We start from the raw sequence: 55,105 nt of genomic DNA on the forward strand, positions 1-55,105 counted from the left end.
CCCGCTGCCCCTGCATTTACCCCCGGCGAATCGACCCCACCCCTCTCCCGTCGCGAGCTCCGCGAGCGCGAGCGCGCTCTGGCCCTCGCCTCCGACGTCTCGCTGGCGAGCGGCTCCGACGACCTCCTCGCGGCTCCCACGGCGGAGCAGCTGCGCGAGGCGGAGCGACGCGTCGCCTCGGTCCGCAGCGCCCCGGCCCCCGTCCCCGCACCGCGCGCGACGCCGCTCCGGCCCGTGCGCCGGGCCCGGGTCGGCGGACTCGTCGCCCTCTCGTTCGTCGCGGCCATCGTCGCGGCGACGTCGCTGCCGGCCACGTCGCTCCTGACCGCGGAGGACGTGCAGGCGCAGAGCCTCCCGACCCCCTTCGGCGCCGACGCCCGCCGCGGCGCGCAGTCGTTCGTCGCCGGCGAGGTCAGCGCCGAGACGGTCGCCCGCGACGGGTTCGGCGTGCAGGAGCGCAAGACGCAGACCAACGTCGCCGACATCGTCCGCACCTCCGACACCGGCTTCACGAACGATCCGAACGCGTCGATCCAGTGGCCTTTCGCCGTCGGCGTGCCGGTGGGCGACCGCTTCGGCTACCGCAACTGCGCGGGCTGCTCGGTGAACCACGGCGGCACCGACTTCAACCCGGGCGACGGCTCGCCCATCCAGGCGATCGCCGACGGCGTCGTGCGCACGGTCATCGACGGCGAGGGCTCGCTCGGCGTGCACGTGATCGTCGACCACGAGATCGACGGGCAGCTGGTCTCGAGCGTGTACGCGCACATGCAGCACGGCTCGGCGGCCGTGAACGAGGGCGACCCGGTCAAGGTCGGCCAGCTGCTCGGGCTGGTGGGCACGACCGGCATGTCGACCGGCCCGCACCTGCACTTCGAGATCCGCCTCGACGGCGTGACGAAGGTCGACTCCTACCTGTGGCTGAAGGCCAACGCCGGGCGCTGACGTCGGCAGGACTCGCGTGCGGTGTGCAGGGCCGTGTGCGGTCTGCAGGTGATCTGAGCGTGATCGTCCGCATCTCCAGCCGCGCCACTCGCTGAGGCGTTCTTCCCCTGCAGACGGCACCGCTGCCTCCTGCAGACGGCACCGCCTCCTGCAGACGGCACCGCATCCTGCAGATGGCACCGCCTCCTGCAGACGGCACTCTCTCCTGCAGTCGGCACGGCCTCCTGCAGATCGCACGCAGCCCCCGCGGAGCCGACGCGCCGGCTACTCCGCGCGCAGCCAGACCGTGGTGTCGGCGGGCAGCGCCGGCTCGTGCAGCTCCTCCGAGCACAGCACCACGGAGCCGACGGGCAGCTCGACCGGAGCCTCGCCGAGGTTCGCGATCACCGTGACGGCTCCGTTGCGGAACGCCACGACGTCCTCCGGGTAGCCCTCGAGCCACTCGACGGCGCCCGAGCCCAGGTCCTCGGCGCGGCGCACGGCGAGCAGGGACCGGTACAGCTCGAGCGTCGAGCCCGCGACACCGCGCTGGCGGTCGCGGGCGAGCGGCGCCCAGTCGCCGGGCTGCGGCAGCCAGGAGTCGCCGGAGCCGCTGAAGCCGTACGCGGGCGCGTCCGCCTCCCACGGGATCGGCACCCGGCAGCCGTCGCGGCCGTAGCGCTCGCCGCCGGTGCGGAACCAGGTCGGGTCCTGACGCGCCGAGTCCGGCAGGTCGATCGCCTCGGGGAGCCCGAGCTCCTCGCCCTGGTAGACGTAGGCGGACCCGGGGAGCGCGAGCATGAGGGCGGTCGCGGCGCGAGCGCGGCGCAGTCCCAGGACGGGGTCGGGGAGTCCGGGCGTGCGCGGGCCGATGCCGTAGCCCTGCGGGTTGTCGGACGTCAGGGCCAGGCGGCTCGCGTGGCGCACGACGTCGTGGTTCGACAGCACCCAGGTCGACGGGGCGCCGACCGCGGCGAAGGCTTCGACGGAGGAGTCGATGATGTCGCGGAGGGCGGGTGCGCTCCACGGGGTCTCGAGGTAGGCGAAGTTGAAGGCCTGGTGCATCTCGTCGGGGCGGACCCAGCGGGCGAGCTTCGAGAGCGGCTGCACCCACGCCTCGGCGCAGAGCACGCGGTCGTCCGGGTACTCGGCGAGCAGGGAGTGCCAGTCGCGGTAGATCTCGTGGACGCCGTCCTGGGCCCAGTAGGGGGCGGTGGCGGGCTCCTCGCCGTCGGCGGGCGCGACTCCGCCCATCGACCCGCTGTCGGCGGGCGGCGTGTAGTCGGGCAGACCCTCGGCCTTGATCATCCCGTGCGCCACGTCGACGCGGAAGCCGTCGACGCCGCGGTCGAGCCAGAAGCGGAGGACCTCGCGGAAGCGCTCGCGCACCCACTCGTTCGTCCAGTCGAAGTCGGGCTGCGAGGTGTCGAAGAGGTGAAGGTACCACTGACCGGCCGAGCCGTCGGGCTCCACGACGCGGGTCCACGCGGGGCCGCCGAAGACCGACTCCCAGTTGTTCGGGGGCAGCTCGCCCGACTCGCCCCGGCCGTCGCGGAACAGGTAGCGCGCCCGCTCGGCGCTGCCCGCGGGAGCGGCGAGCGCCTCCTGGAACCAGCGGTGGGCGCTGGAGGAGTGGTTGGGGACGAGGTCGACGATGATCCGGATTCCCAGGGCGTGAGCGCGGGCCAGCATCGCGTCGAAGTCGGCGAGGGTGCCGAAGAGCGGATCGACGTCGCAGTAGTCGGCGACGTCGTAGCCCGCGTCCTTCTGCGGCGAGGTCATGAAGGGGGAGAGCCAGATCGCGTCGACGCCGAGCTCGGCGAGGCTCTCGAGGCGCGAGGCGATCCCGGGCAGGTCGCCGATGCCGTCGCCGTCCGCGTCCGCGAAGGAGCGCGGGTAGATCTGGTAGATGACGGCGGTGCGCCACCACTCGGCTCCCCGGCGGTGCTCGGCCTCGGAGTCGGGGCCGGGGGAGTTCTCGGGCGCGCCGGAGAGAGCGGAGTCCAGGGTCATGGGTCGAGTTTATCGGGCGGCCCGGGGGCGCCGGGGGCACGCCCCCGCCGTCCCGTACAGTCGACGGGTGATGGATGAGACGCCGGACGAGGCCCGGGCCCGACGCCGACGGGCGCTGCTGTGGGTGGTGCCGGTTCTGGTGCTGCTCGTCGGCGGCTTGGTCGCCGTCACCCTCGCGATCGGCGGATTCGCCCTGCGCAGCATGACCGGCGCGACCGCCGTGCAGCTCGTCCTCGCCGCCTAGGCGGTCGCGGCCGGGCCGTCCTCGTCGTCGGGCGGCGGTGCGGAGGAGGTCCGTGCCCGCTCCTCGGACGCGTGCGCGGTCTCGGGCCCGGTGGCGCGGGCCTGCTCGTCGGCGCGGGTGACCGCCTCGGCGAGCTCGTCGGCGACGAGGTGGCCGGGGGAGACGGCCTCGGCCCGGTAGGCGGCCCGGCCCACCATGTGCGCCGAGACGGGCACGGTCAGCAGCTGGAAGCCGATCACCAGCACGATCGTCCCCGCTGCGGCGAAGCCGGGGTTCCGGATGGCGACCGCGAGCATCACGCAGATCAGGCCGAGCACCTGAGGCTTCGTGCCCGCGTGCATCCGGGACAGCAGGTCGTCGAAGCGCAGCAGGCCGATGGCGGCGACGAGCGAGAGCAGGGCGCCGGCGACGAGCAGCACCGCGGTCAGGACGTCGAAGAACAGGTCCATGTCAGTCCTCCTCGCGGTTGGCCATGAACTTGGCGACGCTGATCGAGCCGAAGACGGCGAAGAGCGCGAGCCCGAGCACGACGGGCAGGGTCCGCGCGTGGTGGTTGACGGCCATCTCGGCGCCGATCCCGCAGATGATCGTCGCGACGAGCACGTCGGCCGCGACGACGCGGTCCAGAACGGAGGGTCCACGGAGGATCCGCACGAGTGCGAGCAGGCAGGCGGCGCCGAACACCGGCACCAGGATCCAGATCAGCCAGTCGATCACCGGACCACCCCCGCCCCGGCCTCGATCGGCCGGTTCACCCTCTGCACGTCCTCGCGGGAGCCGATGGCGCGGACGATGCGGGCCTCGGTCTCGAGGACGGTCCGGCGCACCTCGTCGATGCGCTCGCCCTCGTCGTGGAGGACGCCGAGCACGTGCAGGTAGAGCACGTTCTTCTGGGGGTCGACGTCGATCACGAGCGAGCCGGGGACGAGGGTCACCGCCTCGGTGGTCCAGACCAGCATCCCCTCGGAGCGGCTCCGCAGGTGCACGGCGACGATGGCGTTGTGCACCGGCACCGGCAGGGTGAGGATCTGCCACGAGACCCGGACCGAGGCGACCGCGATGTCGTAGACGAGCCGCGCGAGGAAGACCAGCACGAACCACGGGTTGATGCGGTTCGAGAACTCGACCGGCGGCAGGTAGAACACCCGGGTGATCAGCAGGGCGACCAGGAAGCCGGTGACGATCGACAGCACTGAGACGTCGTCCCAGAGCAGCACCCAGATGCCGACGAGAGTCACGAACATCGCGACGCGGTTCCAGATGTCGACGCGGCGGCGGGGGCTCATCGCGGCCCCTCCTCTCCGAAGGACGAGTCGCGGTAGACGGTCGCGATGTAGGTCGCGGGGTCGGCGACCGCGGTCGCCGCGCGCTCGCTCGCGTCGTAGAGGGGACCGGCACCGACGGTCAGCACGACGCCGACCACGACCATCCCCGCGGTGGCCAGCACCATCATCGGCGGCGAGTGGCGGGTGCGGATGCTGCCCGTGTCGTGGGGGTCCTCCTGCAGCTGGTCGATCAGGGGCGACTCGTAGCCGGGCACCTCCTCCTGGCGGCGCCAGAAGACCATGTTCCAGACGCGCGCGACGGCGTAGAGGGTCAGGAGCGAGGTCACGGCCCCGGCGGCGATGACGGCCCAGATCAGCCATGAGGGCTGATCGACGGCCGACTCCGTGCCGGCGACGAAGAGCCCCACCTTGCCGAGGAAGCCGGTGAACGGCGGGATCCCGCCGAGGTTCATCGCGGGGATGAAGTAGAGCAGCGCCAGCAGCGGCGAGGCCTTGAGCAGCCCGCCGAGGCGCAGGATCGAGGTGGTGCCGCCGACGCGCTCGATCAGGCCGGTCGCGAGGAACAGCGTCGTCTGCACGGTGATGTGGTGGATGACGTAGAAGATCGTCGCCGCGTAGCCGGCCGGGGTGCCCACGGCGATCCCGAACACCATGTAGCCGATGTGCGAGACCAGCGTGAAGGACAGCATCCGCTTGATGTCGGCCTGCGCGACCGCGCCGAGGATGCCGACGATCAGCGTCAGCAGCGCCACTACCAGCAGCACCTCGCTCAGCCTCCCGCCCGGGAAGAGCAGGGTCTCGGTGCGGATCAGCGCGTACACGCCGACCTTGGTGAGGAGTCCGGCGAAGACGGCGGTGACCGGCGCAGGCGCCGTGGGGTACGAGTCCGGGAGCCAGAACGAGAGGGGGAACACGGCCGCCTTGATCCCGAAGCCCAGCAGCAGCACCACGTGGAGCACCAGCTGCACGTCGGCGGGGAGCTCGGCGATGCGGATCGAGAGCTGCGCCATGTTGACCGTGCCGGTGGCGCCGTAGAGCAGGCCGATGGCCGAGAGGAAGAAGACGCTCGAGACCAGGCTGACGACCACGTAGGTCGTGCCGGCGCGGATCCGCGGCGCGGTGCCGCCCAGGGTGATCAGCACGTAGCTCGCGGCCAGCAGGATCTCGAAGCCGACGTAGAGGTTGAAGAGGTCGCCCGCGACGAAGGCGTTGAGGATGCCCGCCGAGAGGATCAGGTAGGTCGGGTGGAAGATCGTGACCGGCGTCTCGCGGTTGCCGTCGACGAGGCCCTGGCCGACCGAGAACAGCAGGACGCCGAGCAGGGTGATCGAGGTGATCACGAGCATCAGCGCGGCGAGCGGATCGACGACCAGCACGATGCCCCACGGCGGCTCCCAGCCGCCCACGTAGACGGCGCTGCCGCCTCCGTCGCCGGTGAGGACCAGCACGAGCATCACCGAGGAGATCACCAGCACGCTCGAGAGCGTCACGATGTTCACGGTGATCTGCGCGCGCCGGTGGCGTCCGAGGATCAGCGCGACGGCCGCTCCCAGGAGGGGGAGGGTGACGACGAGCGGGATCAGGGCGTTCATCGGTCCTCCTTCCTGTCGTCGGTCATGGCGCTCTCCCCGTGCTTGGCGGCGGTGCCCTCGTCGCTGGACTCGAGCAGGACGTCGAGCGCCCGGTCGTCGGCGGTGGTCTGGGCCGAGATGCCCGCCGCGTCCTCGCGGACCGAGGCGTCGGTCTCGTCGTCCTCCACCTGGTCGGCGTTGGCGAGGCGCCAGCGCCGGTAGATCATCGCGAGGAGGAAGGCGGACACCCCGAAGGTGATCACGATCGCCGTGAGGATCAGCGCCTGCGGCAGCGGGTCGGCCATCTCGGCGGCGATCTGCTCGTAGGAGCGCCCGTCGTCGGTGACGAACGGCGCGATGCCCGAGCGGCCGGCCATCAGCAGGATGAGGATGTTGGTCGCGTTCCCGACGAGCAGGAACCCGATCAGGATGCGGGTGAGGCTGCGCTCGAGCATCTGGTAGACGCCGGCCGCGTACATCACCGCCATCACGACGACGAGGACGAGGGTGATGCTCATGCGCCGTCCCCCCTGCCCGGCCCGCCGACGACGGTGGCGCCGGTGGGGAGCGAGGTCTCGAGCCCGTCGACCGTGCCCTGGCCGGGGCCGGGGGTGCTGTCCGTCGAATGCGTGACGCCGTCGCCCGAGGGGGAGCCCTGCTCGGCCTCCTCGCCGTGGCGGTCGACCTCGCCGCCGAGGCTGCGGAGGATGTCGAGGGCGAGGCCGATCACGATCAGGTACACCCCGATGTCGAAGAGGGTGGACGTGCCCAGGTGGAGCTCGCCCAGCACCGGCACCTCGAGGTCGAGCCAGCTCGACTCGAGGACCTCGAGGCCGAAGGCCAGGGAGGAGACAGCGGTGCCGACGGCGAAGAAGAGCCCGAGTCCGAGGACCTTGCCGGCGTCGATCGGCGCGGCCTCGCCGAGCTCGAAGCGGCCGCCGGCGAGGTAGCGCGCGACGAGGGCGAGTCCGGCGAGCAGACCGCCCGCGAAGCCTCCGCCCGGGGTGTTGTGGCCGGTGAAGAGCAGGTAGACCGACACGATCATCGCGGGGTGGAAGAGCAGGCGCACCAGCACCTCGAGCACGATCGAGCGGTTCTCCGGCCGCAGCGTGCGTCCGGCGACGAGCCAGGAGCCGCGGTCGCCGTCGCGCTCGGCGTCGGCGGAGGAGGCGGTCAGGTCCATCGCGCGCTCGCGGCGGTCGTCCGCGCTCTGCGACTCGAGGCGGGGTGCGCCTCCGGCCCGGCTGGAGAGGAAGATCAGGCTCGCGACGCCGGTGGCGACCACGACGAGGACCGAGATCTCGCCCATCGTGTCCCAGGCGCGGATGTCGACGAGCAGGACGTTGACGATGTTGCGGCCCTTGCCCTCCTCGTAGGCGAGGCGGGGCAGCTCGGCCGAGATCGGCGTCGCGGTCCGGGCGCCGAGGGCGATGGTGGCGGCGAGGGCCATGACCGCTCCGACGGCGATGCCGATGACAGCGCGCAGGCGCTTGCGCATCGGCTGGTGCTTCGCGGCGATGCGGGTCGGGAGGCGGCGCAGGACCAGGACGAAGACCACGAGGGTCACCGTCTCGATCAGCGCCTGGGTGAGGGCGAGGTCGGGCGCGCCCTGCAGGGCGAAGAGGGCGACCATCCCGTAGCCGGTGGCGCCGGCGAGCAGCACGGCGGCGACGCGGTTGCGGGCGATCGCGCACAGCACCGCTGCGAGGATCATCACGGCCGCGACCGCGAGCTGGCCCGGGCTGTCCCAGAAGACGAGGTCGCCCGGCCAGGTGCGGTTGAGGGCGGCCGCACCGCCGACGCCGAGGACGAAGACCGCGAAGATCACCGTCAGGTAGCGGGGGAGCGAGCCGCGCTGGACGAACTCCGTGACCGTGCTGGCGACGCTGTCGAGCCAGCGGACGGTGGCCCAGTAGCCCTCGGCGGAGTCGATCCGGTTGGGCAGCATCGACTGGGCGCGCGCGACGGCGACGCGCTTGGCGAAGAGCAGGAGTCCGACGGCGATCACGAGGGCGCTGAGTGCCAGCGCGGGCTCGAAGCCGTGCCAGAGCGCGAGGTGGTAGCCGCCGTGGTCGGAGGCCTCCGCTGCGGCGGCCGGCTCCGGATCGGCGTCCGGGGCGGCGGAGCGGAGGGTGTCCGCGTAGACGGCGACGAGCGGGTCGAGGACGGAGGCGGCGATCCCGCCGATCATGCTGGCGGCCGCCAGCAGCACCGGGGCGGCGGTGAAGGTCCACGGCTCGGCGTGCAGGTGCGTGTCCTCGAGCCCCTTCTTGCGGGCGAAGGCGCCCCAGAAGAAGCGGGCGGAGTAGGCCGCGGTGAGGATCGAGCCGAGGACGAGGCCGACGAGCGCGACCCAGGCCCAGAACGAGCCCTGCTCGATCGCCGAGATCAGGCTCGTGAACACGGCCTCCTTGGCGACGAAGCCCAGCAGCGGCGGGATGCCCGCCATCGACAGCACGCCGACGAGGGCCGCGCCCGCGAGCACCGGCGCCTGCCGGCCCAGGCCGCTGAGCTTGCGGAGGTCGCGCGTGCCGGCGCGGTGGTCGACGATGCCGACGGTGAGGAAGAGCAGCGCCTTGAAGAGGGCGTGGGCGACGAGCAGGGTCAGCCCGGCCAGCGCGGCGTCGCGCGAGCCGAAGCCGACGGCGACGGTCAGGAAGCCGAGCTGGCTGACGGTGCCGTAGGCCAGCACGAGCTTGAGGTCGTACTGCCGGAGCGAGCGCCAGCCGCCGACGAGCATCGTCCAGACGCCGACGCTCACCACCACGGGCAGCCAGACGGAGTCGTCTGCGAAGCCCGGCGCGAGGCGGGCGACGAGGTAGATGCCCGCCTTCACCATCGCGGCGGCGTGCAGGTAGGCGCTGACCGGCGTCGGAGCGGCCATCGCGGCCGGCAGCCAGAAGTGGAACGGCACCAGGGCCGACTTCGAGAACGCGCCGAGCAGCACGAGCACCAGCGCCGTCGACACGATCGGGCCGGAGGGGGCGGCGGCGACGATCCCGGACAGGCTGGTGGTGCCGGCCTGCACGATCAGGACGATGATCCCGACCAGCATCGCCAGCCCGCCGAGAGTCGTGACCAGGAGCGCCTGGAGCCCGGCGCCCCGGCTCTCCTTGCGCCCGCTGTAGTGGCCGATGAGGAGGTAGGAGAGGACGCTCGTCGCCTCCCAGAAGACGAAGAGGATGATCACGTCGTCGGCCGTCACCAGCCCGTACATCACTCCGGCGAACGCGGACAGGAGCGCGGCGAACCGGCCCAGCGAGGGCTCGTCGCGGCTGAAGTACGTCGCGCAGTAGGCCAGGACCAGGGCGCCCACTCCGCTGACCACGAGGGCGAGGACGATCGAGAGCGCGTCCAGGCGGAAGGAGAGGGCGATGTCCAGCGCGGGGATCCACGGCACGGTCTCGCGGATCTCGCCGCCGTCGAGGATCGTCGGCAGGGCGGTCGCGGTGGCGACGAAGCTCGCGGCCGGGATCAGCGCGAGCGCGTAGAAGGTCTTCGGCCCGAACCGGTCCACCAGCCAGGGGGTCACCACGGCGATCGCGAACGAGATCACGAGGATGAGGAGCATCACATGTTCCTCCCAAGGTGTACCCAGCGCATAAGTCGGTCAAGAATAACGGAGCGCCCTCACGCGGAACCTGAGTACGCGGAGGCTTGACGGCCCCGTCGCGATCCGCCAGGGCCCTAGCGTGGGGAGCATGGCCCGCTCCCTCCTGCCCGACCAGCTCTGCCGACTCCGCGTCCACGACCTCGGGACGGGGGAGTCGACGACCGTCTTCGAATCCGACTCCGTCCTCGTGGAGGCGCCGAACTGGACCCCGGACGGCTCCGCCCTGATCGTCAACGGCGACGGCGGCCTCTTCCGGCTGCCGCTGGAGGGGACGGCAGCGCTCGAGCCGATCCCGCTCGACGGGGTGCCGGCCGAGCTCAACAACGACCACGTGCTCGCCCCGTCCGGCGGGCTCGCCTACGTCTCGGCGCGCGACGGGCACCTCTACGCGGTCGAGCTCGACGGCTCCGCCCCCGCCCGCCGCCTGACCGCCGAGCGCGAGGGCGCACGCTTCAAGCACTACCTGCACGGCGTCTCGCCCGACGGGGCGACCCTCGCGCTGATCGGCGGCGGCGACGCCTCCGGGCGGTGGCGGACCGACGTCTACACGATGCCGGCCGGCGGAGGCGCGCTGACCGCCCTGACCGACGACGAGCCCGCCGACGACGGCGTCGACGTCTCGGCCGACGGCCGCACCCTGGTCTTCAACTCCGAGCGGGCCGGAGGAGGGGCGCAGCTCTTCCGCCTCGGCCTCGACGGCTCCGGGCTCTCCCGCCTGGTCGATTCGGACACGGTCGACTGGTTCCCGCACGAGTCGCCCGACGGCGCGCACCTGCTCTACCTCGCCTATCCGGAGGGGACGGCCGGGCACCCCGAGAACGTCGACCTCGAGCTGCGGCTGCTCGACCTCCCGGGGCGCGCGACGCTCGAGCCCGGCCGCGTGCTGGAGCGCCTCCACGGCGGGCAGGGGACGATCAACGTCTCCGGCTGGGCGCCGGACTCGACGCGCTTCGCCTACGCCGACTACCCGCGGCGCTGAGAGTCTGAGTCCTTGCCGCGCATGCGCGGGAGGGGGATCGATCGGGGCGGGGAGCGGGTCTTGAATCGGGGGATGAGCATCGACAGCGCAGCATCCTCCTCCGTCACCCGCTCGCCGCTCGGCGACTCCGGCATCGACGTCTTCCCGCTCTCGCTCGGCGGCAACGTCTTCGGCTGGACCGCGGGGCGGCAGACCTCCTTCGACGTCCTCGACGGCTACACGGCCGCGGGCGGCGACTTCATCGACACCGCCGACGCCTACTCCGCCTGGGTCCCGGGCAACACGGGCGGCGAGTCCGAGACGATCATCGGCGAGTGGCTCGCTCAGCGCTCGGGGAACCGCGACGACGTGGTGATCGCGACGAAGGCGGGCCGCCACCCGCAGTTCACCGGCCTCGCGCCCGACACCGTGCGCGCGGCCGCCCGCGCCTCCCTCGAGCGCCTCGGGACCGATCGGATCGACCTCTACTACGCCCACTTCGACGACGAGGCCGTGCCGATGGCCGACATCGCCGCCGTCTTCTCCGAGCTGGTCGACCAGGGCCTGGTCCGCGCGATCGGAGTGTCGAACTTCAGCCCCGAGCGCGTCGCGGAGTGGCTGCGGGTCGCGGGCGAGGAGGGCCTGCACGCGCCCGTCGCCCTCCAGCCGCACTACAACCTCGTGGAGCGCGGGATCGAGGCCGACCTGCTGCCCCTCGCCCGCGAGGCGGGGCTGGCCGTCGTCCCCTACTCCGCTCTGGCGTCCGGCTTCCTGACCGGCAAGTACCGCGACGGCTCGACCCCCGAGGGCCCGCGCGCCGACGGCGCCTCCCGCTACCTCGACGGCCGCGGCCGCCGGGTGCTGGCGGCGCTCGACGCGGCGGCGGAGGCGCACGGAGCCGAGGTGGCGACGGTGGCGCTCGCGTGGCTCCGCTCGCAGCCCGGAGTGGTCGCGCCGATCGCCAGCGCCCGCGTGATGGAGCAGCTGCCGGCGCTGATCGATTCGGCCTCCCTCGAGCTGAGCGCCGAGGAGCTCGCCGCGCTCGACGAGGCGAGCCGGGCGTAGCCGCAGACGGGCGGCCGCGGGGGCGCGTCCCCCGCGGTCATCGACGCTCCGCGGAGGTGCTATCGTCTAACGGTGCCAAATCGCGGGCACGTCCCGAGAGGGGCTGTCAGACCCGCGGGTGCGCCCCCTTAGCTCATTGGTAGAGCACTTCCTTGGTAAGGAAGAGGTAGTGGGTCCGATTCCCACAGGGGGCTCCGTTCCCCGCAGGCCAGGCCTGCGAAGAACGCGCGGCGGGGTAGCTCAGGTGGTTAGAGCACACGGCTCATAATCGTGGTGTCGCGGGTTCAAGTCCCGCTCCCGCTACAGCGAGAAGGCCCCGGTTCGCGCGTCGAGTCGGGGCCTTCGGCGTTCCCGGACCCGCGGACCGCGCGGCCCGCTCAGAGCCAGCCGTTCCGCTCGGCGATCCGCACGGCGTCGGCCCGGTTGCGCGCTCCGGTCTTGCCGATCACCGCCGAGAGGTGGTTCCTGACCGTCCCGGGGGAGAGGTGCAGCATCCGCGCGAGGTCGGCGATCGATCCGCCGGTACGCGCGGCGGCGAGCACATCGGCCTCCCGCTCGGTCAGCGGTGTGCCCCCCTGCGCCAGCGACTCCGCTGCGAGGGCGGGGTCCACCACGCGCAGCCCCTGCCCGACCCGGCGCACGGCGTCGGCCAGCCGGGCGGACGGGGTGTCCTTCACCACGAAGCCCGAGGCCCCCGCCTGCATCGCCCGGGTGAGGTAGCCGGGGCGGCCGAAGGTCGTCACGATCAGCACGCGGCAGGACGGCAGCGCATCGCGGAGGAGTGCGGCGGCGGCGATCCCGTCCAGGCCCGGCATCTCGATGTCGAGCAGCGCGACGTCCGGCGTCGAGGCGATCGCCGCGGCGACCACCTCGTCTCCGCGGCCGACCTCCGCGACGACGTCGATGTCCGGCTCCAGGGAGAGCAGAGCGGCGAGGGCGCCCCGCACCAGCGCCTGGTCGTCAGCGATCAGGAGCCGCAGGGCGCTCAACGTCCGCCTCCTGGGAGCGATGCCGTCAGGCGGAAGCCGCCGAGCTCGCTCCGTCCGACGGAGAGCCGTCCGCCCGCCGCCTCGACGCGCTCGCGCAGCCCCGCCAGCCCGGTCGAGCCGGCGCCGGCCGCCTGAGGACCCGCTCCGTCGTCGGCGATCTCGACCTCGCAGGCGGTGAGACGGATGCGGCAGCGCGAGGCTCCCGAATGGCGGACGACGTTGGTCGCTCCCTCCCGGATCACCCACCCCACCAGCTCGCGGTGCTGAGGGAGCACGGTGTCGGTGGAGGAGGGCAGCTCGGCGGTGATCCCCGCCGCGGTCAGAGCACCGCGCGCGGCCGCCAGAGCGCCGCTCGCCGTCGTGGCGCGGAAGCCGGACACGGTCGCTCGGACGTCGGCGAGGGCGCCCCGGGCGAGGGACTCCACATCGGCGATCTCGGCTCGGGCCCGCTGGGGGTCGGTGTCGAGAACGCGTCCGGCCAGCTCGGACTTGACCGTGATCACCGTCAGCGAGTGCCCCAGGATGTCGTGGATGTCGCGGGCGACCCTGCTCCGCTCGCGCTCGGCCGTCAGCACCTCCAGCTCGGCCTGGGTCTCGCGGAGCTGGTTCACCGTGGCGATCGTGCGCGCGAAGGTGGCCATCATCAGCGAGATGGAGAGGATGATCACCGGCACCACGAACGCGGTCTCGGTGACGCCGTCGCTCTCGAGGCGGACGGCGAGCGTCACGAGCGCGAGGGCTCCGATCAGGATCACGGTGAGGCGCCAGGTGAACACGCACATGCCCACGAGGACCCCGACGTAGGTCCACAGCCCGGTCACGTCGCGGCCGAGCCAGGGGAGGAGCGTGAAGGAGAACGCGAGCAGCCCGAGGCAGATCAGCAGCCGGCCGCGCGTCGCGAGGGTCCAGGCGAGCGGCGGGGCGAGGAGGAACCCGAGGCTGAACGCGGCGATGAGGACGACGCCGGCGACGCGGCCGGGCCACTCCGGGTCGTCGAGGACCGACGGCACGGTCGAGTAGACCCAGAAGAGCGAGAAGACGGCGCCGGTGTACCAGCGGAGCGCCCGCGGCGTCCACAGCGCCGTGCGCAGGGTCGCGCCCGGATCGGCGCCCGCCGCGGCCGGGCGGATCGGCCAGCCGGGCTCGCCGTGTCCGGAGGCGGTGGTGCTGCTCACGCGCTCACCCTAGGACCGAGGCGGCCCGCGCCGCGCATCCCTCATACCCGCTTCGTGTCGCGGCGGAAGAAGAACACCGTGCCGCCCAGGAGCAGACCGAGCCAGACGAGTGCGTCGACCAGGGCGCCCAGGTCGAACCCCTCGCCGGTGAGCGGCGCCCGCGCGAGCTCGCTGATCCCGTAGACCGGGGTCAGGGCGGCGATGCTCTGCATGAATCCGGGCATGCTGCTCACCGGGTAGAAGAGGCCGCCGAGGAACGCGAGGACCACGATGACCAGGCTCGTGATCTGCGCCGCGTTCTCGCCCGGCACCATGTAGCCGACCATGAGGCCGAGCGTCGTGAAGACGGCGCTCGCGAGCAGCCAGCCGGTCAGTCCGGTCGCGACCCACTGCACCGCCGAGAGCTCGATGCCGCTGGCGGCGCCGGCCGCGAAGGTGGCGACGACGGCGAGCAGGCCCAGCACCATCCCGGCGATCATCTTGATCAGCACGTTGACCACCGGGTTCAGCGGGGTGAGCCGCAGCTGCCGGCTCCAGCCCTGCGCGCGCTCCACGGCGACGGCCGCTCCCGTCTGCGTCGCGGACATCATCGCTCCGTACATCGACATCGACACCATGATGAACGCGGCGACCGAGACGCCGCCCGCCGCGATCGGGGTCGCGGTCAGCGGCTCGTCGCGGAGGGGGTACCCGACGATGAAGAACATCAGGACCGGGAAGAGGAGGGTGAAGAAGAGCGTGCGCCGGTTCCGCAGCCGCCGCAGGATCTCGATGCGCAGGTAGGTCGTGGTGAAGCCGCCGAGCGCCGGCGAGCGGCGGTCGAGGCGGACGCGGTCGGCAGCAGGGGTCGTGGCTGTCATGCGGAGGCTCCTTCGGAGGTGAGGGCGAGGAAGACGCTCTCGAGGTTCTGGGCGGTGATCTCTACGTCGCAGGCTTCGGTGCGGGTGAGCAGGTGCCGGGCGAGAGCGTCGGAGTCGTCGGTGTGCACGGCGATCCGGTCGCCCTGCGCCTCGACGCTGGAGACCCGGGGGAGCGCGGCCAGGGCGGCGAGGTCGGCGCCGGGGAGGGTCGCGTGCACGATCCGGCCGGAGACGAGGTTCTTGATGCTGCTCGTCGTCCCGTCGGCGACGATCCGGCCGCGGCTCATCAGGACGATCCGGTCGGCGTACTCGTCCGCCTCCTCGAGGTAGTGCGTCGCGAAGAGCACGGTGCGCCCGCGGGCGGCGTCGGAGCGGATGGCGTGCCAGAACGCGCGGCGCCCCTCGACGTCCATGCCCGTCGTCGGCTCGTCGAGCAGGAGCAGGCCGGGATCCGACAGCAGCGCCATCGCGAACCGGAGCCGCTGCTGCTGGCCGCCCGAGCACAGGCCGACGCGGCGCGAGGCGAGGTCGGCGATCCCGGCCCGCTCCAGCACCTCGTCGATCGGCCGGGTGTCGGCGAAGAGGCTCGCGGTCAGCTCCAGGGTCTCGTGGACGCTGAGGTCCTTGAGCAGGCCGCCGGTCTGCAGGACGGCCGAGACGAGCCCGTGCGCGACGGCCGTGCGCGGCGGGCGTCCGAACACCGTCACCTCGCCGGTGTCCGGGGCCGAGAGGCCCAGGAGCATGTCGAGGGTGGTGGTCTTGCCCGCGCCGTTGGGGCCGAGGAAGGCGACGATCTCGCCGGGGCGGACGGTGAGGTCCACCCCGGCCACAGCAGCGACGGAGCCGAAGCTCTTGGTGAGGGCGGTCGCCTGCACGGCGAGGTCGGTCGAGGTCATGACCTCAGCCTGCCGACGCGGCCGCCCGAGTGCCCCGGTCCTCTGTCACCGATGGGGCGTGACATCCGTCACCCCTCGTCCCGGCTCGGGCGCTGGGGCGGGCCCGGCCGGCGGGCAGCGGTCAGACCGCGCAGCCCGCGAAGAGCACGTCGTCGGAGGAGACCAGGTCGTGGAGGGTCAGCAGCCGGTCGAGGTCGTGCCCCGCGGCCAGCGCGTTCGCGCGCTCGGCCGAGGTCTGCGGGGCGAGGCGCCCCTCCATGACGCCGCCGAGGGCGCGGACGGCGCACGCGGCGACCACTCCCTCCGGGGTGCCGCCGATGCCGAGGACGAGGTCGACCCGGCCCGCGGGGTCGGCCGCCTCGATCGCGACCGACACGTCGCCCTCGCCGCGCAGCTCGAGCGCGACCCCGGCCGCGCGCAGAGCCGCGATCAGCCCGGCGTGGCGCGGCTTGTCGAGCACGACGACGACCAGCTCCGCGACGGGCTTCCCGAGCGCCGCCGCCAGCCGTGCGGCGTTCTCGGCCGGAGGGAGATCGAGCGAGACGGCGCCCCGGCCCGGTCCGGAGCAGACCAGCTTGTCCATGTAGAACACGTCGCACGGGTCGAACAGCGTGCCGCGCGGGGCGAGCGCGATCACGCTCACCGAGCCGGGGAGCCCCTCCGCCGTGAGCCGGGTGCCGTCGAGCGGATCGACCGCCACGTCGCAGGAGGGAGCGGAGGCGCGGCCGAGGCGCTCGCCGTTCGCGAGCATCGGGGCCTCGTCCTTCTCGCCCTCGCCGATCACGACGACGCCGTCGAACGGAGCGCCGGCGAGCACGGCGCGCATCGCCGCGACCGACGCCTCGTCCGCCGCGACCTTGTCGCCGCGCCCGTACCAGCCGCGCGCCGCCTCGGCCGCCGCGCGCACGGCGGCGGCCACGGCCTCCTGCAGCTCGGCCGGGTAGGCGGGCGACGCGATGAGCCGCAGGCCGTTCATGCGCGGGCGGGCTGGGCGGTCGCGGTGCGGACCAGCCGCTCCAGGGTGCGCAGGCCGTCGGAGGAGAGCACCGACTCCAGGTGCCCCTGCACCGACGCGACGTGCTCGCCCCGCAGGGCGTTGACCACTCCCGTCTCGGGGTCGACCGAGACCTCGAGCCTCAGCCGGGGCGTGCGCGCGACGCCGGGGGCGACGGAGGAGAAGGTGTTGTAGAAGCCGATGGCCGCGTCCTCGCCGAACACGTCCACCGCCAGGCGCACGCCCTGGCGGGGCGCGGGCAGCGGCTCGACCGGGAGGCCCGCCAGCAGCGACAGCATCTGGTGGCTGAGGCAGACGGCGAGCATCGGCCGCTCCGCCTCGAGGCGCTCGGTCATCAGCGCGCGCAGGTGCGCGATCCGCGGCTCGGAGGCGTCGCGGGGGTCGCCCGGGCCGGGACCGAAGACGACGAGGTCGTCGCTCAGCACGTCGGCGACCTCGGACCAGCGCTCGACCCGGGCGTCCATCCCGAGATGGCGCAGCTGATGGGCGAGCATCGTCGTGAACTGGTCCTCGTTGTCGACGATCAGCGCGGTGTGCCCGGCGAGGCCGGCGATGTGCTCGGGCGCCTGAGGTCGGAGCCAGAACGAGGCGAGCCGCTCGTTGCGCGCCTCGAGCGCCTCCTGCACGCCCGGCTGCGCGTTCAGATCGATGGCCGGCGGCACGTCGCGGTGCGGCAGGAGGCCCAGGGCGGAGAGAACGCCCGACGCCTTCGCGCGCGTCTCGGCGACCTCGCCCTCGGGAGTGGAGTGGCGGACGAGGGTCGCGCCCGCCGGCACGGTGAGGCGGCCGTCCGCGCGGAGGTAGGCGGTGCGGATGAGGATGGGGGCGTCGACCGTGTAGCCGTGCTCCTCCGGCTCGAAGAGGGCGAGAACGCCGGAGTAGTAGCCGCGCGGCTCCTTCTCGTACTCGGCGATCACAGCGCACGCGTTCTCCATCGGCGAGCCGGTGACCGTGGGCGCGAACATCGTCAGCCGCAGGACCTCGCGCACGTCGAGTCCGGTGCGGCCCTCGAGCAGGTACTCGGTGTGGCTGAGCCGCGACATCTGCTTGAGGAACGGGCCGAGGATGCGGCCGCCGTCCGGGCAGACCGCGCTCATCATCTTCATCTCCTCGTCCACCACCATGAAGAGCTCCTCGCTCTCCTTGACGTCGGCGAGGAACGCGAGCACCTCCTCCCCGGTGGGCCCGGCCGCGGGGTGGCGGAAGGTGCCGCTGATCGGGTTCATCATGGCGACGCCGTCGCGCACCGAGACGTGGCGCTCGGGCGTCGCGCCGACGGCGGTGACCGTCTGCGCGCCGCCGACGCCGGGAGTGTGGATAGCGAAGGTCCAGTACGCGCCGGACTCGTCGGTGAGCAGGCGGCGGAACCAGGCCAGGACCGCCTCGACGGGCGGCGCGTCGGTCTGCGCGACGAACGCGCGGTTGATGACGAAGTTGGCGCCCTCACCGCGCCCGATCTCGTCCTCGATCACCCGGCGGACGATGTCGGCGTACTCGTCGTCCGGCACGTCGAAGCCGCGCTCCTCCACCGGGATCTCCCGCTCGGGCAGCAGCCGCAGCACCTCCGCCAGCGGGACGCTCTCGCGCTCGCGCACCACGAGGTTGCGCAGCGGGGCTCCGTCGTCCTTCGCCGCGAAGCCGCGCTCGCGCACCTGCCGGTAGGGCACCAGCGTCAGCACGTCGTCGCCGTCGAGCGGGATGTCGGCCAGGCCCTCGACGTCGAGCACGTCGCCCGTGAACACGTCGACGGCGTCGCGGCCCTGGCGGAGGACCACCGCGAACGGCAGCGTCCCGTCGGAGGCGAGGATGCGGGAGAGGAGCGAGGTCATCGTGGTCCTTGAATCGGGTCGTGCCCCACCCGGGCCCTGACATGCAGAACGACCGCCCGGAGGAGGCGGTCGCGTGCGAGGGGTCTGCGCGTCGGTCCGCCTAGGAGGCGGGCCACCAGGGGCTTCGGATCGACGTGCGCACGCGGCGAGTCTAGGGGAGAGCCGGGCGGCGGCCAAGCGGTGTCAGGCGGCCGGACGCTCGGTCGGCTCGCCCCGCAGGGTCCGGAGCAGGAGGGTCGCGCCGGCCGTCGCAGCGGGGGTGGCGACGACGGCGCCCCCGGGGATGAGGAACGCGAGGTAGACGGCGATGCCGAAGCCGAGGGAGACCGCGCGGTGCTCGCCGAGGAGGCGCCGCCGGTCGCGGAGGGAGAGGCCGCGGGCGTCGCCCGCGAACCCGGTGAGCTCGAGCGCGAGGGCCCTCCCGCCGACCAGAGCGCCCGCGACGAGCCCGACGATCGAGCCGACCAGCGGCACCAGGCCCAGCAGCACCAGGACCACGCCGATCCCGAGGGAGGTGGCGACCAGCACGGCGGAGTCGCGGAGCCCGCGGCCGACCCCCTGCCAGAAGGTGCTCTCGCGCTCGTCGGGCACGCCGCCGAGGTCGTCCTCGACCCGCCGCCAGATCCGCTCGTAGAAGGGGTCGCCGACGAGCAGGGTCACCGCGGCGAAGAGGACCACCCCGAGGGCGAGCACGGCGCCGACCACCGCGATCGAGAGCACCAGGCGGACGGTGGAGGCCGTGCCCTCGTCCCAGCCGTCGGCGAACGGGGTGAGCGCGGTCACCGCGTCCTGCACCCGCGTGAGCACCAGGACCAGCACGCCGACGAAGACCAGGCCGACGATCAGGGGCGGGATCGCGCCGAGGAGCATCGCCCGCGGCGAGCGGACCCAGGTGCGGAAGCCGCGGAGGAAGAGCCGGGCACCGAGGCCGAGATCGCGGAGGACGCTCATCCCCTGATCCTCGCAGGTGGGCCCGGAGCGGTGGTCCGGCAGGACGCCCGACCGCACGGACCGGCGCGGAGCCTCACACCCGCTCGAACGGAGCGAGCAGTCCCGCCATCGCCTTCGTCCGCGGCGCCGCGTACTCGTCGCGCCGCGAGGTGCTGACGCCCATCGCGACGAGCCCCTCCACCAGGCGCACCGCTGAGGCGACTCCGTCGATCACGGGCACTCCCAGCTCCCGCGAGAGGTCGCGGCACAGGTCCGCCATCCCGGCACAGCCCAGCACGATCGAGTCCGATCCGTCGACGGCCAGCGCCTCGGCGCACTCCGCCAGGATCGCGCGACGGGCGCCGGAGCGGGGGTCGTCGAGCTCGAGCACCGGGATGTCGCAGGCGCGCACCTGACGGCAGGCGTCGCCGAACCCGGCACGGCGGGCGATGTCCCAGGCGCGGCCGCTGGTGCGCGAGAGCGTGGTGACGACGCTGAAGCCCCGGCCGACGAGCGCGGCCATGTGCATGGCCGCCTCGGCGATCCCCACGACCGGGCCGCTCGCGATCTCGCGCGCGGCGTCGACGCCCGGGTCGCCGAAGCACGCGATGACCGCGCCGTCGCTGCCGACCGCCTCCGCCCGGGCGATCTCGTGCAGGACGCCGGGGACGGCGAGCGCCTCGTCGTAGTGGCTCTCGATCGACGCCGGACCCATCGGCGGGGTGACGGCCGTGATCTCGGTGCCGAGCGAGGCGACGGAGCGGGCGGCCCGGCCGATCGCCGCGGTCATCGCGGTGCTGGTGTTCGGGTTGACGACGGTGATGCGCATGGCGGTTCCTCGGTTCGGGTGCCGGGAGGGGGGAGGGACCCGCCCGGCCGCCGGTCCGCGCGGTGCGGAGCGGACGGTGCGGATCCCTCCTCCGTTCCGATCGTTCAGACGGTCGAGCCGTCGCTGACGTTCTCGAGGTCCTCGTCGAGGCGCCCGATCCGCGGCGCGCGCCGCTCGAGCACGGCCATCGCGACGAACCCGAGCCCGCAGCCGAGGAACCAGCTGTAGTCGCCGAGCCAGGTGAACTCCGCGCCTCCCGCCTCCGCGATCCAGCGCGGCACGAGCACCGAGGCCACGGAGGGCACTCCGCCGATCACGGTCGCCCAGACGGCGTTGGGGTTGAAGCCGCGCGAGAACCAGTAGCGGCCCTTCTCGCTCATCGTGTAGAGGTCGTCGACCCAGACGCGCTGGCGGCTGATCAGGTAGTAGCCCGCGATGAGGACGCCGAACAGCGGTCCGATCAGCGCGCCGAGGATGCCGAGCGTGTAGTGGATGGCGGTGTCGTTCGAGTACCAGTTCCACGGAGTGAGCAGCACCGAGCCGACGGCGGCGATCATGCCGCCCATCCGCCAGCTGATCTTCTTCGGGTTGACGTTCGAGAAGTCGAACGCGGGGGAGATGAAGTTGGCGACGATGTTGATGCCGATCGTCGCGATGACGAAGGTGAGCCCGCCGAGGAGCACGGCGAACCAGGTGTCGATCCGCTCGACGGTCTCGATCGGGTCGGTGATCAGCTCGCCGAAGACCGGCACGGTCGCCGACGCGGTGATCACGGTGAGGAGGGAGAAGAAGAGGAAGTTGATCGGGAGGCCGAGCAGGTTGCCGCGCTTCACGGCGCCGTAGCTGCGGGCGTACCGCGAGAAGTCGCCGAAGTTGAGCATCGGGCCCGAGAAGTAGGAGACGACCAGGGCGACGGCCGAGATCATCACCGGCACCGCGGCGGCGAGGTCGAGCGGCTCGCCGGAGCCGAGGGTGAGCGAGATGTTCTCCCAGCCCGCCTGCGACACCAGGTAGACGGCGAGCACGAGCATCACCACGTAGACCGCCGGTCCCGCCCAGTCGATGAAGCGGCGGATCGACTCCATCCCCCGCCAGAACAGCGCGGCCTGCGCGACCCAGAGGATCGCGTAGGAGAGGTAGCCCAGAGCCGAGAGTCCGAGGAACGACGCCTCGGGCGTGTTCAGGGCGGCCATGCCCGGGAAGAACTTGAGGAAGACGATGTTCAGCGACTGCGCCGCCAGGTAGGTCTGCACGCCGTACCAGGCGATCGCGATCAGTCCGCGGATGATCGCGGGGATGTTCGCGCCGCGGACGCCGAAGATCGCGCGGTTGATGACGGGGTAGGGCACGCCGGTGACCTGGCTGGGCTTGGCGACCAGGTTGCAGAAGACCTGCACGATCACGATCCCCACCACCAGGGCGACGAGCACCTGCCAGCCGGCCAGGCCCAGCGCGAAGAGCGAGCCCGCGGTCACGTACCCGCCGACGCTGTGCACGTCCGACATCCAGAACGCGAAGATGTTGTAGCTCGACCAGCGCTGCTTCCGGAGCGGGGCGAGGTCCTCGTTGGAGAGGCGGTCGTCGTAGCCGGCGCTCGCCGCGGCGGCGGGATCCGGATCGACGGGGGGAGCGGTGACTCGGGGTGCGGTGACGCGGTCGGACATGGGTGGATCCACCTCTCGGGCGGTCGTGCGCGGAGCGGCACGGAGCGGATGTGTCAGGGTGGTCGGGGCGACCGGCCGAGGAGGCGGGGCGTCGCGGGGAGCGTTCCGAGTGAAGTGATCACTTCACGCGGGCCACGCTACGAGTCGGGAGGCCGCCGCTCGTTTCGGCTCCGTTACGGCTGTGTGACGATCCGCGAGAGGGGACGGGCCATGCCCTCCGACGACATCGCGCCCGACGAGGCGGCCGCCCGCGCGATCGCGGACGGGGCCGGACTCGGCGCCCGGCTGCGGGAGCTGCGGCTCTCGGCGGGCCTGTCGCTGAAGGCTCTCGCCGGACGGCTCGGCATCTCCGTGAGCGCCGTCTCGCAGATCGAGCGCGGAGCGATGCAGCCCTCGGTCGGCCGGCTGATCGCGCTCGTGGACGCGCTGGGGGTCCCGCTGTCCGCCGTGTTCGACCAGGGCGCGTCGGCGCCGGTCGAGACCGCGGTCGTCCGGGCGCGCGAGTCGGCGCCCGTGGCGCTCGAGGGCGGAGTGCTGTTCCGCCGGCTGGCGCCGCGTCCGCTGGACGCCGTCGACTTCTTCGAGTCGACCTACCCGCCGGGCTCGACCTCGACGGCGCACCGGCAGCTGCTCCGCCACGACGGGTTCGAGATGGGGACGGTGACGCTCGGGGAGCTGACGGTGGAGTTCGAGGACGAGACGGTCGTCCTGGGGCCGGGCGACGCCATCACGTTCCCGTGCGAGCGGCCGCACCGCATGGTCAACACGGGCTCGACCACGGCGATCGCGACCTGGCTGATCGTCCACCGCTGACACCGCGCCGGTGCTTCGCGCCGGACCGCTGGTGGCACCATCTGGGTATGGGACTCTGGTCCTCGCTCCTCCACAACGGGCGGACGACCGCCTCCTGTCCACACCCCGGTCGGGATCGGGGCGCGGCGGGCCCTCGGTGTCGGTACCGCCTGGTGGGCTGGTCTCCTCGACCGAGGGGTGCGGAACGTGGAGGAGCGGATGGACGGCAGGAACGACGAGGGGTGCCCGCGCTGGTGCGCGGGCGAGCACGACGAGCTGGTCGCGGCGGGGGAGCGTCTGCACCGCTCCGCGGCGAGCTCGCTCCCGGTGGTGCTCTGGGCGGGCGGAGACGGGGCCGCGGGTGCGACGGTGCACGTCTCCCTGTGCCGCCCGGGGGAGTCGGGGGAGGACAGGCTCCGCCTGGAGGCCGACGGGCTCGGCGAGGTCGACCTCGATCTCAGCTCGGGGTCGCGGCTGGCCGGCGCGGTGCTGCGGCTACTCGGCGCCTCGTGAGGTGCGCGGCGGGTCGGGCGGGAGGAGGTCCGTCAGCTCGATCTCGAGCGCCTCGCAGAGCGCGAGGAGGGTGTGCAGCGTGGGGTTCGCGGGCGAGCCGGGCTTCGACTCGCCCTTCTCGAACTTCTGGTAGGTGTAGCCCGCGAGCCCCGCCGCGTGGGCGATCCGCTCCTGGCTGGCGCCCTTGGCGATGCGGGCCCGGTGCATGTTGGTGCCGAGCTCGCGGGCGTAGGTCGCCCAGTCGCGCTCGGGAGTGGGTGTCGACATGCCCGCCAGCTTCGGAGAAGTTCGGCCGCGGGTCAGCCATACAGGGATGGGAAATTCGCGGTGGTCATACCCGGGTGGCCGCCGGCGGGGCCTCCGGAGCCCCGAGGGCCCGCTGGCGGCAGCGCCTAGTATGGCCGGGTGCCAGTGAACCCCGAACTCGTCGGGCGCGTCTTCGCGCCCACGGAGCCCTATCAGGTGGGGCGCGAGAAGGTGCGCGAGTTCGCCCGCGCCGTCTCCGCGACCTCCCCCCTGCACCACGACGTCCATGCCGCCCGCGCCGCCGGGCACCCCGACCTCGTCGCTCCGCCCACCTTCGCCGTCGTCGTGCAGGAGTTCACGCTCCAGCAGCTGCTCGCCGAGCCCGACGGCGGGATCGACTTCAGCCGCGTCGTGCACGGCGACCAGCGCTTCGTGCTGTCCCGTCCGGTCGTCGCCGGCGACGAGCTGACCGCGACACTCTCGGTCGCCGCCATCAAGAAGCTCGGCGCCCACTCGATGGTCACCACCGAGTCCCGCATGGTCGACGCGAGCGGCGAGCACGTCGTCACCGCGATCTCGACCCTCGTGGTCAGGGGAGACGAATGAGCACTGCACTGCCCGCCCTCGACGAGCTGAGCGTCGGCCAGGTCATCGCCGAGAGCAGCTTCCCGATCGACCGCGGCACCCTGGTGCGCTACGCGGGCGCCTCGGGCGACTTCAACCCCATCCACTACCGCGACGACGTCGCCGCCGAGGTGGGCCTGCCCGGCGTGCTCGCGCACGGCATGCTCACGATGGGCACGGCGGTGCAGGTCGTCGTCGACTGGGTCGGCGACCCCGGACGCGTGGTCGACTACCAGGTGCGCTTCACCCGCCCCGTCGTCGTGGACCCGCGCGACGGCGCCGCGATCGACGTGGTCGCCAAGGTCGGCGCCGTGAACGCCGAGGAGGGCTGGGTCCGTGTCGACCTCGCCGTCTCGGTCGAGGGCCAGTCCGTCCTCGGCAAGGCCCAGGCCCGGGTCCGACTCGCGTGACCTCCGCGCCGCGGCTCTCCGCCCTGACCACCCTCCGCGTCGGCGGACCCGCCGAGCGCCTCGTCGAGCCCGCCACCGAGGCGGAGCTGGTCGAGACGCTCGTCGGCCTGTGGTCGGACGACGAGCCGTGGCTGCTGCTCGGCGGCGGCTCCAACCTCCTCGTGGGCGACGACGGGGTCGAGGGCACGGTCGTGCGCGTGCGCACCACCGGCGTCGAGCGGCTCCCCGCCGACGAGCCGGGGCGCGTGCTCCTGCGGGTGCAGGCGGGCGAGTCCTGGGACGGCCTCGTCGAGACGACCGTGAAGCGCGGCTGGGCGGGCCTCGAGGCCCTCAGCGGCATCCCCGGCACCGTCGGAGCGTCTCCGGTGCAGAACATCGGCGCCTACGGCCAGGAGCTCTCGGACACGCTGGTCGCGGTGGACTTCCTCGACGAGGGCGCCCGCGAGCCCGTCCGGCTGACGGCGGAGGAGCTGCAGTTCGCCTACCGCACCTCCGTGATCAAGCAGGGCCGCCGCGGCGCGGTGCTGGCCGTCGAGTTCGCGCTCGAGGAGGTCGGCGCCGAGGGCGACGGCACTCCCGTCGCCTACGGCCAGCTGGCGTCGGCGCTCGGAGTCGCTCTCGGCGACCGCGTGCCGCTCGCGCGGGTGCGCGAGACCGTCCTGGCGCTCCGCGCGGGCAAGGGCATGGTCCTCGATCCGGAGGACCCCGACACCGCGAGCGCCGGCTCCTTCTTCACCAACCCGCTCGTCACGAGTGCGTTCGCCGACTCCCTGCCGCCCGAGGCGCCGCGCTGGCCGGTCGAGCCGACGGCGGAGGCGCCCGTCATCACTCCGCTCGCCGCGGTCGAGGCCGGAGCGCCCGTCGGGCTTCCCGTGCCTCCCCGCGCCGACGGTCTGGTGAAGCTCAGTGCCGCGTGGCTGATCGAGCACGCCGGCGTCTCGCGCGGGTTCGCCCTGCCCGGCTCGCGGGCCGCCGTGTCGAGCAAGCACACCCTCGCCCTGACCAATCGCGGAGGAGCGACGGCCGAGCAGGTCGCCGAGCTCGCCCGGTACGTTCAGGGGCGCGTCCTGGCGGAGTTCGGCGTGCTGCTGCACCCCGAGCCCGTGGTGGTCGGCACCGCGGTCTGAGCCCGCGGGGTCTGCGAGAGCGGGCCCCGTGCCCCTGAGGACGCGCGCTCCTCGGCCGCGGCCTCCTCCGCCTCAGCTGTCGCGGCGGATCCAGCGGAAGCCGAAGCGGCAGGCGACGAGTCCCACGACGAGCCAGATCCCGAGCACCAGCGCGACGCCTCCGAGGTCCCACGACCCGTTCACCTCCGCCTCCTCGAACCCGCTCGGCAGGAACACGGCGCGCATGCCCTGCGCGATCCACTTGAGCGGGAAGACGCTGGCCGTGTTCTGCAGCCAGTCCGGCAGCGTCGTGAACGACAGGTACGACCCGGAGATGAACTGCAGCACGAGCAGCGGCGGCACGATCACCGCGGTCGCGCTCTTGCCCGAGCGGGGCAGGGCGGAGACGGCGATGCCGAGGATGGCCGACGTCGCGACTCCGGCCAGGTAGACCCAGGCGAAGGTCGCCCAGCGCCCGCTGTCGGTGGGCAGCGCGACCGAGAACACCGTCGCCGCGACGAGGAGCAGCAGGGCCGTCTGCGCGAGGCTCGTCACGAGCACCTGGCCGAACTTGCCGATGAAGTAGCTGAAGACCGGCAGCGGTGCTCCCGCGAGGCGCTTGAGCGTGCCGTCGCCGCGCTCGACCGCGATGTCGACGCCCAGGTTCTGGACGCCCGAGAGCAGGATCCCGGCCGCGGCCAGGCCCGGCACGTAGTACTCCGCCATCGGGATGCCCGGGTCCTGGGGGTTCGCCTGCATCACCGCGGTGTCGCCGAACGCGACCGAGAAGATCGTCAGGAGCAGCACCGGGAAGAGGAAGGTGAAGAACACCTGGTCCGGAGCGCGGAAGTACGAGCGGATCTCGTAGCGGGCCCGGGCGAGTCCGAGGCGGACGGTGCGTCCCGGACCGGTGGAGAGGGTGCGGGGGCGGGTGGCGGCGGCGGTCACGCGGGCTCTCCGATCAGGTCGACCGCGTCGCGGTCCTCGCGGATGAGGTCGAGGTAGATGTCCTCGAGGCTGGGGCGGACGACCTCGAGGGCTGTCGGTTCCCCGATCCGGGAGTGGAGCTCGGCGACGGTCCGGGCGGGCTCGGTGGTGCGCAGCCGGTGCAGCACGCCGTCCTCGCGCCACTGCACGATGGGGACGCGCGCCTCGTCCCCTCCGATCGCGCTCATCGGGCCGAGGGCCAGGAGCCGCCCACCGGAGATCACGGCGGCGCGGTCGCCGAGGCGGGCGGCCTCGTCGAGGTAGTGCGTGGTGAGCAGGATGGTCGTGCCCTCGCTCTTGAGCAGGGCGATCAGGTCCCAGAAGGAGTGGCGGGCCTCGGGGTCGAAGCCCGTGGTGGGCTCGTCGAGGAACACCAGCTCGGGGCGGCCGATGATGCCGAGGGCGACGTCGACGCGTCGGCGCTGGCCTCCCGAGAGGCGGCCGATGCGCGAGCGGGCTTTGGACGTCAGTCCGACGGCCTCGATGGTCTCGTCGACGTCGCGCGGTCGCGGGTAGAGGCCGGCGAAGTGCGCGATCTGCTCACGGACCGTCGCGTTGCCGGACTCGCCGCTGGACTGCAGGACGATGCCCAGTCGCGCCTTCCACGCCAGGTCGCCGTGGCGCGGGTCGACCCCGAGGACCGAGACCTCGCCGCCGGAGCGGTCACGGTAGCCCTCGAGGATCTCGATCGTCGTCGACTTGCCGGCGCCGTTCGGGCCGAGGAGCGCGAAGGTCTCGCCCCGGTGGATGTCGAAGGAGACTCCCGCGACCGCCGGAGCGCCCCCGTAGTCCTTCCGCAGGTCGCGGACTCGGACGGCGTGGTCTTCGCTCATCGTCACAGCGTGCCCTGTCGCACCCCTCCGGCGACAGTCATCCCTGATTTCCGCCTCCCTCTTGCCCTGCCCGCCCCGAGATGGCAGGCACCCTTCACCTGTCGGACAGGCCGGGGGCAGTCCCCGCGATCACCGTGCGAGCGGTGACCGGCGATCCGCATGTCAGCGGATCGTCGTCCGCGGTACGCATCCCGCTCTCTGCGACGCTCCTGCGTCGTCGAGCCGACCGCGGCCGATCGACGACGCAGGAGGAGAGGGTCTAATCGGTGCCGAAGAGCTTCTGCAAGCGGCGCACGCCCTCGAGGAGCGCGTCGTCGCCGAGGGCGTAGGAGAGGCGGAGGTAGCCGCTCGGTCCGAAGGCCTCGCCGGGGACGGTGGCGACCTCGGCCTGCTCGAGGATGAGGTCGGCGAGCTCGAGGGAGGTCGTCGGGGTGGTGCCGTTCCACTCGCGGTTCAGCAGTCCGTTGACGTCGGGGTAGACGTAGAACGCGCCGCCCGGGGTGGGGCACTCGATCCCGTCGATCGCGTTCAGCTCGGCGACGATGGTGCGGCGGCGGCGGTCGAAGGCCAGGCGCATCTCCTCGGCCGGCTCCTGCGGTCCCGTGAGGGCGGCGATCGCGGCGCGCTGCGAGATGTTCGAGACGTTGCTCGAGAGGTGCGACTGGAGGTTGGAGGCCCCCTTGATCGCGTCGGCCGGGCCCACCATCCATCCCACGCGCCAGCCGGTCATCGCGTAGGTCTTCGCGACGCCGTTGACGAGGATCGTCCGGTCGCGCAGGGCGGGCACCGCCTCGACGATGGAGGTCGCGCGCTCGAGCGGGCTCGCGTCGTCCTGGTCGCCGGTGGAGTAGACGAGGTTCTGGTAGATCTCGTCGGCGATGATCCAGAGGCCGTGCTCCTCGGCCCACTCGCCGATCTCGCGGGTCTGCTCGGCCGAGTAGACGGCGCCGGTGGGGTTGGAGGGGGAGACGAACAGGAGCACCTTCGTGCGCTCGGTGCGCGCGGCCTCCAGCTGCTCGACCGTGACCAGGTACCCCTGGTCGGCTCCCGCGAACACGTCCACCTGCACGCCGCCGGCCAGCTTGATCGCCTCGGGGTAGGTGGTCCAGTAGGGGGTCGGCACCAGCACCTCGTCGCCGTCGTCCAGAAGGGTCTGGAACGCCTGGTAGACGGCCTGCTTGCCGCCGTTGGTGACCACGACCTGCGACGGGTCGACGGCCCATCCGGAGTCGCGCGCCGTCTTCTCCGCGATGGCCGCGCGGAGGTCGGGGAGGCCCGCGGCGGGGGTGTAGCGGTAGTTCCTCGGGTCGAGCACGGCGGCCGAGGCGGCCTCGACGATGTGCTCGGGAGTGAGGAAGTCGGGCTCGCCGGCGGCGTAGGACACGACCGGTCGGCCCTGGGCCTGGAGGGCCTTCGCCTTGGCGTCGACCTTCAGAGTGGCGGACTCGGCGATGGCGGCGATGCGGGCGGAGATGCGCGTGGTGGAGGACACGACGGCCAGCGTATCCTGCGCGCGCACGGGGCTCCGAGGCCCCCCGCCGCTCGGCTGGACACGCCCTGCGGGTCCACGTACACTCGTCCGAGGTAGTCGATCTCTGCCCTCATCCACAGCGCCCGCGAGGGTCGCGGCGGTGGGGCGGCGGGTCGGTCTCCTCCTCGGATGCCCGCAACGGCATCCATAGGGCGGTGGCTCAATTGGTAGAGCAGCGGTCTCCAAAACCGCAGGTTGCAGGTTCGAGCCCTGTCCGCCCTGCACATCGATGCCCGTCGCACGCGGTCCCCGCGACGCTGCGGTCATCGGTCCAGGGCCGCCCATGACGGGCGGTCGGCCACACCGGAGGTTCCGGTGCGGGAAAGGTGCGTGCAGGTGGCCGGGAAAGCAGTCGACGAGCCGAGCGAGGACGTCGTCGCGATCGCCAATCAGCAGCGAGCCGCGCGGCGCAACCCGTTCGCGCGCATCGCCCTCTTCATCCGGCAGGTCATCGCCGAGCTGAAGAAGGTCGTGACGCCCACCCGCAAGGAGCTGGGCAACTACGTCGTGGTCGTGCTGATCTTCGTCGTCATCATGATGGCGCTGGTGTCCTTCCTCGACTGGGTGTTCGCCCTGGCCGTGACCTACGTGTTCGGCACACCCGCCGCCTGACCCGAGAGCATCCGGGCCGCGCGAGCGGAGGGTGCCGGCGACAGCGGGACGCGCCCCGAGGGGCGCGACCGATCGATCGAGAGAGAGTTGTGACGAGTGTCTGACAGAAACCGCGACGACGTCGACTGGGCGACGGCTGCCGAGCAGTCGTCGGAGGTCGAGGAGGAGCAGGAGGGCGACGTCCAGTCGCAGGCCGAGGACGCCGTCGAGCCCGCCGAGCAGGGTGCGCTGAGCATCATCGACGAGAACGAGTCCGAGGACGACCTCGCCTCCGACCTCGAGGCCGCGCTGGACGCCATCGGCTCCGTCGACGACCCCGAGGCCGACTCCGCGGTCGACGAGGCCGCGCACATCGACACCGTCGAGGAGGCCGAAGCGGCCCTCGAGGCCGTCGAGGACGAGGCCGAGGTCGCCGCCGAGGACGCCGAGTCCGCCGGTGAGGACCTCGCCGACATCGACCCGTACGAGGCCTTCCGCACCGAGCTGCGCGGCAAGCCGGGCAAGTGGTACGTCATCCACTCCTACGCCGGCTTCGAGAAGCGCGTGAAGTCGAACATCGAGAACCGCAAGGTCTCGCTCGAGGCCGAGGACTACATCTTCGAGGTCCAGGTCCCGATGGAGGACGTGGTCGAGATCAAGAACGGCCAGCGCAAGATGGTCACCCGCGTGCGCATCCCCGGCTACGTGCTGGTGCGGATGGACCTCAACGAGGACTCGTGGTCGGTCGTCCGCCACACCCCTGGCGTCACCGGCTTCGTGGGCAACGCCCACAACCCGACCCCGCTGCGCTTCGAGGAGGCCTTCACGATGCTGAAGAGCCTCGTCGAGATCAAGGACGTCGCCCCCTCCAAGACCGCCGGCGCCAAGGGCCAGAAGCAGGCCCAGCGCGTGCTGCCCGCCGAGGTCGACTTCGAGATCGGCGAGACCATCACCATCAAGGAGGGCTCGTTCGCGGGTCTTCCCGGCTCGATCAGCGAGATCAAGCCCGAGAGCGGCAAGCTCACCGTGCTCGTCTCGCTCTTCGAGCGCGAGACCCCGGTCGAGCTGTCGTTCGACCAGGTCACCAAGCTCTAGTCCGTCGGACCCGCGTCGACGCCCTCTCCGCTGCGGCGGAGGGGGCGTTCGTCGTCTGCGGCGTCGTGCCCGGAGCCGCCCGCGCGACCTGTGGTGTGTGCGATCCGCAGGTGTTCCGCGCGACCGGTGCGATCTGCAGGCGTTCCGCGCGTGGGAGCGCTTTCCTCCGCCTGAACGGTCAGCCGTGGTCGAGATCCCCTGCACACGGCACAGCCAGCCCCCTGCAGATCGCCCACTTACCTGCAGATCGCACGCACTCCTGCAGATCGCGCGCACCCCTGCGGATCGGACAGTTGCCCGCGGAGGGCGCCGCAGGCGGACGGTGCCCGCGCCCTGTCGGGGGTGGCCCCGCTCGTGTAAGCTCGTACGGGTTTTCGTGTCGGCGCCCGCCTCTGTGCGCGCCGGACGACCCTCCTCCACCGCGATCCGGCACCGTCGGATGCGCGGGAGAGCGGCCGGGAGCCCCCGACCGCTCGAACCCTGAGAAAAGGAATCAGAATGGCCCCCAAGAAGAAGGTCACCGGCCTGATCAAGCTCCAGATCAAGGCCGGCGCGGCCAACCCCGCGCCCCCGATCGGTCCGGCGCTCGGTCAGCACGGCGTCAACATCATGGAGTTCTGCAAGGCGTACAACGCGCAGACCGAGTCGCAGCGCGGCAACGTCATCCCCGTCGAGATCACCGTCTACGAGGACCGCTCGTTCACCTTCGTGCTGAAGACCCCGCCCGCGGCGGAGCTCATCAAGAAGGCCGCCGGCGTCGCCAAGGGCTCCTCGACCCCGCACACCGTGAAGGTCGCGAAGCTCACGCAGGCGCAGGTCCGCGAGATCGCCGAGGCGAAGCAGGTCGACCTGAACGCCAACGACATCGACGCCGCCGCGAAGATCATCGCCGGCACCGCCCGCTCGATGGGCATCACGGTCGAGTAGCGCGAAGCGCTGCTCGACGGCGGCAGTCCCGCGCTCACCAGCGCGAACTCGCCGCGGAAGCCTCGAGAACGCGACCGCGATCCCGCATCGGTGTCGCGCGCTGCACCTCGACAACCTCCGCGCACGCTCCGGCTCCCGAGAGCAGCACTCACGGCCGCGATCGCGGCACCATCAGAACTCCATCACCCCCGTGGGAGAGCCCGCCAGGCTCTAGAACCACATTCTCGTTTCAAGGAGAAACAACATGGCACAGAAGTCGAAGGCCTACCGGGCCGCCGCGGCCAAGCTCGAAGAGGGCAAGTTCTACACGGCCGACGAGGCCGTCGCGCTCGCCCGCGAGACCGGTTCCGCCAAGTTCAACAGCACCGTCGAGGTCGCCCTCAAGCTCGGTGTCGACCCCCGCAAGGCCGACCAGATGGTCCGCGGCACGGTCATCCTGCCCCACGGCACGGGCAAGACCGCCCGCGTCATCGTGTTCGCGACCGGTCCGGCCGCCGAGGCCGCGCTGGCCGCCGGTGCCGACGAGGTCGGCGGCGCCGAGCTCATCGAGAAGGTCGCGGGCGGGTACACCTCGTTCGACTCCGCCGTCTCGACCCCGGAGCTCATGGGCCAGGTCGGCCGTCTCGGAAAGGTGCTCGGCCCCCGCGGCCTCATGCCCAACCCGAAGACCGGCACCGTGACCCCGGACGTGGCGAAGGCCGTGACCGAGATCAAGGGCGGAAAGATCGAGTTCCGCGTCGACAAGCACGCCAACGTGCACCTCGTCGTGGGCAAGGCCGCGTTCACCGAGGAGCAGCTCCAGGAGAACTTCAAGACCGCGCTCGACGAGATCCTCCGCCTCAAGCCGTCCTCCTCGAAGGGCCGCTACATCCAGAAGGCCGCCGTCTCGACGACCTTCGGCCCCGGCATCCCGCTGGACGTCAACGTCCTGGCCTGAGCCCGACACGCACCGACGTGAGGAGGGGGTCCGCTTCGGCGGGCCCCCTCCTTCGTCGTCCCGGCATACTGGTCCGGTGATCCGCCTCTCTCCGCCGCGCCTCGCGTGACCGTCCGCCGGGCGTCTCCCGCCGATGCGACCGCCCTGGCCGAGCTGGCCGCCGCGACCTTCCCGCTGGCCTGCCCGCCGCACACGACGGAGGAGGCCAAGGCCGAGTTCGTGCGCACGGTCCTCTCGGTCGAGCGCTTCCGCGACCACCTCGTCGACCCGCTCCGCTCGCTCCTGGTCGACGACGACTGCGGGGTTCTGACCGCGTACGCGATGCTCGTGCGCGGGGAGCCCGCCGATGCGGACGTCGTCGCGGCGATCCGGGTGCGTCCCACCGTCGAGCTCAGCAAGTTCTACCTCCTCCCCGGCAGGCACGGCTCCGGAGCGGCCTCCGCGCTGATGGGTGCGACCCTCGACGAAGCGCGTGCGCACGGAGCCGCCGGCGCCTGGCTCGGCGTCAACGAGGAGAACGTGCGCGCTCAGCGCTTCTACGCCAAGCACGGTTTCGCCGTCGTCGGCCGCAAGCGCTTCCTCGTCGGCGCCCGCTGGGAGGACGACTTCGTCCTCGAGCGCCCGCTCGCCTGACCCCCTCCCGGCGAGATGCCACTTCGGTACGCGACACGCCGCGCTCAGCGTGCTGAAGTGGCATCTCGCGGAGGACGCGGAGGAGGGGGAGGAGCTCAGCCCTCGGAGACGGTGAGGACGATCTTGCCGCGGGTGTGGCCCGTCTCGAGCTGCTCGTGAGCCTCGCAGGCGCGGGCGAGGGGGAAGATGCCGTCGATGAAGACGCGGACGTCGCCCGACTCGAGCAGGCGCGAGACCACGCCGAGGGTCGCCCCGTCGGGTGCGACGCGGTAGGTGGAGGCGCGCACGCCCGCAGCGGCCGCCTCCTCGAAGAACCCGGGCCAGCTCCCGGTGGGCGCGTTCACGATCAGGCCCCCGGGCCGGAGGACACTCAGCGAGCGCGAGCCCGTGTCGTCGTGGACGTTGCCGACCAGATCGATGACCACGTCGACGCCGGACAGCAGCTCGTCGAAGCGCTCCGCCGTGTGGTCGATCACCTGCGCGGCGCCGAGCTCGCGCAGCCACTGCAGGTTGCGGGTCGAGCCGGTCGCGATCACCGAGGCGCCGAAGTAGGCGGCGAACTGCACGGCGAAGTGGCCGACTCCGCCCGAGCCGGCGTGGATCAGGATCCGCTGACCCTCGTGCGCCTTGGCGAGCTCCACGACCATGCCCCAGGCGGTGAGCGCCGCGAGCGGGACGCCGGCCGCCTCCACGTGCGAGAGCGTCGACGGCTTCCGCGCGATCGAGACGCTCGGCACGCTGACGTACTCCGCGTAGGAGCCCGAGTAGCGCGGCACCATGACGAAGCCGTACACCTCGTCGCCCGGCCGCAGCGGATGCGCCGGGTAGGGGCTCGAGACGACGACGCCCGAGAAGTCGTGGCCGAGGACGGCCGGGTAGGAGGCGATCTGCGAGGCGACCCCCTGGCCCGCGCGCGTCTTCGCATCGAGCGGATTCACGCCGGCCGCGACCACCTTCACGGTGAACTCGGCGTTGATGGCGGAGGGGGTCGGCACGGTCGCCAGGTGCAGGGCGGAGGCGTCGCCCGGCGCATCGATCACCGCCGCCGTCATCGTGTCGGGGAGGACGACCTCCTCCGGGATCTCGCCGATCGCGAGGCCGTGCCCGAGCGCGCTGGTGTGCATCGTCGCCTTTCCTGTCGCTGAGGCGTGCGGGTGGAGCGTGCCGAGGACGTCGCCCCCGATCCCGCATCCGACGCCGCGTCCAGTCAACCGAGGCAATGAGTCGGCGCTGTTACGGGGGTGTCACCCTCGGGAGAAGATTGGCGCGCGGAGTCGCGGGCGCCCGGTCTGGCACGATGAGGGGATGCGACGCCGACGTTCCCTGCTGGTCGGCGGTGCCCTCCTGGTCCTGGCCGGGCTCGTGGTCCTCCTGGCCGCGCGGATCAGCATCGGCACCAGCCGCTGGGTCTACGTCAGCGAGATGGGCGCGCCGGACCTGCCGACGGCGGGCGCCTTCGAGGTCGCGCTGCTGCTCGTGGCGGCCGGCGGCGCGCTGATCGCCGCGGGCGCCTGGGCGGTGCGCGCCCGCCTGCTGCCCGCCCTCCGCCCGGCCGCGGCGATCCTCCTGGCGGCCGCCTGCTTCGCGCTCGCCTCGCAGGTGACCTGCACGGCGGGCTGCCCGCTGCCGGTCGGGCCGGCCTTCCAGTGGCAGGACCTGATCCACACCTCGGCCGCCGTGCTCGGCTTCGGCGCCGCCTGCGCCGCGATGCTCCAGCTGGCGACGGTGCGGGGGCGCCCGGCGGTCGCGCGCCTCTCGCTCGCCGCCGGGATCTCGGTGGCGGTCGTCGCCGGGACCGGCGGGATCCTGTCGCTGCTGCGCGTGTGGCTGCGGCTCGGCGGGACGCTCGAGTTCGTGGCGACGGCGATCGCGGTGCTCTGGCTCGCGTTCGTCGGCCTGGTGCTCGCGCTCGAGGACCTCAGCGCCGAGCGAGCCAGTCGCGGACGTGCCCGCGGATCCGGTCCTGCTGAGCGGCGAAGCCCTCGTCCCGCGACGGCACCCGCTCGCAGTCCGCATCCGGAAGAGCCCTAGCCCACGCCTCCGCGACCTCGACCGGATGCACGGGGTCGCGCTCCGCCGCGATCACCAGGGTGCGCGCGATGACCTCGCCCAGCTCTGCGGAGTCGCGGTAGGCGGCGTTCCGCGGGATCTGGGCGAGCCGGACGGCACGCTCGGCCGCCCGCGGGGAACGGAACTGCAGCGTCAGCGCCTCCGCCGACGCGGGGGACACCTCGGCGGCGCGCGCGAACAGGCCCGAGGCGCGGAACATCCTCTCGCCGCGCTTCGCGCCGTGGTCGTGCAGGAGCTGCGCGATGACGGGGAACACGGTGAGGTTCTCGGGAAGCGGCTCGGCGGTGAAGGCGGGACGCACGAAGACGGCGCGGTCGATCGGCAGCACGCGTCGGACGGCGAGGCGCAGGGCGATCGCGGCGCCCATCGAGATGCCGAGCACCGTGAGCGGCTTGTGCGCGGCTCCGGCCCGCACGACCTCCTCCGTCACCTCGTCGGCCAGCGCCTCGAGCGCGAAGTCGCCGGGCGCGCCGAGCAGCTCGGAGGCGCCGTGGGCGCGGACGTCCGGAGCGATGACCTCGCTGCCGGCGGGCAGGGCGGAGCGCAGCAGCCCCAGCGGCTGGGAGCGGTCGCCGCCCAGGCCGTGCAGGAGGAGGACCGTCACCGGGCGCGCGTCCGCTCGTGCAGCTCGGCCATCAGCATCCCCGCCAGCCGCACGAGGATGTGGATCTCGTCCTCGTCGCGGTCCACCCAGCGGGAGTTCGGCTCGCCCTCGATGGGCACGAAGTCGCGGTGCTGCTCCCAGACGACGAGCGTGCGCTCCGCGCCGAGGACGTACTGCTGCCAGAAGACCTGCCGCAGGTAGTGGCGCGGGATGCTCCGCCACGGCTTCGTCGTGGTCTTGATCTCGCACAGCTCGAGCCGGCCGTCCTCGCGGAGGCCGATGCCGTCGGGAGTGGCGAGGTGGCGCCGCTCCTGGCTCGCGTGGAAGAGGGTGCTGCTGGGCTCGATCGCGTGCTCGCTCCGCACCCAGGCGGCGATCTCGGGTTCGCGGGCGCGGCCGTGGTCGGTGAAGGCGTTGCCGCCGAAGCCGGTGCCGTAGAGCTTGTCGAGCGCAGCCCTGCCGATCGCAGCGGGGGAGGAGAGGCGGGCGACGTCGGTCGCGGTGATGCCTCGCGAGCGGGCGCGGAGCCAGGCGACGCGGTCCGAGGAGTCGGCGACGACCCTCCGGAGGTGCGGGGGCTCGGCGTCCGTGAAGACGGGCTGCGTCTCCCAGGGGAAGGAGAGCTGCAGGTCGGGCACCGATTCATTCTCTGCCCCCTGCGGCGCCCGGTCGAATCGGCACGCCGACGCGCGGCGTCCCGCCGCGGCGGGACTGCTAGCGACAGCGGCTCAGGCGTCGAGGAAGGCGTCGACGTGCGCGGGGGAGAGGAGGTGGCGCCGGACCATCAGGGCGGCACCGCGGACGCCTCCGCCCTGGGCCGCGGCCTGCACGATGTCGAGCGCGCGGGTCGCCAGGGGGAGGGAGCGGCGGTAGACGACCTCGCGGACCCCGGCGAGGACCTCGTGGCTGGCCTGGGCGATGCTGCCGCCGACGACGATGACGGAGGGGTTCAGGAGGTTCACGCAGGTGGCGAGCACCTCGCCGATGTCGCGGCCCGCGGCGCGCGTGAGCTCGACGGTGGTGGGGTCCCCGCCGGTCAGCAGGGTGACGACGTCGGAGGTGCTGGCGGCGTCGATCCCGGACTCGGTCAGACGGCGGGCGATGGCCGAGCCGCTCGCGATCGCCTCGAGGTCGGCCTCGCCGCGGTCGCCGGGGACCTGCACGTGGCCGAGGTCGCCCGCGGCGCCGAGGGCTCCGCGCTGCAGGGCGCCGCCGCTGACGATCCCGGCTCCGATGCCGGTGGACACCTTCACGTAGAGGAGGTCGTCGACGTCGGCGTAGTGGTCGGCGTGCTCGCCGAGCGCGAGCAGGTTCACGTCGTTGTCGACCAGGACGGGCACGGGGAGGCGGCGGCCGACGAACTCCGGGATGTCGAAGCGGTCCCAGCCGGGCATGATCGGCGGCTTCACCGGGCGGCCCGTCGCGTGCTCGACCGGGCCGGGGACGCCGACGCCGACTCCCGCGAGCGGGCCGGCAACCGGAGTCCGGCCGAGCAGGGCCGCGGCGACGTCGAGGGCGTGGCCGAGGACGGCGAGAGGGCCGTCGGCGATGGCGATGCTCTCGCGGCGGCGGGCGAGGACCGTGCCGTCGAGGTCGGTCAGGGCCACGACGGCGTGCGCCGCGCCCAGGTCGACGGCGAGGAGGCTGCGCGCGCGGGGGTCGAAGGCCACGCGGGCGGCGGGGCGGCCGCCGGAGGAGGGGGCGTCGTCCTGCCGGGCGACCAGGCCGGAGGCGGTCAGGACGTCGAGCTGGGCGGAGACGGCCGCGCGCGGCAGGCCCGTCTCGGCGACCACGTCTGCCCGCGTCCGGGGCGCCCCGTCGGCCAGCAGGAGCAGCAGCTCGCCGACCGCGCTGACGGTGATGCGGCGGCGCGGGGACATGGCCAGAGTCAACCACAGCGCCCGCGCTTCTGCGCGGTGGGCGCCCGACTTGGCGGGCGTGCAGGGCTAGTTTTGCTTGTCCGTGAGCAAAAGTCCGCGTAGGGTTCGAGGCACACCTTCCGATGCGATCAGGAGCCCCACCGGTGGCCACACCCTCAGACCTCTCTGTCCAGCTCTACTCGGTGCGCGAGCCGCTCGCGGCCGATCTGCCCGCCACCCTCGACCGCCTCGCGGCGATCGGCTTCACCACGGTCGAGCTCTTCGGGTTCGTCGACCTGGCCGACGCCTACCGCGCGGCACTGCCCGCCAGCGGACTGCGCGCTCCCAGCGCCCACGCGCGCCTCCTCGGCCCGCAGGGCGACGCCACCGTGGACGAGATCCTCGACACGGCCGCCTCGCTCGGCGTCGAGACCGTGATCGACCCCTTCGTCGATCCGACCCGCTGGACCACCGCGGACGACGTCGCCCGCATCGCCGACGAGCTGAACGCGCTGGTCGACTCCGCAGCCGCCCGCGGCCTGGTGCTCGGCTACCACAACCACGCGTTCGAGTTCGAGAACCGCGTCGACGGCCGCAGCGCCTTCGAGCACCTCGCGGGCCTGCTCGACCCGCGCATGGTCCTCGAGCTCGACACCTACTGGGCGGCCGTCGGCGGCGACGACCCGGTCGAGGTGCTCGGACGCCTCGGCGGCCAGGTGCGCTTCCTGCACGTGAAGGACGGACCCGTCTCGGCCGACACCCAGGAGCAGCTGCCCGCGGGCGAGGGCGCGATGGACGTCCCGGCGATCCTCGCCGCCGCTCCGCAGGCCCTGCCCGTGCTGGAGTTCGACGCCTACGCCGGCGACATCTTCGAGGGCCTGGAGTCGGCCCACCGCTACGTCTCGGGGCTCGGCGCATGAGCGGCACCGGCCGCGTGGGCGTCGGCGTCATCGGCGCCGGCAACATCAGCACCCAGTACCTGACCAACCTCACCGTCTTCCCCGACCTCGAGGTGCTCTTCGTCGCCGACATCGACCTCGAGCGGGCGAGGACCCAGGCCGAGGCGTTCGGCGTCCCCGCCTCCGGCACCGTCGAGGAGCTCCTCGCGCACGAGGGCATCGAGATCGTCGTGAACCTCACGATCCCGGCCGCCCACGTCGAGGTCGCGCGCCGCGCGGTCGAGGCGGGCAAGCACGTGTGGACCGAGAAGCCCTTCTCGCTCGACCGCGACAGCGGGATCGAGCTGCTCGCGCTGGCGAAGGAGAAGGGGCTGCGTGTGGCGACCGCTCCCGACACCTTCCTGGGCGCGGGCCTCCAGACGGCGCAGCGCGTGATCGAGAGCGGAGCCATCGGCACGCCGCTCTCCGCCCTCACCCTCTTCCAGGGCCCCGGCCCCGAGTCGTGGCACCCGAACCCGGAGTTCTTCTTCGCCGAGGGCGGTGGGCCGCTGCTGGACATGGGCCCGTACTACATCACCACGCTCGTGCAGAACCTCGGCCCCGTCGAGAGCGTCACCGCCGTCTCGTCCCAGGCCCGCGCCACCCGCGTGGTCGGCTCCGGCCCGAAGGAGGGCACCGAGTTCCCGGTGACCATCCCGACGCACATCGGCGGGCTGCTCCGCTTCGAGTCCGGGGCCTCGGCCCAGGGCGTGTGGAGCTTCGAGTCGAGCCTGCCGCGCACCGGCTTCGTCGAGATCAACGGCTCCGAGGGCACCCTCGTCCTTCCCGACCCGAACCAGCACGACGGCGAGATCACCCTGCACCGCCGCGGGTCCGCCGAGCCGGAGGTCCTCGCGGCGACCGGCTCGACCGCCTCCCGCGGCACCGGCGTGCTCGAGCTCGCCCGTGCGATCCGGGCCGACCGCCCCGAGGCCGCCTCCGGCGACCTGGCGTACCACGTCACCGATGTGATGCTCTCGCTCCTCGAGGCCGCCGAGACCGGCGAGAAGGTCCTCGTCACGAGCTCCGTGACGCCCCGCCCCGCACTTCCCGAGAGCTGGGACCCGACCGAAGCGACCCTCTCCTGATGCCCGCACCCCTGCGCGTCGGCGTGCTCGGCGGCGGCTTCATGGCGGCCGTGCACAGCCGCGCGGCCCGGAGCGCCGGAGCGGTGCTCGCCGGCGTCGCCTCCTCCACCCGCGAGAAGGGCGAGCGGGCGGCGGCCGAGCTCGGCGTCGAACGCGCCTACCCGGACGCTCGGGCCCTGATCGAGGACGAGAGCATCGACCTCGTGCACGTCTGCACACCGAACGCCACGCACGCCGCACTCGCGCTCGCGGCGATCGAGGCGGGCAAGCACGTGGTCTGCGAGAAGCCGCTCGCCGCGACGCTGCGGGAGGCGGAGTCGCTCGCCGCGGCCGCGTCCTCCGCCGGCGTGGTGGCGACCGTCCCGTTCGCCTACCGCTTCCACCCGATGGTGCGCGAGGCCCGCGCCCGTGTCGCCTCCGGCGAGACCGGCCGCCTGGTCACGGTCCGCGGGAGCTACCTCCAGGACTGGCTGCTGGGCGCCTCCGACGACAACTGGCGCGTCGACCCGGCCGCCGGCGGCCGCTCGCGGGCCTTCGGCGACATCGGCTCGCACCTGGTCGACCTGCTGGAGTTCGTCACCGGCGACCGGATCGACTCGCTCGCCGCGATCACGAGCACGGTCCACGCCGAGCGCGGAGGCCGCCCGGTGCGCACCGAGGACGTGGCCGGCCTGATCGTCCGGCTCGAGGGCGGCGCCGTCGGCACGCTCCTCGTCTCGCAGGTCACCGCGGGCCACCGCAACGAGCTGGTGCTCGAGGTCTCCGGGCTGGAGGAGTCGCTGCGCTTCGAGCAGGAGCTCCCCGAGACGCTGTGGGTGGGACGGCGCGACAGCGCCCTGCTGGTGCCGCGCGACGCCGCGATCCTCGCGCCCGACGCCGCCCGGCTCTCGATCGTGCCGAGCGGCCATCCGATGGGCTACCAGGACGCCTTCACGGCGTTCGCCCGCGACACCTACGCCGCCGTGGCGGGCGCCGACGTCGAGGGTCTGCCGACCTTCGACGACGGCCTCCGCGCGGCGCGCATCACCGAGGCCGTGCTCGACGCGGCCGAGACAGGCGCCTGGGTGACCGTGCCCGCCGCCGACGACCGGACGGAGATCGCCGCATGAGCGACGAGAAGACCTACCCCGCCACCCGTCCCGTGACGCTGTTCACCGGGCAGTGGGCCGACCTGCCCTTCGAGGAGGTCGCCCGCCTCGCCGCCGAGTGGGGCTACGACGGACTCGAGATCGCGGCCTCGGGCGACCACCTCGACCTCAAGCGCGCGGACGAGGACGACGCCTACGCCGCCTCGCGCCTGGAGGTCCTCGACCGCTACGGCCTCGAGGTCTTCGCGATCTCGAACCACCTCACCGGCCAGGCCGTCTGCGACGACCCGATCGACTTCCGCCACAAGGCCCTCGTGCGCGACTACACCTGGGGCGACGGCGACGCGGAGGGAGTGCGGCAGCGCGCCGCCGAGGACATGAAGCGCTCGGCGCGGGTCGCCCGCAAGCTCGGCGTGGACGTCGTCGTCGGCTTCACCGGCTCGAAGATCTGGCCCTACGTGGCGCAGTTCCCGCCGGTGCCGGCCTCCGTCATCGACGAGGGCTACGAGGACTTCGCGACCCGCTGGAACCCGATCCTCGACGAGTTCGACGCGAACGGCGTGGTCTACGCGCACGAGGTGCACCCGTCAGAGATCGCCTACGACTACTGGTCGAGCGTGCGCACCCTCGAGGCGATCGGGCACCGCCCGGCCTTCGGCTTCAACTGGGACCCGTCGCACATGATGTGGCAGGACATCGACCCGGTCGGCTTCATCGTCGACTTCAAGGACCGGATCTACCACGTCGACTGCAAGGACACCCGCCTGCGCCCGAAGAACGGCCGCGCGGGCGTGCTCGGCTCGCACCTGCCCTGGGGCGACCCCCGCCGCGGCTGGGACTTCGTCTCGACCGGTCACGGCGACGTCCCGTGGGAGGACGCGTTCCGGGCGCTGGAGTCGATCGGCTACTCCGGCCCGATCTCCATCGAGTGGGAGGACGCCGGGATGGACCGCCTGCACGGCGCGAAGGAGGCCGTCGGCTTCATCCGCTCGCTGCTCTGGAAGACCCCGACCGCGTCGTTCGACGCGGCGTTCTCGAACCAGTAGCCGGCGGCCCTGCTCGGAGGGACGCCGCCTCGATCCGCAGCGCACTGCGCGGACCCTGGCGGCGTCCCTCCGACGAGGAGAGGGAGCGTCAGCCCGCGGCCTTGGCGGCGCGCTCGGACTTGATGCGGGCCTGCTCGCGGCGGACCTCCGCATAGCGGTTCTGCTCGACGCGCAGCCACTCGGGGACCTTGTCGAGCAGGGCCTGGATCTCGGGAGTGGTCAGCGCCTCGGTGACGCCGCCGCGGGCGAGCCCCGAGATGGAGACGTTCAGCCGCGAGGCGATGACGGAGCGGGGGTGCGGCCCCTCCTCGCGCAGCTGCACGAGCCAGGCGGGCGGGTTCGCCGCGAGCTCGTCGTACTGCTCCCGCGTGATCGCCGACTCCTGGAACTCCTCCGGGGTCGCGGGCAGGTAGACCTGCAGCTTCTTCGCCGCGGTCGCAGCCTTCATCGTCTGTGTCGCCTTGGCCATGCGGCAACCCTACCGGCGCGGCGCGGACCACCTACCCTGAGGGGATGAGCGAGCAGCCCGAGACCGTCGACCCGCAGGCCGCTCCCGAGGCGGAGGGGCGTCCGGAGGGCGCGGCGGGCGCAGTGGACGCGGTCGGCGCCGAGCCGGACGACACCGACGGCCTCTTCGAGGGCCTCGACGCCGACGCCGACTCCGACGACTCCGACGACTCCGACGATGCCGACGCCGACGTCGAGGACGCCGACGCCGTCCCCGCCGGCCCCGTGCTCGCCGTCGCCCTCGTGCCCGGCGTCACCCCCACCAAGTGGACCCGTGTCTGGGGCCAGCGCCGCTCCGATCTCCCGCTGCGCATCACCGTCGTCGCCGAGCGCGAGCAGGAGCGGGCGCTGCTCGAGGGCCGCGCGCAGCTCTCGTTCGTCCGCGGCGACGTCTCCTCCTCCGCCCTCAGCTCCATCCACCTCTACGACGAGCAGCCCGTCGCCGTCCTCGGCCGCGAGCACGCCCTGGCCGCCGCGGAGGAGCTCGACATCGCCGAGCTGGCCGGCGAGCACCTCCTCCAGGACCCGGAGGACGTGCCGGAATGGGCCGCGGTCGCCGAGGAGCTCGCCGACGGCTCGCGACGCCCGCTGCCGCGCATGGCCGGCCTCGACGACGCGGTCGAGCAGGTCGCGGCCGGCGTGGGCGTGCTCATCGTGCCGCAGTCGGTGGCGCGCGTGCACAGCCGCAAGGACGTGACCGCGGTGCCGGTGACCGGCGTCGCTCCCTCCTCCGTCCGCCTGGCCTGGGTGACGGACGACAAGGGCGACGACGTCGAGGACTTCATCGGCGTCGTCCGCGGCCGCAGCGCGAACACCACCCGCGGGACCGCCGCGACACCGAAGGTCGAGTCGCGCGCGAAGGCCGCCAAGGCGAAGGCGCGGGAGGCGCGCGAGAAGGCGGAGAGGGCCGGCGGCGGCAAGAAGAAGCCGGCACGCGCCAAGGCGGCCGCGCCGGCCGTGCGGCGGACCCGCAAGCCGCGCGGCCGCTGACCGTGGCCGACGACGCCGGCTGGTCGCTCCGCCCCGCGACCGCGGAGGACGCCGCGGCGATCGCCGAGCTGCGCGCGGTCGTCATGCGCCCGTCGCTCGAGACGCTCGACCGCTACGACGAGCACCGCGTGCGGCACCGCTTCCTCGACGGGTACCGGCCCGAGCTCACCCGGGTGATCGAGCTCGACGGCGCCTTCGCCGGGAGCATCGCCGCGCGGGTCGAGCCGGACGCGGTCTGGATCGAGCACTTCTACCTGGCGCCTCAGGTGCAGGGCCGGGGGATCGGCGGCGCCGTCCTCCGTCGCGTGATGGCGGAGGAGGCGCGGCCGGGACTGCCCTTCCGCCTCGACGTGCTGAAGCGCAGCGACGCCCGGCGCCTCTACGAGCGGCACGGCTTCCGGTTCGAGCGCGCTCTGGAGTGGGACGACATCCTCGTCGCGCCGCCCGTCTCCTGACCCCTGATCGGGGAGGGCGACGGGGCGCGGACCGCCGCTAGCATGAGCGCGATCCCCTCCGCCGGGTCGGCCGCAGGGCGACCTCCTCCTGGAAGCAGGCACTCCGCCGTGTCCCCGCTCGTTCTGAGGTCCGCCGCCTCCGCGGTCCTCGTCGCCGCCCTGGCGATCACCTCCAGCCCGCTCGCCTCCGCCGCACCGGCCGCCGCGCCGTCGGTCGCCTCCGTCGCCGCCTCCGACGCGCCCCGCTCGATCGTGCTCCCCGAGGGGCAGCCGCTCTGGCAGCCCAGCGCCGAGTCCCCCCTGCCCGCCGCGACCGACCAAGCGCCGAGCGCCGCCCGCGCGAGCGCTGCCGCGTCGATCAGCGGCCGAGTCGTGGTCGAGGAGGCCGACGGCTCGATCGCGACCACCACCCCTCGTGGCGCCCTCCTGAACGTCGAGGTCTGGTCGAGCGAGGCGGGGCTCCTCGGGAACCGCTCCGTCGCCGGCGACCTCACCTTCAGCATCGACGGGCTCACCGCCGGGCAGACCTACTACCTGCTGATCAAGGACAACGCCGACCTGTACGCCGACCTCTGGTCCGGCGGCAGCGCCGTCGCCCGCAGCGCCGAGCCGCTCCAGGCCCCTGCGGCCGGCGTGCAGCTGCGCACCGCACGGCTGGGCTCACTCGAGGGCCGCCTGAGCGGCGTCGCGGGCGACCAGCGCGTCGACATCTGGTACCGCGACCCGGGCACCGACGGCTACTTCCGCACCGGCGAGCTCGATCTGATCACGGGCGGCGACAACCCGTACTCGTTCCAGCAGGTCGTCCCCGGCGACTACCTCGTCCGGGCGTCGAGCCAGAACGACGTGATCGACGACAGCTACTGGGACCACGTCCTGCGCTCCGGCGACGCGGGCGACGTGCGCGTCCCGGTCGGCGGATCGGCCGCCGGGATCGACCTCTCGCTGAGCAGCGACTACCAGCAGTACACCGGCCGCCTCGCCGGATCGGACCGCTACGCGACCTCGGTGGAGGCGACGAGCTACTTCTCCCCGGGCATCCCGGTGCTCTACGTGGCGAGCGGGGCGAACTGGCCGGATGCGCTGAGCGCCGGCCCGGCCGCCGCCGCCCTCGGAGGCGCGCTCCTGCTCACCGATCCCGACCGGCTGCCGCGGGTCGTCTCCGACGAGATCGGCCGCCTCCGCCCGGAGCGGGTCGTGGTCGTCGGCAGCGAGCTGAGCGTGAGCGCCGGGGTCCTCTCCGCGATCCGCTCGATCGTCGGCGGCACCGAGCGCATCGGCGGGACGGACCGCTACGACACCTCCCGCCGGATCGTCGCGGACGCCTTCGGCACCGGCCCCTTCTCGAACATGTTCGTCGCGACCGGCACGAACTTCCCCGACGCCCTGTCGGCCGCGCCGATCGCCGGCTGGCGTGCGCAGCCCGTCCTGCTGGTCGACGGAGCGACCTCGAGCGCCGACTCCGCGACCGAGACCGCAGTGCGGGACCTGGCTCCCGAGCACGTGGAGTTCCTCGGCGGCGACCCCTCCATCCGGGACGCGTACGTGGCGGACTTCGCGCGTCGCGGCCTCGCCCCCTCGGTCTCGAGGATCGCCGGACGCGACCGCTACGAGACGAGCGTCGAGCTGAACAGCGCCTACCCCCAGTCGCTGCTGCAGGACAGCGTCTTCCTCGCCGCGGGATCCTCCTTCGCCGACGCCCTCTCGGGAGCGACGACGGCGGCGGCCCTGGGCTCGTCCGTGCTGCTGACCGAGCGCGACTGCGTGCACGACTCGACGCTCGCCTTCATGGCCTCCAGCTCGAAGAACTACGCGTTCCTGCTCGGCGGGGAGCCGACGCTCACCGAGGACGTGGCGAACCTCCGCAACTGCGAGTACGACTTCTGAGACGCGTGCTCCCGGGGTCCGGGGCTAGGGTGCGAGCATGCCTACGAGCGATGAGACCTGGACCCTGGCCGAGCACGACGTACCGGTGTACCGCAGCGGTGAGGGCGGCCGGGCGCTGATCCTGATCCACGAGGTCTGGGGGGTCGACGGGCACATCCGCTCGGTCGCCGACCGCTACGCGGCCGAGGGGTACAGCGTCGTCGCCCCCGAGCTCCTGGCCGACAGCGGCCTGCTCGAGCAGCTCGACGAGGAGCAGCGCGCGGACTACGACCACCCGGTGCGGCGCCTGCCGCGCCAGGTCGAGCTGCGCACCTTCTTCGCCCCCGTCTTCACCCCGGAGCACGCGACGCGCACCGTCGCGATCCTCCGCGCCCTCGTCGAGCGGCTCCTGCGGCAGGAGGGCGCGACCAGTGTCTCCGTCACCGGGTTCTGCTACGGCGGCACCTTCTCGTGGGCGCTCGCGCTCGCAGAGCCGCGGCTGGCGGCGGCCGTGCCGTTCTACGGGCACGTCACCGCCTCCGCTGAGGAGCTCGGCGCTCTGCAGGTGCCGGTGCTGGCCTTGCTGGGCGACCAGGACGCTCCCCTCGTCGAGCAGGTGCCGCGCCTCCGCGAGGCGACCGAGGGCAAGGACGTCGAGGTCGTCGTCTACCCCGGCGCGGGCCACGCCTTCTTCAACGACGCGAACGAGCAGACGTACCAGGCCGAGGCGGCGACCGACGCCTGGCCGCGGGCGCTCGCGTTCCTCGGAGCGCACGCGGGCTGAGCGGGCTGCGCGGCCCTGCCTGGCGCGCGGTCAGGCGGCCTCGCGCAGTCGCCCTCCGGCGAGGTGCAGGTGTCGCTGCGCACGGCGGGCGACGGCGGAGTCGTGGGTGACGAGGATCAGGGTCAGCTCGCGCTCCCACCACAGCTCCTCGAGCAGCAGCATGATCTCGTCGCGGGTGCCCTCCTCGAGCGCGCCGGTCGGCTCGTCGGCGAGGAGCACGCGGGGAGCCTCGACCAGTGCCCGGGCGATCGCGACGCGCTGCTGCCGGCCGCCCGAGAGCTCGGCGGGGAGGTGGTCGACCCGGTCGCCGGGACCGACGGGCACGAGGGCCGCCCGGGCCCGCTCCGCCCTCTCGCCGGCGCGGACCCTCTGTAGGGCGAGGGCGGCCTCGACGTTCTCGAGCGCCGTGAGGGTGGGGATCAGGTCGACGTTCTGGAACACGATTCCCACCTCCGTCCCGCGCACGGCGGCGAGGGCGCCGTCCGGTGCGGAGGAGAGCTCCCTGCCGTCGAGCCGGACCGAGCCGGACGTCGGCCTGTCGAGGGCGCCGAGCAGCTGCAGCAGAGTCGACCTGCCGCCGCCGGTCGGGCCCTGAACGGCCACCATCCGGCCGTCGGGGACGGTGAGGGTCACGTTCGCGAGCACGGTGACCGCGGTCTTCGCTCCCCTCCGAGGTGGGCGAGCGCGGATCGCTCGGCTGCCCCGACCGGAGGGAGGCCTCCTCTCCGGAGCGTCGCCGCCCGCTGTGCGCTCCCGATGAGCGGTGCCCTCTCCTCCGGGGGCAGCCCTCCTCCCGGGGCGGCCCCCTCCTCCCGGGCGCCCGCTCTTCCCGGGGCGGTGCCCGCGGTCGTAGGCTCGCGCACATCCGCAACGGGGGAGGGGCCGACGATGACCGCCACGAGAGAGACCGCCGCCCCACCCGAGCTCAAGCGGGTGCTCGGCCCCAAGCTTCTGCTGCTGTTCGTGGTCGGCGACATTCTCGGCACCGGGATCTACGCGCTCACCGGGCAGGTCGCGGCCGAGGTCGGCGGGGCCGCGTGGCTCCCCTTCGTGATCGCATTCGTCGTCGCCACCCTGACCGCCTGCTCCTATCTGGAGCTGGTGACGAAGTACCCGCAGGCGGCCGGCGCCGCGCTCTACGCGCACAAGGCGTTCGGGATCCACTTCGTCACGTTCCTCGTCTGCTTCACCGTGATGGCGAGCGGGATCACCTCGGCCTCCGCCGCCTCGGGCGCCTTCGCGAGCAACTTCGCGATCGGGTTCGGCCTCGGCGACGGTGCGGGGACGCGCCTGAGCATCGCGCTGGTGTTCATGGTCTGCATCGCCCTGGTCAACCTGCGCGGTGTCGCCGAGAGCGTCGGGCTGAACGTGGTGCTCACCCTCATCGAGCTCTCGGGCCTGCTGCTGGTGATCTTCGTCTGCTTCTTCGCGGTGTTCGGCGGGCAGGCCGACTTCTCGCGGGTGGTCGCGTTCGAGGCACCGGAGGACAAGTCGCTGCTGCTCGCGGTGAGCACCGCGACCTCGCTGGCGTTCTTCGCGATGGTCGGCTTCGAGGACTCGGTGAACATGGCGGAGGAGACGAAGGAGCCCAGCCGTATCTTCCCGCGCGTGATGCTCACGGGTCTCGGCATCACCGCCGTGGTCTACGTGCTCGTGTCCACGCTCGCCGTCGCGATCGTTCCCGTGGGGGAGCTGGCCGGCAACGACACTCCGCTCGTCACGGTCGTCGAGGCCGCGGCGCCCGACTTCCCGATCTCGACGCTCCTGCCCTTCATCTCGCTCTTCGCCGTGGCCAACAGCGCGCTGATCAACATGATGATGGCCAGCCGCCTGCTCTACGGGATGAGCCGCCAGGGGGTGCTGCCGCCGTTCCTGCAGAACGTGCTGCGCGGACGGCGCACGCCGTGGGCCGCGATCCTCTTCACGACGGTGATCGCCCTGCTCCTCACCGCCTACGTGTCGCGGGACCCCTCCGACCCCATCGCGGTGCTGCTGGGCGGGACCACCTCCCTCCTCCTGCTGGCGGTCTTCGCCGTCGTCAACGTCTCCGTTCTGGTGCTGCGGCGCCAGCCGGTCGAGCACCGGCACTTCCGGACCCCCACCGTGCTGCCGGTGCTGGGCGCGATCGCCTGCGTCTACCTGGTGCTGCCGATCACCTCGGGACGCGACACGGCCCAGTACGGGATCGCGGGGGTGCTACTCGTGATCGGCGTCCTGCTCTGGGCGGCGACCTTCATCGACCGACGGGTCCGCGGCTACGCGCGCACCGCCGCGATCGCTCCGGAGGAGCTCGACGCCGATCCCGCCGAGGACTCATCGGGAGCGCACAGCGACGGCATCGGCCGGTCATAGCCGATCCATAGGGAACTCCCGATACTGGAGTCATGAGCACCCCGGCCCCCTCGAAGCACCTCGCCCCCGCGCAGCGCACCCGCCTCAAGCGGGCCGACGGGACGCCGATCCGCGTCCTCGTCGTCGACGACGAGAGCACCCTCACCGACCTGCTCCAGATGGCGCTGCGCTACGAGGGCTGGGAGGTGCGCACCGCCGCCGAGGGCCGCGCCGCGATCACCATCACCCGCGAGTTCCGGCCCGACGTGATCGTGCTCGACGTGATGCTCCCCGACATCGACGGCCTCCAGGTCCTGCAGCGGGTCCGCGCCGACGGCAGCGAGACCCCGGTCCTCTTCCTCACCGCGAAGGACGCGCTCGACGACCGGATCGCCGGGCTCACCGCCGGCGGCGACGACTACGTCACCAAGCCCTTCTCCCTCGAGGAGCTGGTCGCGCGGATGCGCGGCCTCATCCGCCGCAGCACCCTGCTCGCCAACGACGCGGACGACCCCGAGGTCGTCGTGGGGGACCTGGTGCTGAACGAGGACAGCCACGAGGTCCGCCGGGGCGGCGACGAGATCGAGCTGACCGCCACCGAGTTCGAGCTGCTGCGCTTCCTGATGCGCAACCCGCGCCGTGTGCTCAGCAAGGCCCAGATCCTCGACCGGGTCTGGTCGTACGACTTCGGCGGCAAGTCGAGCGTGGTCGAGATCTACATCTCGTACCTGCGCAAGAAGATCGACGCCGGCCGCTCGCCGATGATCCACACGGTGCGCGGCGCCGGCTACCTCCTGAAGCCCGCCGACCAGTGAGCCGCCCCGGCCGCCCGTCGCTCGGCGACTTCGCGACCCGCTCCGCCCTCCGCCGCTCCCGGAACGGCCGGCGCGCGCCGTGGACCCTGCGGCGGCGGATGGTCGTCGCCGTGGTCGCGCTCGTCGCGGTGACGGCGGGCGTCGTGGGAGCGGTCAGCGTGCTCTCGGCGCGCTCGATCCTCTACGGCAGCACGGATGCATCGCTCAGCCAGTCGATCACGCGCCTCCAGGACTTCGACGGGCCGAGCCGCTTCGGCGGGTCGAGTGCGATCGAGCAGGCCACGACCTGCCCGAGCGGATCCTTCGGGAGCGGCCCGAGCCAGAACCTCAGCACCATCACCGCCGTCCAGGGCTCGGACGGCTCCTTCATCGGCGCCTACGTCGATGCCGACGGGGTCTGCCGGCAGTTCTCGGACCCGGCCGACTCGGTGCTCGCGGCCGCCGTCGCCGCGGGGGGCGAGGAGGCGACCATCGAGCTGTCCGGGAGCCTCGGGACGTACCGCGTGCGCGCGGCCGCGGTCGAGGGCTCCGTGGTCGTCGTCGGCGTCCCCCTGGGCGAGGTCGCCGAGACGCTCGCCTCCCTCACCTGGGTGGTCGTCGTGGTGGTGCTGCTGGCGATGCTGCTCGTCGCCCTCGTCGCCACCGTGATCATCCGCGTGGCCCTGCGGCCCCTGGAGCGCGTGGAGGCGACGGCGACCCGCGTGGCCGAGCTGCCGCTGGACCGCGGCGCCGTCGAGCTGGTCGAGCGGGTCCCGGAGGAGGACGCCGACACCCGCACCGAGGTCGGCCGCGTCGGCGCCGCCTTCAACCGCATGCTCGACCACGTGACCGGTGCTCTGGAGTCGCGGCAGGCGAGCGAGGACAAGGTGCGGCAGTTCGTCGCCGACGCCTCGCACGAGCTGCGCACCCCCCTCGCGGCGATCCGCGGCTACGCGGAGCTGCCCCGGCGCGGCGGGACCGAGCTGCCGGAATCGGCGGCCTACTCCCTCGACCGCATCGAGTCCGCCGCCACCCGCATGACCTCGCTGGTCGAGGACCTCCTCCTGCTCGCCCGCCTCGACGAGGGCCGCGACCTCGAGAAGGAGCCGGTGGATCTGACACTGCTCGTGATCGAGGCGCTCTCGGACGCGCACGCCGCGGGCCCCGACCACGAGTGGGACCTCGAGCTCCCCGAGGAGCCGATCGAGATCCGCGGCGACGCCTTCCGGCTGCACCAGGTGGTCGCCAACCTGCTGCGGAACGCGACCGTGCACACGCCCCCCGGCACCCGGGTCGTGGCAGCGCTCGCCGAGGAGGTGGCGGAGGGGCGGCCGATCGCTGTCGTGACGGTCACCGACTCCGGCCCGGGCATCGCGCCGGAGCTGGTGCCGGTGCTGTTCGAGCGCTTCGCCCGCGGCGACTCCTCCCGAGCCCGCACGACCGGATCGACGGGGCTGGGCCTGGCGATCGTGGCGGCGGTCGTCGACGCCCACGGCGGGCGCGTCCTCGTCGCGTCCGAGCCGGGGCGCACGAGCTTCCGCGTCGAGCTGCCGGCGGGCTGAGGGCCGCTGTGCGGTCTGCAGGCGACTGTGCGGTTTGCAGGGGACTGTGCCGTTTGCAGGGGACTCTACGGGTTGCAGGCGACTGTGCCGTTTGCAGGCGATCGTGCGGCCTGCAGGGGATCGTGCGGTCTGCAGGGGACTGTGCCGTTTGCAGGGGATTGTGCCGTCTGCAGGGCATCCGAGCGAGATGCCTCGTTCTGCGAGCAGAACGTCTCCGGACTCGGCCGATCCCCTGCGAATCGCACCTGCGAATCACCCAACGTCCTGCAGATCGCACGCACACCTGCAGATCGCACACACACCTGCAGATCGCACACACACCTGCAGATCGCACACACACCTGCAGATCGCACACACACCTGCAGATCGCACACACACCTGCAGATCGCACGCGCTCCTGCGCACCGCACCCGCCCCGGCAGTCCGAGCTGAGACCCCGGCCCGCCCCGCCTTACACCGAGACGCCGAGCCGGCGGCGCGCGTCGTCGAGGGTCCGCACCACGGCGACCACCTCGTCGAGCGGGTGCAGCGGCGACTCGCTGCGCCCCTCCGTCACGTACTGCGCGACGTGCAGCGCCTCCCAGGCGAGGCCCTCGCCGCCCTGGAGCGGCGTCCGGTCGATCCACGATCCGCTCTCGGAGCCGCGGGTGAGCGTCACGCCGCCCGGCGTCCAGAACGACGGATGCACGTCGATCCGCCCCGCGCGCCCCGCGACGCTCGCCGCGTGCCGGGTGTCGGCGAGCACGGTCGAGGTGGCCACCGACTGCACCCCGTGCGCGTGGCTGCCGACGATCGTCGCGGTCGCGTCGACGCCGGTCGAGGTCAGGCTGCCGGCGACGACGGTGCTCTGCGGGGTGCCCGCCACCATGGAGACGAAGGAGGAGGCGTAGACGCCGACGTCCAGCAGGCCGCCGCCCGCGAGCGCCGGGTCGAAGATGCGGCTGGAGGGGTCGAAGTCGAAGGCGGCGCCGAAGTCGGCCGAGACGACGGCGGGCGCGCCGACCGCTCCGTCCGCGAGCAGCTGCCGCACGACGTCCATGTGCGGCAGGTAGCGCATCCACATCGCCTCCATCGCGAACACTCCGGCGTCGCGCGCGGCGTGCACGATCATCTCGGCCTCGCCCGGGGTCGGCGCGAACGGCTTCTCGACCAGGATGTGCTTGCCCGCGGCGATGGCGAGCAGCGCCTGGCGGGCGTGCTCCGAGTGCGGGGAGGCGATGTAGACGACGTCGACCTCCGGATCCTCGACCACGGCCTCGTAGCCGGCCGAGGCCCGCTCGATCCCGAACCGGCTCGCGAACCGCTCCGCGCGCTCCAGCGAGCGGGAGCCGACCGAGACCACGCGCTGCCGGGTGTGCTTCTGCAGCGCCTCGACGAAGGAGCCGGCGATCGAGCCGGGGGCGACGACGCCCCAGCGCAGGACGGGGGAGTCGAGGAGGGAGGGGAATCGGGGCTCGGGGAGCGTCAGTGCCATGCGTCCACGCTACGGCCCCGCGCCCGGCGGGGGCGAGGGGGTGCGCGGCGGTCCCCTAGGGTGTGACGGCACGCGCAGTCGCGGGCGGAGGAGGACGTCATGCCCGAGTGGTACACCCTGGGCGTCGTCGCCCTCGTGATCGTCGCGGTGGTCGTCGCGATCGTGCGCTTCCGGTTCAACCCGGTGCTGGCGCTGGCCGTCGGAGCCGCTGCGATCGGCCTGCTCACCGGTCTCGGCCCCGTCGACACCGTCTCCACGATGACCACCGGCTTCGGCGAGGTGATGATGGAGGCGGGCCTCCTGATCGGGTGGGGCGTGCTCATCGGCGCGATGCTCAACGAGATGGGCGCCGTCGTCCGGCTCGTCGAGGGCCTGATGCGCGTCTTCGGCCGCCGCGGCATCCCCTACGCGCTCGGACTCTCCTTCGCCACCTACCTGCAGACGATCTTCGTCGACGCGCTGATCGTGATCGCCGCCCCCCTCGCCCGGCGGATCGCACCGCGGCTGGGGCGGGCCGGCACCGGCATCGTCGCCGTCACCTTCGCCGTCGGGCTCGAAATGGGCATCGTGATGATGGTGCCGGGGTTCGCCGCCGTCGCGCTCGCGGGGCTGCTCGGAGTCCCCCTGGGCGTGATGATGCTCGGCGGGTTCGCGGTGGTGGCGCCGACGGTCGTGGTCACGATCCTGCTGATGTCGCTCGCGTTCCGCCTCGGCTTCTGGGACCCGGCCCGCGACGAGCAGCTGGTCGTGCGCGACGATACGACGGGCCTCGCGACCGTGGGAGCGGGATCCTCCGCGGAGTCCGCTCGGCTGCCGACGTTCGGCGCGAGAGCGCTGCCCGGGGCGTCCTCGGGCGCACCAGGAGGGGCGGTGGACGCGTCGCACGACGACTCGGACGGAGGGAGCCCGTCCCCCGCCGAGCCGGACGGCGCTCGCGAGCGCCCGCTCCTGCTCCTCTTCGCTCCCATGCTCCTCGCCCTGCTGCTCATCGCCGCGCAGGCGGTGCTCACCGTCTCCGGGATCGAGCTGCCGGTGCTGCAGTTCCTCGGGAACCCCGTCATCGCGCTCCTCCTCGCCGTGATCGGCACCGGAGTCGTCGGCCGGTCCACCGTGGGCACTGCGCGGATGGAGAAGGCGGTCGCCAAGGGCTTCCAGGACGGCGGGCAGATCTTCCTGCTCACCGGCGTCGGCGGGGCGCTCGCCGCGGTGATCGCGCAGGGCGACCTCGGCGAGATCCTGAAGGGCTACTTCTCGACCTCGGCGACCGCGCCGCTGCTGCTCGTCTGGGTGATGGCGGCCGTGCTGCACATCGCGGTCGGCTCGGTCACCCTCTCGGCGATCACGGCCGCCGGAGTCGTCGCGCCGGTCGCCGCCACGCTCGGCCTCGACCCGCTGCTGATCGCGCTCGCCGCGGGCTCCGGCGCGCTGTTCTGCATCCACGTCACCTCGAACACCTTCTGGCTGCTGCAGAGCTTCCTCGGCCAGTCGGTCCGCGGCGCCCTCAAGTCGGTGACCGTCGGCGTCTCCCTCGCCTCCGTCCTCGCACTCGGCGCGACCCTCGTCCTCTCGCTCTTCCTCTGACCGGACCGGCCGTCCTCCCTCCGCGAGATGCCAGTCCGGTATGCGACACGCCCGCCGAGGCGTACCGATGTGGCATCTCGCGGACCTGACCCGGCCGACACGCGACGGAAACATGGAGCCTCTATCTTCCTGAGAGGGTTCACATCCGATTCGGAGATCCAGACGCCGACGGGGGCCCGATCCGTTCCGTCACGCCTCGACAAGGGAAGAACTCCGCTTGAGATCTCGAACCGCCCTCGCCTCCGGATGCGCCGCGCTCGCGCTCGCCGCCGGCGGCCTCCTGGTCGCGCCGCCCGCGACCGCCACGACCGCGGCACCCGCCGACTACACCCGCGTGGACATCGTGCGTCCGCCGTCCGCCCCGATCGCGGTGCCGACCAGCTACCCGCAGCAGACCCCGCTGACCGAGGTGCCCGTCGACCCGACCGACGCCTCGCTCCTGCGCGGAGTCACCCCCTACGACGCCATCGCGCCGCAGCTCAACGCGCTCGCCGCCCGCTCCGACCGGGTCTCGACCCAGGTGGTCGGGAAGTCCGGCCTCGGCCGCGACATCTATCTGGTCACCGTCACCGCTCCCGAGACCGAGGCCGAGACGGCGCAGCAGGCCGAGTGGCGCGACCGGCTCAAGTACGAGCCCGCCGCCGCGGCCGCCGACGTCGAGCTGATGGACGGGTACAAGGTGCCGGTCTGGTTCAACGGCAACATCCACGGCAACGAGTGGGAGGGCAGCGACGCGATCCTCGAGTACATCGAGGGCGTCGCCACCGCTGAGGACGCGGAGACGGAGGCGCTGCTCGAGGGCAACCGCCTCTACTTCACCGTCACGAACAACCCCGACGGCCGCGCCCTCGGCCAGCGCGCCGTCGCCGCGGGCTACGACCCGAACCGCGACATGATCACCGGAGCCACCAGCGAGGCGGCCGTGATCCGCGACCTCTCCAGCGTCCTCCAGCCCACGTACTTCATCGACATCCACGGCTAC

General features: G+C 72.8%; 55 protein-coding genes and 3 tRNA genes (1 of these 58 cut by a window edge). 31 read left to right on the plus strand and 27 right to left on the minus strand.

Annotated elements, in window-relative coordinates:
• On the plus strand, positions 1-945 hold a 945-nt coding region (locus C5D08_RS17505; RefSeq protein WP_104277346.1), incomplete at its 5' end, for a M23 family metallopeptidase.
• A gap of 264 nt (positions 946-1,209) precedes the next feature.
• Here the strand turns inward: C5D08_RS17505 and C5D08_RS12720 are convergent.
• A complete protein-coding gene (locus tag C5D08_RS12720) occupies positions 1,210-2,937 on the minus strand; it encodes a glycoside hydrolase family 13 protein (protein ID WP_104277347.1) in 1,728 nt (575 codons plus the stop codon).
• A gap of 67 nt (positions 2,938-3,004) precedes the next feature.
• Between C5D08_RS12720 and C5D08_RS17060 the strand changes: the two genes are divergently transcribed.
• Complete coding sequence (locus tag C5D08_RS17060; RefSeq protein ID WP_181110031.1) at positions 3,005-3,181, plus strand: hypothetical protein; 177 nt, start codon at positions 3,005-3,007, stop codon at positions 3,179-3,181.
• On the opposite strand, the gene mnhG is transcribed toward C5D08_RS17060, so the two are convergent.
• Genes mnhG through C5D08_RS12750 form a run of 6 tightly spaced genes read right to left on the minus strand, consistent with a single transcriptional unit; the run spans position 3,178 to position 9,609 of the window.
• Positions 3,178-3,630, minus strand: coding sequence for a monovalent cation/H(+) antiporter subunit G (mnhG, locus tag C5D08_RS12725; RefSeq protein ID WP_219815177.1), 453 nt, complete (start codon positions 3,628-3,630; stop codon positions 3,178-3,180). The genes C5D08_RS17060 and mnhG overlap by 4 nt on opposite strands.
• A 1-nt stretch (position 3,631) precedes the next feature.
• The gene (locus C5D08_RS12730; RefSeq protein WP_308470821.1) at positions 3,632-3,898 is read right to left on the minus strand and encodes a monovalent cation/H+ antiporter complex subunit F; all 267 of its coding nucleotides are present in this window, start codon (positions 3,896-3,898) and stop codon (positions 3,632-3,634) included.
• On the minus strand, positions 3,895-4,467 hold the full coding sequence (locus tag C5D08_RS12735; RefSeq protein ID WP_104277348.1) for a Na+/H+ antiporter subunit E: 573 nt from the start codon (positions 4,465-4,467) through the stop codon (positions 3,895-3,897). The genes C5D08_RS12730 and C5D08_RS12735 overlap by 4 nt, the downstream gene beginning before the upstream one ends.
• Positions 4,464-6,059: a Na+/H+ antiporter subunit D gene (locus C5D08_RS12740; protein ID WP_104277349.1), complete on the minus strand. Its 1,596-nt coding sequence runs from the start codon at positions 6,057-6,059 to the stop codon at positions 4,464-4,466. Before C5D08_RS12740 ends, C5D08_RS12735 begins: the two co-directional genes overlap by 4 nt.
• Positions 6,056-6,556, minus strand: coding sequence for a Na(+)/H(+) antiporter subunit C (locus C5D08_RS12745; RefSeq protein ID WP_104223614.1), 501 nt, complete (start codon positions 6,554-6,556; stop codon positions 6,056-6,058). Before C5D08_RS12745 ends, C5D08_RS12740 begins: the two co-directional genes overlap by 4 nt.
• Positions 6,553-9,609 carry a Na+/H+ antiporter subunit A gene (locus C5D08_RS12750; RefSeq protein ID WP_104277350.1) on the minus strand — a complete coding sequence of 1,019 codons (3,057 nt, stop codon included), beginning with the start codon at positions 9,607-9,609 and terminating at the stop codon, positions 6,553-6,555. Before C5D08_RS12750 ends, C5D08_RS12745 begins: the two co-directional genes overlap by 4 nt.
• Positions 9,610-9,739: 130 nt before the next feature.
• Between C5D08_RS12750 and C5D08_RS12755 the strand changes: the two genes are divergently transcribed.
• From C5D08_RS12755 to C5D08_RS12770, 4 genes are all read left to right on the plus strand, one after another.
• Positions 9,740-10,630, plus strand: coding sequence for a PD40 domain-containing protein (locus tag C5D08_RS12755; RefSeq protein ID WP_104277351.1), 891 nt, complete (start codon positions 9,740-9,742; stop codon positions 10,628-10,630).
• 72 nt (positions 10,631-10,702) lie between these two features.
• Complete coding sequence (locus C5D08_RS12760; protein WP_104277352.1) at positions 10,703-11,674, plus strand: aldo/keto reductase; 972 nt, start codon at positions 10,703-10,705, stop codon at positions 11,672-11,674.
• Positions 11,675-11,796: 122 nt separating this feature from the next.
• Positions 11,797-11,868 (plus strand) — tRNA-Thr (locus C5D08_RS12765).
• 35 nt (positions 11,869-11,903) lie between these two features.
• Positions 11,904-11,977, plus strand: a tRNA-Met gene (locus C5D08_RS12770).
• Positions 11,978-12,051: 74 nt separating this feature from the next.
• Here the strand turns inward: C5D08_RS12770 and C5D08_RS12775 are convergent.
• From C5D08_RS12775 to C5D08_RS12815, 9 genes are all read right to left on the minus strand, one after another.
• Positions 12,052-12,663, minus strand: a complete 612-nt coding sequence (locus C5D08_RS12775; protein WP_104277353.1) for a response regulator — start codon at positions 12,661-12,663, stop codon at positions 12,052-12,054.
• Positions 12,660-13,838 (minus strand): sensor histidine kinase, encoded by a 1,179-nt coding sequence (locus C5D08_RS12780; protein ID WP_104277354.1) that lies wholly within the window; start codon positions 13,836-13,838, stop codon positions 12,660-12,662. The genes C5D08_RS12775 and C5D08_RS12780 overlap by 4 nt, the downstream gene beginning before the upstream one ends.
• 41 nt (positions 13,839-13,879) lie before the next feature.
• Entirely contained in the window at positions 13,880-14,698 is an 819-nt protein-coding gene (locus tag C5D08_RS12785; protein WP_104277355.1) for an ABC transporter permease, read from the minus strand.
• Positions 14,695-15,594: an ABC transporter ATP-binding protein gene (locus C5D08_RS12790; protein ID WP_104277356.1), complete on the minus strand. Its 900-nt coding sequence runs from the start codon at positions 15,592-15,594 to the stop codon at positions 14,695-14,697. Before C5D08_RS12790 ends, C5D08_RS12785 begins: the two co-directional genes overlap by 4 nt.
• 121 nt (positions 15,595-15,715) lie before the next feature.
• Positions 15,716-16,570, minus strand: coding sequence for a fructose-bisphosphatase class II family protein (locus C5D08_RS12795; RefSeq protein WP_104277357.1), 855 nt, complete (start codon positions 16,568-16,570; stop codon positions 15,716-15,718).
• Positions 16,567-18,438: an anthranilate synthase family protein gene (locus C5D08_RS12800; protein WP_104277358.1), complete on the minus strand. Its 1,872-nt coding sequence runs from the start codon at positions 18,436-18,438 to the stop codon at positions 16,567-16,569. The genes C5D08_RS12795 and C5D08_RS12800 overlap by 4 nt, the downstream gene beginning before the upstream one ends.
• Positions 18,439-18,621: 183 nt before the next feature.
• Complete coding sequence (locus C5D08_RS12805; protein ID WP_104277359.1) at positions 18,622-19,389, minus strand: EI24 domain-containing protein; 768 nt, start codon at positions 19,387-19,389, stop codon at positions 18,622-18,624.
• A gap of 73 nt (positions 19,390-19,462) precedes the next feature.
• On the minus strand, positions 19,463-20,197 hold the full coding sequence (locus tag C5D08_RS12810) for an aspartate/glutamate racemase family protein (RefSeq protein WP_104277360.1): 735 nt from the start codon (positions 20,195-20,197) through the stop codon (positions 19,463-19,465).
• Between the two features lie 104 nt (positions 20,198-20,301).
• Positions 20,302-21,861, minus strand: coding sequence for an NCS1 family nucleobase:cation symporter-1 (locus C5D08_RS12815; RefSeq protein ID WP_104277361.1), 1,560 nt, complete (start codon positions 21,859-21,861; stop codon positions 20,302-20,304).
• A gap of 210 nt (positions 21,862-22,071) precedes the next feature.
• Here C5D08_RS12815 and C5D08_RS12820 point away from each other — a divergent pair, with 210 nt between their 5' ends.
• On the plus strand, positions 22,072-22,674 hold the full coding sequence (locus tag C5D08_RS12820) for a helix-turn-helix domain-containing protein (protein WP_104277362.1): 603 nt from the start codon (positions 22,072-22,074) through the stop codon (positions 22,672-22,674).
• A 198-nt stretch (positions 22,675-22,872) separates the two neighbouring features.
• Positions 22,873-23,166 carry a DUF6907 domain-containing protein gene (locus tag C5D08_RS12825; RefSeq protein WP_104277363.1) on the plus strand — a complete coding sequence of 98 codons (294 nt, stop codon included), beginning with the start codon at positions 22,873-22,875 and terminating at the stop codon, positions 23,164-23,166.
• On the opposite strand, the gene C5D08_RS12830 is transcribed toward C5D08_RS12825, so the two are convergent.
• Entirely contained in the window at positions 23,149-23,433 is a 285-nt protein-coding gene (locus C5D08_RS12830) for a helix-turn-helix domain-containing protein (RefSeq protein ID WP_104223625.1), read from the minus strand. The two genes, C5D08_RS12825 and C5D08_RS12830, sit on opposite strands and share 18 nt — an antisense overlap.
• Before the next feature lie 138 nt (positions 23,434-23,571).
• Between C5D08_RS12830 and C5D08_RS12835 the strand changes: the two genes are divergently transcribed.
• The 3 genes from C5D08_RS12835 to C5D08_RS12845 are packed head-to-tail and all read left to right on the plus strand — an operon-like array spanning position 23,572 to position 25,573.
• Positions 23,572-24,018, plus strand: coding sequence for a MaoC family dehydratase N-terminal domain-containing protein (locus C5D08_RS12835; RefSeq protein ID WP_104277364.1), 447 nt, complete (start codon positions 23,572-23,574; stop codon positions 24,016-24,018).
• A complete protein-coding gene (locus tag C5D08_RS12840; protein WP_104277365.1) occupies positions 24,015-24,446 on the plus strand; it encodes a MaoC family dehydratase in 432 nt (143 codons plus the stop codon). Before C5D08_RS12835 ends, C5D08_RS12840 begins: the two co-directional genes overlap by 4 nt.
• Entirely contained in the window at positions 24,443-25,573 is a 1,131-nt protein-coding gene (locus C5D08_RS12845; protein WP_104277366.1) for a UDP-N-acetylmuramate dehydrogenase, read from the plus strand. Before C5D08_RS12840 ends, C5D08_RS12845 begins: the two co-directional genes overlap by 4 nt.
• A gap of 72 nt (positions 25,574-25,645) precedes the next feature.
• Here C5D08_RS12845 and C5D08_RS12850 read toward each other — a convergent pair whose 3' ends face one another.
• The 3 genes from C5D08_RS12850 to C5D08_RS12860 all read right to left on the minus strand — a co-directional run bounded on the left by C5D08_RS12850 (position 25,646) and on the right by C5D08_RS12860 (position 28,873).
• A complete protein-coding gene (locus tag C5D08_RS12850; RefSeq protein WP_104277367.1) occupies positions 25,646-26,500 on the minus strand; it encodes an ABC transporter permease in 855 nt (284 codons plus the stop codon).
• A complete protein-coding gene (locus tag C5D08_RS12855) occupies positions 26,497-27,372 on the minus strand; it encodes an ABC transporter ATP-binding protein (protein WP_104277386.1) in 876 nt (291 codons plus the stop codon). Before C5D08_RS12855 ends, C5D08_RS12850 begins: the two co-directional genes overlap by 4 nt.
• Before the next feature lie 259 nt (positions 27,373-27,631).
• A complete protein-coding gene (locus C5D08_RS12860) occupies positions 27,632-28,873 on the minus strand; it encodes a pyridoxal phosphate-dependent aminotransferase (RefSeq protein ID WP_374953942.1) in 1,242 nt (413 codons plus the stop codon).
• Between the two features lie 179 nt (positions 28,874-29,052).
• Between C5D08_RS12860 and C5D08_RS12865 the strand changes: the two genes are divergently transcribed.
• The 6 genes from C5D08_RS12865 (at position 29,053) to C5D08_RS12890 (ending at position 33,086) form a co-directional block, all read left to right on the plus strand.
• Positions 29,053-29,125 (plus strand) — tRNA-Trp (locus tag C5D08_RS12865).
• Between the two features lie 114 nt (positions 29,126-29,239).
• Positions 29,240-29,515, plus strand: coding sequence for a preprotein translocase subunit SecE (gene secE, locus C5D08_RS12870; protein ID WP_068208793.1), 276 nt, complete (start codon positions 29,240-29,242; stop codon positions 29,513-29,515).
• Positions 29,516-29,611: 96 nt separating this feature from the next.
• Positions 29,612-30,589, plus strand: coding sequence for a transcription termination/antitermination protein NusG (gene nusG, locus C5D08_RS12875; RefSeq protein WP_104277368.1), 978 nt, complete (start codon positions 29,612-29,614; stop codon positions 30,587-30,589).
• A gap of 498 nt (positions 30,590-31,087) precedes the next feature.
• A complete protein-coding gene (gene rplK / locus C5D08_RS12880; RefSeq protein WP_104223632.1) occupies positions 31,088-31,516 on the plus strand; it encodes a 50S ribosomal protein L11 in 429 nt (142 codons plus the stop codon).
• 244 nt (positions 31,517-31,760) lie between these two features.
• Positions 31,761-32,453 carry a 50S ribosomal protein L1 gene (gene rplA, locus C5D08_RS12885; protein WP_104223633.1) on the plus strand — a complete coding sequence of 231 codons (693 nt, stop codon included), beginning with the start codon at positions 31,761-31,763 and terminating at the stop codon, positions 32,451-32,453.
• Positions 32,454-32,558: 105 nt separating this feature from the next.
• A complete protein-coding gene (locus C5D08_RS12890) occupies positions 32,559-33,086 on the plus strand; it encodes an N-acetyltransferase (RefSeq protein WP_104277369.1) in 528 nt (175 codons plus the stop codon).
• Positions 33,087-33,181: 95 nt separating this feature from the next.
• Here C5D08_RS12890 and C5D08_RS12895 read toward each other — a convergent pair whose 3' ends face one another.
• Positions 33,182-34,210, minus strand: a complete 1,029-nt coding sequence (locus tag C5D08_RS12895; RefSeq protein WP_374953941.1) for an NADP-dependent oxidoreductase — start codon at positions 34,208-34,210, stop codon at positions 33,182-33,184.
• 181 nt (positions 34,211-34,391) lie between these two features.
• Here C5D08_RS12895 and C5D08_RS12900 point away from each other — a divergent pair, with 181 nt between their 5' ends.
• Complete coding sequence (locus tag C5D08_RS12900; RefSeq protein WP_104277370.1) at positions 34,392-35,117, plus strand: DUF998 domain-containing protein; 726 nt, start codon at positions 34,392-34,394, stop codon at positions 35,115-35,117.
• Here the strand turns inward: C5D08_RS12900 and C5D08_RS12905 are convergent.
• From C5D08_RS12905 to C5D08_RS12915, 3 genes are all read right to left on the minus strand, one after another.
• Positions 35,005-35,760, minus strand: a complete 756-nt coding sequence (locus C5D08_RS12905) for an alpha/beta fold hydrolase (protein WP_181110033.1) — start codon at positions 35,758-35,760, stop codon at positions 35,005-35,007. The two genes, C5D08_RS12900 and C5D08_RS12905, sit on opposite strands and share 113 nt — an antisense overlap.
• A complete protein-coding gene (locus tag C5D08_RS12910; protein WP_104238303.1) occupies positions 35,757-36,389 on the minus strand; it encodes a YqaJ viral recombinase family protein in 633 nt (210 codons plus the stop codon). The genes C5D08_RS12905 and C5D08_RS12910 overlap by 4 nt, the downstream gene beginning before the upstream one ends.
• Positions 36,390-36,488: 99 nt before the next feature.
• Entirely contained in the window at positions 36,489-37,640 is a 1,152-nt protein-coding gene (locus C5D08_RS12915) for an ROK family transcriptional regulator (protein ID WP_104277372.1), read from the minus strand.
• 143 nt (positions 37,641-37,783) lie between these two features.
• Here C5D08_RS12915 and C5D08_RS12920 point away from each other — a divergent pair, with 143 nt between their 5' ends.
• From C5D08_RS12920 to C5D08_RS12935, 4 genes are read left to right on the plus strand one after another with little or no spacing between them, the layout of a single operon-like run.
• Positions 37,784-38,539, plus strand: coding sequence for a sugar phosphate isomerase/epimerase (locus tag C5D08_RS12920; RefSeq protein WP_258067401.1), 756 nt, complete (start codon positions 37,784-37,786; stop codon positions 38,537-38,539).
• Entirely contained in the window at positions 38,536-39,645 is a 1,110-nt protein-coding gene (locus C5D08_RS12925; protein WP_104277374.1) for a Gfo/Idh/MocA family protein, read from the plus strand. The genes C5D08_RS12920 and C5D08_RS12925 overlap by 4 nt, the downstream gene beginning before the upstream one ends.
• The gene (locus C5D08_RS12930; protein WP_104277375.1) at positions 39,645-40,754 is read left to right on the plus strand and encodes a Gfo/Idh/MocA family protein; all 1,110 of its coding nucleotides are present in this window, start codon (positions 39,645-39,647) and stop codon (positions 40,752-40,754) included. Before C5D08_RS12925 ends, C5D08_RS12930 begins: the two co-directional genes overlap by 1 nt.
• Positions 40,751-41,779 carry a sugar phosphate isomerase/epimerase gene (locus tag C5D08_RS12935; protein ID WP_181110035.1) on the plus strand — a complete coding sequence of 343 codons (1,029 nt, stop codon included), beginning with the start codon at positions 40,751-40,753 and terminating at the stop codon, positions 41,777-41,779. Before C5D08_RS12930 ends, C5D08_RS12935 begins: the two co-directional genes overlap by 4 nt.
• A gap of 88 nt (positions 41,780-41,867) precedes the next feature.
• On the opposite strand, the gene C5D08_RS12940 is transcribed toward C5D08_RS12935, so the two are convergent.
• Positions 41,868-42,248 (minus strand): DUF5997 family protein, encoded by a 381-nt coding sequence (locus C5D08_RS12940; RefSeq protein WP_104277376.1) that lies wholly within the window; start codon positions 42,246-42,248, stop codon positions 41,868-41,870.
• Positions 42,249-42,292: 44 nt separating this feature from the next.
• On the opposite strand from C5D08_RS12940, the gene C5D08_RS12945 reads away from it, so the two are divergent.
• The 4 genes from C5D08_RS12945 (at position 42,293) to C5D08_RS12960 (ending at position 46,381) form a co-directional block, all read left to right on the plus strand.
• Complete coding sequence (locus C5D08_RS12945) at positions 42,293-43,276, plus strand: LysR substrate-binding domain-containing protein (RefSeq protein WP_104277377.1); 984 nt, start codon at positions 42,293-42,295, stop codon at positions 43,274-43,276.
• Positions 43,277-43,278: 2 nt separating this feature from the next.
• The gene (locus tag C5D08_RS12950) at positions 43,279-43,731 is read left to right on the plus strand and encodes a GNAT family N-acetyltransferase (RefSeq protein WP_258065112.1); all 453 of its coding nucleotides are present in this window, start codon (positions 43,279-43,281) and stop codon (positions 43,729-43,731) included.
• Positions 43,732-43,839: 108 nt separating this feature from the next.
• Positions 43,840-45,618, plus strand: coding sequence for a cell wall-binding repeat-containing protein (locus C5D08_RS12955; protein WP_104277378.1), 1,779 nt, complete (start codon positions 43,840-43,842; stop codon positions 45,616-45,618).
• A gap of 37 nt (positions 45,619-45,655) precedes the next feature.
• Positions 45,656-46,381, plus strand: a complete 726-nt coding sequence (locus C5D08_RS12960; protein WP_104277379.1) for a dienelactone hydrolase family protein — start codon at positions 45,656-45,658, stop codon at positions 46,379-46,381.
• A 30-nt stretch (positions 46,382-46,411) separates the two neighbouring features.
• Here the strand turns inward: C5D08_RS12960 and C5D08_RS12965 are convergent, their stop codons facing one another.
• Positions 46,412-47,014 carry an ABC transporter ATP-binding protein gene (locus tag C5D08_RS12965; protein ID WP_308471634.1) on the minus strand — a complete coding sequence of 201 codons (603 nt, stop codon included), beginning with the start codon at positions 47,012-47,014 and terminating at the stop codon, positions 46,412-46,414.
• Positions 47,015-47,269: 255 nt separating this feature from the next.
• Here C5D08_RS12965 and C5D08_RS12970 point away from each other — a divergent pair, with 255 nt between their 5' ends.
• From C5D08_RS12970 to C5D08_RS12980, 3 genes are read left to right on the plus strand one after another with little or no spacing between them, the layout of a single operon-like run.
• Positions 47,270-48,733, plus strand: coding sequence for an APC family permease (locus tag C5D08_RS12970; protein WP_104277380.1), 1,464 nt, complete (start codon positions 47,270-47,272; stop codon positions 48,731-48,733).
• 32 nt (positions 48,734-48,765) lie between these two features.
• Positions 48,766-49,527, plus strand: coding sequence for a response regulator transcription factor (locus tag C5D08_RS12975; protein ID WP_104223650.1), 762 nt, complete (start codon positions 48,766-48,768; stop codon positions 49,525-49,527).
• Positions 49,524-51,068 carry a cell wall metabolism sensor histidine kinase WalK gene (locus C5D08_RS12980; protein WP_258067403.1) on the plus strand — a complete coding sequence of 515 codons (1,545 nt, stop codon included), beginning with the start codon at positions 49,524-49,526 and terminating at the stop codon, positions 51,066-51,068. Before C5D08_RS12975 ends, C5D08_RS12980 begins: the two co-directional genes overlap by 4 nt.
• Positions 51,069-51,519: 451 nt before the next feature.
• Here C5D08_RS12980 and C5D08_RS12985 read toward each other — a convergent pair whose 3' ends face one another.
• Positions 51,520-52,542: a Gfo/Idh/MocA family protein gene (locus C5D08_RS12985; RefSeq protein ID WP_104277381.1), complete on the minus strand. Its 1,023-nt coding sequence runs from the start codon at positions 52,540-52,542 to the stop codon at positions 51,520-51,522.
• Positions 52,543-52,641: 99 nt separating this feature from the next.
• On the opposite strand from C5D08_RS12985, the gene C5D08_RS12990 reads away from it, so the two are divergent.
• Entirely contained in the window at positions 52,642-54,123 is a 1,482-nt protein-coding gene (locus tag C5D08_RS12990) for a GntP family permease (protein ID WP_104277382.1), read from the plus strand.
• A 217-nt stretch (positions 54,124-54,340) separates the two neighbouring features.
• A protein-coding gene (locus C5D08_RS12995; RefSeq protein WP_104277383.1) for a M14 family zinc carboxypeptidase crosses the window boundary here: on the plus strand, positions 54,341-55,105 show its start. 2,211 nt of this gene lie beyond the right edge of the window; the window shows 765 of its 2,976 coding nt (coding positions 1-765); the start codon lies at positions 54,341-54,343; its stop codon lies beyond the right edge, outside the window.

It is taken from the genome of Rathayibacter sp. AY1B6, assembly GCF_002932755.1.
Classification (GTDB): Bacteria; Actinomycetota; Actinomycetes; order Actinomycetales; family Microbacteriaceae; genus Rathayibacter.

Excerpts from the sequence above, each read along its gene's own strand:
- C5D08_RS12735 (WP_104277348.1), bottom strand. The coding sequence starts at position 4,467 with ATGAGCCCCCGCCGCCGCGTCGACATCTGGAACCGCGTCGCGATGTTC.
- C5D08_RS12750 (WP_104277350.1), bottom strand. The coding sequence starts at position 9,609 with ATGCTCCTCATCCTCGTGATCTCGTTCGCGATCGCCGTGGTGACCCCC.
- C5D08_RS12945 (WP_104277377.1), top strand. The coding sequence starts at position 42,293 with ATGAGCGAGCAGCCCGAGACCGTCGACCCGCAGGCCGCTCCCGAGGCG.
- C5D08_RS12935 (WP_181110035.1), top strand. The coding sequence starts at position 40,751 with ATGAGCGACGAGAAGACCTACCCCGCCACCCGTCCCGTGACGCTGTTC.
- C5D08_RS12930 (WP_104277375.1), top strand. The coding sequence starts at position 39,645 with ATGCCCGCACCCCTGCGCGTCGGCGTGCTCGGCGGCGGCTTCATGGCG.
- C5D08_RS12825 (WP_104277363.1), top strand. The coding sequence starts at position 22,873 with ATGGACGGCAGGAACGACGAGGGGTGCCCGCGCTGGTGCGCGGGCGAG.
- C5D08_RS12830 (WP_104223625.1), bottom strand. The coding sequence starts at position 23,433 with ATGTCGACACCCACTCCCGAGCGCGACTGGGCGACCTACGCCCGCGAG.
- C5D08_RS12970 (WP_104277380.1), top strand. The coding sequence starts at position 47,270 with ATGACCGCCACGAGAGAGACCGCCGCCCCACCCGAGCTCAAGCGGGTG.
- C5D08_RS12925 (WP_104277374.1), top strand. The coding sequence starts at position 38,536 with ATGAGCGGCACCGGCCGCGTGGGCGTCGGCGTCATCGGCGCCGGCAAC.
- C5D08_RS12900 (WP_104277370.1), top strand. The coding sequence starts at position 34,392 with ATGCGACGCCGACGTTCCCTGCTGGTCGGCGGTGCCCTCCTGGTCCTG.
- C5D08_RS12805 (WP_104277359.1), bottom strand. The coding sequence starts at position 19,389 with ATGAGCGTCCTCCGCGATCTCGGCCTCGGTGCCCGGCTCTTCCTCCGC.
- rplK (WP_104223632.1), top strand. The coding sequence starts at position 31,088 with ATGGCCCCCAAGAAGAAGGTCACCGGCCTGATCAAGCTCCAGATCAAG.
- C5D08_RS12855 (WP_104277386.1), bottom strand. The coding sequence starts at position 27,372 with ATGAGCGAAGACCACGCCGTCCGAGTCCGCGACCTGCGGAAGGACTAC.
- C5D08_RS12915 (WP_104277372.1), bottom strand. The coding sequence starts at position 37,640 with ATGTCCCCGCGCCGCCGCATCACCGTCAGCGCGGTCGGCGAGCTGCTG.
- C5D08_RS12960 (WP_104277379.1), top strand. The coding sequence starts at position 45,656 with ATGCCTACGAGCGATGAGACCTGGACCCTGGCCGAGCACGACGTACCG.
- C5D08_RS12800 (WP_104277358.1), bottom strand. The coding sequence starts at position 18,438 with ATGACCTCGCTCCTCTCCCGCATCCTCGCCTCCGACGGGACGCTGCCG.
- C5D08_RS12895 (WP_374953941.1), bottom strand. The coding sequence starts at position 34,210 with ATGCACACCAGCGCGCTCGGGCACGGCCTCGCGATCGGCGAGATCCCG.
- C5D08_RS12990 (WP_104277382.1), top strand. The coding sequence starts at position 52,642 with ATGCCCGAGTGGTACACCCTGGGCGTCGTCGCCCTCGTGATCGTCGCG.
- C5D08_RS12790 (WP_104277356.1), bottom strand. The coding sequence starts at position 15,594 with ATGACCTCGACCGACCTCGCCGTGCAGGCGACCGCCCTCACCAAGAGC.
- C5D08_RS12760 (WP_104277352.1), top strand. The coding sequence starts at position 10,703 with ATGAGCATCGACAGCGCAGCATCCTCCTCCGTCACCCGCTCGCCGCTC.
- mnhG (WP_219815177.1), bottom strand. The coding sequence starts at position 3,630 with ATGGACCTGTTCTTCGACGTCCTGACCGCGGTGCTGCTCGTCGCCGGC.
- C5D08_RS12755 (WP_104277351.1), top strand. The coding sequence starts at position 9,740 with ATGGCCCGCTCCCTCCTGCCCGACCAGCTCTGCCGACTCCGCGTCCAC.
- C5D08_RS12820 (WP_104277362.1), top strand. The coding sequence starts at position 22,072 with ATGCCCTCCGACGACATCGCGCCCGACGAGGCGGCCGCCCGCGCGATC.
- C5D08_RS12785 (WP_104277355.1), bottom strand. The coding sequence starts at position 14,698 with ATGACAGCCACGACCCCTGCTGCCGACCGCGTCCGCCTCGACCGCCGC.
- C5D08_RS12940 (WP_104277376.1), bottom strand. The coding sequence starts at position 42,248 with ATGGCCAAGGCGACACAGACGATGAAGGCTGCGACCGCGGCGAAGAAG.
- C5D08_RS12815 (WP_104277361.1), bottom strand. The coding sequence starts at position 21,861 with ATGTCCGACCGCGTCACCGCACCCCGAGTCACCGCTCCCCCCGTCGAT.
- rplA (WP_104223633.1), top strand. The coding sequence starts at position 31,761 with ATGGCACAGAAGTCGAAGGCCTACCGGGCCGCCGCGGCCAAGCTCGAA.
- C5D08_RS12795 (WP_104277357.1), bottom strand. The coding sequence starts at position 16,570 with ATGAACGGCCTGCGGCTCATCGCGTCGCCCGCCTACCCGGCCGAGCTG.
- C5D08_RS12720 (WP_104277347.1), bottom strand. The coding sequence starts at position 2,937 with ATGACCCTGGACTCCGCTCTCTCCGGCGCGCCCGAGAACTCCCCCGGC.
- C5D08_RS12985 (WP_104277381.1), bottom strand. The coding sequence starts at position 52,542 with ATGGCACTGACGCTCCCCGAGCCCCGATTCCCCTCCCTCCTCGACTCC.
- C5D08_RS12740 (WP_104277349.1), bottom strand. The coding sequence starts at position 6,059 with ATGAACGCCCTGATCCCGCTCGTCGTCACCCTCCCCCTCCTGGGAGCG.
- C5D08_RS12840 (WP_104277365.1), top strand. The coding sequence starts at position 24,015 with ATGAGCACTGCACTGCCCGCCCTCGACGAGCTGAGCGTCGGCCAGGTC.
- C5D08_RS12975 (WP_104223650.1), top strand. The coding sequence starts at position 48,766 with ATGAGCACCCCGGCCCCCTCGAAGCACCTCGCCCCCGCGCAGCGCACC.
- C5D08_RS12810 (WP_104277360.1), bottom strand. The coding sequence starts at position 20,197 with ATGCGCATCACCGTCGTCAACCCGAACACCAGCACCGCGATGACCGCG.
- C5D08_RS12745 (WP_104223614.1), bottom strand. The coding sequence starts at position 6,556 with ATGAGCATCACCCTCGTCCTCGTCGTCGTGATGGCGGTGATGTACGCG.